Source organism: Saccharopolyspora sp. NPDC049426, from assembly GCF_040676935.1.
GTDB lineage: Bacteria > Actinomycetota > Actinomycetes > Mycobacteriales > Pseudonocardiaceae > Saccharopolyspora.
In genome coordinates this window covers 171,315-226,787 of the sequence record NZ_JBFAPZ010000009.1, presented here as the reverse complement: position 1 = coordinate 226,787, position 55,473 = coordinate 171,315, and the positions used below count along the sequence as shown (strand labels likewise).

General features: G+C 69.8%; 56 protein-coding genes (1 of these 56 cut by a window edge). 42 read left to right on the top strand and 14 right to left on the bottom strand.

What is annotated here, in order from left to right:
• Positions 1-42: 42 nt before the first annotated feature.
• The 5 genes from AB0J78_RS21125 (at position 43) to AB0J78_RS21105 (ending at position 3,657) form a co-directional block, all read left to right on the top strand.
• A complete protein-coding gene (locus AB0J78_RS21125) occupies positions 43-669 on the top strand; it encodes a TetR family transcriptional regulator (RefSeq protein WP_363791517.1) in 627 nt (208 codons plus the stop codon).
• A gap of 300 nt (positions 670-969) precedes the next feature.
• Positions 970-1,404 (top strand): nuclear transport factor 2 family protein, encoded by a 435-nt coding sequence (locus tag AB0J78_RS21120; RefSeq protein WP_363791515.1) that lies wholly within the window; start codon positions 970-972, stop codon positions 1,402-1,404.
• Positions 1,401-1,784 carry a nuclear transport factor 2 family protein gene (locus tag AB0J78_RS21115; RefSeq protein WP_363791513.1) on the top strand — a complete coding sequence of 128 codons (384 nt, stop codon included), beginning with the start codon at positions 1,401-1,403 and terminating at the stop codon, positions 1,782-1,784. The genes AB0J78_RS21120 and AB0J78_RS21115 overlap by 4 nt, the downstream gene beginning before the upstream one ends.
• 33 nt (positions 1,785-1,817) lie before the next feature.
• Positions 1,818-2,138 (top strand): EthD family reductase, encoded by a 321-nt coding sequence (locus AB0J78_RS21110; protein ID WP_363791511.1) that lies wholly within the window; start codon positions 1,818-1,820, stop codon positions 2,136-2,138.
• Between the two features lie 28 nt (positions 2,139-2,166).
• Positions 2,167-3,657 (top strand): AMP-binding protein, encoded by a 1,491-nt coding sequence (locus AB0J78_RS21105; RefSeq protein ID WP_363791509.1) that lies wholly within the window; start codon positions 2,167-2,169, stop codon positions 3,655-3,657.
• A 69-nt stretch (positions 3,658-3,726) separates the two neighbouring features.
• Here AB0J78_RS21105 and AB0J78_RS21100 read toward each other — a convergent pair whose 3' ends face one another.
• Positions 3,727-4,476, bottom strand: a complete 750-nt coding sequence (locus tag AB0J78_RS21100) for an SDR family oxidoreductase (protein WP_363791507.1) — start codon at positions 4,474-4,476, stop codon at positions 3,727-3,729.
• Positions 4,477-4,690: 214 nt separating this feature from the next.
• On the opposite strand from AB0J78_RS21100, the gene AB0J78_RS21095 reads away from it, so the two are divergent.
• From AB0J78_RS21095 to AB0J78_RS21075, 5 genes are all read left to right on the top strand, one after another.
• Positions 4,691-5,839 carry an acetyl-CoA C-acetyltransferase gene (locus AB0J78_RS21095; RefSeq protein WP_363791505.1) on the top strand — a complete coding sequence of 383 codons (1,149 nt, stop codon included), beginning with the start codon at positions 4,691-4,693 and terminating at the stop codon, positions 5,837-5,839.
• Between the two features lie 34 nt (positions 5,840-5,873).
• Positions 5,874-6,722 carry an enoyl-CoA hydratase-related protein gene (locus tag AB0J78_RS21090; protein ID WP_363791710.1) on the top strand — a complete coding sequence of 283 codons (849 nt, stop codon included), beginning with the start codon at positions 5,874-5,876 and terminating at the stop codon, positions 6,720-6,722.
• Between the two features lie 108 nt (positions 6,723-6,830).
• Entirely contained in the window at positions 6,831-7,871 is a 1,041-nt protein-coding gene (locus tag AB0J78_RS21085) for an MBL fold metallo-hydrolase (RefSeq protein ID WP_363791503.1), read from the top strand.
• Positions 7,872-7,931: 60 nt separating this feature from the next.
• Positions 7,932-8,717 (top strand): SDR family NAD(P)-dependent oxidoreductase, encoded by a 786-nt coding sequence (locus AB0J78_RS21080; protein WP_363791501.1) that lies wholly within the window; start codon positions 7,932-7,934, stop codon positions 8,715-8,717.
• Entirely contained in the window at positions 8,714-9,463 is a 750-nt protein-coding gene (locus AB0J78_RS21075) for an SDR family oxidoreductase (RefSeq protein WP_363791499.1), read from the top strand. Before AB0J78_RS21080 ends, AB0J78_RS21075 begins: the two co-directional genes overlap by 4 nt.
• A gap of 154 nt (positions 9,464-9,617) precedes the next feature.
• On the opposite strand, the gene AB0J78_RS21070 is transcribed toward AB0J78_RS21075, so the two are convergent.
• Positions 9,618-10,394, bottom strand: coding sequence for an IclR family transcriptional regulator C-terminal domain-containing protein (locus AB0J78_RS21070; RefSeq protein ID WP_363791497.1), 777 nt, complete (start codon positions 10,392-10,394; stop codon positions 9,618-9,620).
• Between the two features lie 153 nt (positions 10,395-10,547).
• Between AB0J78_RS21070 and AB0J78_RS21065 the strand changes: the two genes are divergently transcribed.
• The 16 genes from AB0J78_RS21065 (at position 10,548) to AB0J78_RS20990 (ending at position 25,624) form a co-directional block, all read left to right on the top strand.
• The gene (locus tag AB0J78_RS21065; protein WP_363791495.1) at positions 10,548-11,099 is read left to right on the top strand and encodes a flavin reductase family protein; all 552 of its coding nucleotides are present in this window, start codon (positions 10,548-10,550) and stop codon (positions 11,097-11,099) included.
• Positions 11,100-11,164: 65 nt separating this feature from the next.
• Entirely contained in the window at positions 11,165-12,739 is a 1,575-nt protein-coding gene (locus AB0J78_RS21060) for a 4-hydroxyphenylacetate 3-hydroxylase N-terminal domain-containing protein (RefSeq protein ID WP_363791493.1), read from the top strand.
• A gap of 27 nt (positions 12,740-12,766) precedes the next feature.
• Positions 12,767-13,624, top strand: a complete 858-nt coding sequence (gene catA, locus AB0J78_RS21055) for a catechol 1,2-dioxygenase (protein ID WP_363791491.1) — start codon at positions 12,767-12,769, stop codon at positions 13,622-13,624.
• A gap of 69 nt (positions 13,625-13,693) precedes the next feature.
• Positions 13,694-14,815 carry a muconate/chloromuconate family cycloisomerase gene (locus AB0J78_RS21050; protein ID WP_363791489.1) on the top strand — a complete coding sequence of 374 codons (1,122 nt, stop codon included), beginning with the start codon at positions 13,694-13,696 and terminating at the stop codon, positions 14,813-14,815.
• Between the two features lie 6 nt (positions 14,816-14,821).
• Positions 14,822-15,109, top strand: a complete 288-nt coding sequence (gene catC, locus AB0J78_RS21045) for a muconolactone Delta-isomerase (protein WP_363791487.1) — start codon at positions 14,822-14,824, stop codon at positions 15,107-15,109.
• Positions 15,106-15,909 carry an adenylyltransferase/cytidyltransferase family protein gene (locus tag AB0J78_RS21040; protein ID WP_363791485.1) on the top strand — a complete coding sequence of 268 codons (804 nt, stop codon included), beginning with the start codon at positions 15,106-15,108 and terminating at the stop codon, positions 15,907-15,909. The genes catC and AB0J78_RS21040 overlap by 4 nt, the downstream gene beginning before the upstream one ends.
• Positions 15,906-16,400 carry a nuclear transport factor 2 family protein gene (locus AB0J78_RS21035; RefSeq protein WP_363791483.1) on the top strand — a complete coding sequence of 165 codons (495 nt, stop codon included), beginning with the start codon at positions 15,906-15,908 and terminating at the stop codon, positions 16,398-16,400. The genes AB0J78_RS21040 and AB0J78_RS21035 overlap by 4 nt, the downstream gene beginning before the upstream one ends.
• Positions 16,397-17,167: a 3-oxoadipate enol-lactonase gene (gene pcaD / locus AB0J78_RS21030; RefSeq protein ID WP_363791481.1), complete on the top strand. Its 771-nt coding sequence runs from the start codon at positions 16,397-16,399 to the stop codon at positions 17,165-17,167. The genes AB0J78_RS21035 and pcaD overlap by 4 nt, the downstream gene beginning before the upstream one ends.
• An 8-nt stretch (positions 17,168-17,175) precedes the next feature.
• Positions 17,176-17,919: a CoA transferase subunit A gene (locus tag AB0J78_RS21025; protein ID WP_363791479.1), complete on the top strand. Its 744-nt coding sequence runs from the start codon at positions 17,176-17,178 to the stop codon at positions 17,917-17,919.
• Positions 17,919-18,575, top strand: coding sequence for a 3-oxoacid CoA-transferase subunit B (locus tag AB0J78_RS21020; protein ID WP_363791477.1), 657 nt, complete (start codon positions 17,919-17,921; stop codon positions 18,573-18,575). Before AB0J78_RS21025 ends, AB0J78_RS21020 begins: the two co-directional genes overlap by 1 nt.
• Positions 18,568-19,779, top strand: coding sequence for an acetyl-CoA C-acetyltransferase (locus AB0J78_RS21015; protein ID WP_363791475.1), 1,212 nt, complete (start codon positions 18,568-18,570; stop codon positions 19,777-19,779). Before AB0J78_RS21020 ends, AB0J78_RS21015 begins: the two co-directional genes overlap by 8 nt.
• Entirely contained in the window at positions 19,779-21,002 is a 1,224-nt protein-coding gene (locus AB0J78_RS21010) for a CoA transferase (RefSeq protein WP_363791473.1), read from the top strand. The genes AB0J78_RS21015 and AB0J78_RS21010 overlap by 1 nt, the downstream gene beginning before the upstream one ends.
• Before the next feature lie 61 nt (positions 21,003-21,063).
• Entirely contained in the window at positions 21,064-22,431 is a 1,368-nt protein-coding gene (locus tag AB0J78_RS21005) for an MFS transporter (RefSeq protein ID WP_363791471.1), read from the top strand.
• Positions 22,432-22,484: 53 nt separating this feature from the next.
• Positions 22,485-23,681, top strand: a complete 1,197-nt coding sequence (locus AB0J78_RS21000) for an acyl-CoA dehydrogenase family protein (RefSeq protein ID WP_363791468.1) — start codon at positions 22,485-22,487, stop codon at positions 23,679-23,681.
• A gap of 84 nt (positions 23,682-23,765) precedes the next feature.
• Positions 23,766-24,650: a CoA ester lyase gene (locus AB0J78_RS20995; protein WP_363791466.1), complete on the top strand. Its 885-nt coding sequence runs from the start codon at positions 23,766-23,768 to the stop codon at positions 24,648-24,650.
• A complete protein-coding gene (locus AB0J78_RS20990; protein WP_363791464.1) occupies positions 24,647-25,624 on the top strand; it encodes a MaoC family dehydratase in 978 nt (325 codons plus the stop codon). The genes AB0J78_RS20995 and AB0J78_RS20990 overlap by 4 nt, the downstream gene beginning before the upstream one ends.
• A 191-nt stretch (positions 25,625-25,815) precedes the next feature.
• Here the strand turns inward: AB0J78_RS20990 and AB0J78_RS20985 are convergent, their stop codons facing one another.
• The 5 genes from AB0J78_RS20985 to AB0J78_RS20965 form a co-directional block, all read right to left on the bottom strand.
• Positions 25,816-26,403, bottom strand: a complete 588-nt coding sequence (locus tag AB0J78_RS20985) for a DUF1097 domain-containing protein (protein ID WP_363791462.1) — start codon at positions 26,401-26,403, stop codon at positions 25,816-25,818.
• 318 nt (positions 26,404-26,721) lie between these two features.
• The gene (locus AB0J78_RS20980) at positions 26,722-27,693 is read right to left on the bottom strand and encodes a LysR family transcriptional regulator (protein ID WP_363791460.1); all 972 of its coding nucleotides are present in this window, start codon (positions 27,691-27,693) and stop codon (positions 26,722-26,724) included.
• Between the two features lie 24 nt (positions 27,694-27,717).
• A complete protein-coding gene (locus AB0J78_RS20975; protein ID WP_363791458.1) occupies positions 27,718-28,215 on the bottom strand; it encodes a 2,4'-dihydroxyacetophenone dioxygenase family protein in 498 nt (165 codons plus the stop codon).
• Positions 28,216-28,259: 44 nt separating this feature from the next.
• The gene (locus tag AB0J78_RS20970; protein ID WP_363791456.1) at positions 28,260-28,976 is read right to left on the bottom strand and encodes an SDR family oxidoreductase; all 717 of its coding nucleotides are present in this window, start codon (positions 28,974-28,976) and stop codon (positions 28,260-28,262) included.
• The gene (locus AB0J78_RS20965) at positions 28,973-30,304 is read right to left on the bottom strand and encodes an MFS transporter (protein ID WP_363791454.1); all 1,332 of its coding nucleotides are present in this window, start codon (positions 30,302-30,304) and stop codon (positions 28,973-28,975) included. The genes AB0J78_RS20970 and AB0J78_RS20965 overlap by 4 nt, the downstream gene beginning before the upstream one ends.
• Before the next feature lie 268 nt (positions 30,305-30,572).
• Between AB0J78_RS20965 and AB0J78_RS20960 the strand changes: the two genes are divergently transcribed.
• The 3 genes from AB0J78_RS20960 to AB0J78_RS20950 are packed head-to-tail and all read left to right on the top strand — an operon-like array spanning position 30,573 to position 32,864.
• Complete coding sequence (locus tag AB0J78_RS20960; protein WP_363791453.1) at positions 30,573-31,346, top strand: SDR family oxidoreductase; 774 nt, start codon at positions 30,573-30,575, stop codon at positions 31,344-31,346.
• Positions 31,346-31,966 carry a UbiX family flavin prenyltransferase gene (locus tag AB0J78_RS20955; RefSeq protein ID WP_363791451.1) on the top strand — a complete coding sequence of 207 codons (621 nt, stop codon included), beginning with the start codon at positions 31,346-31,348 and terminating at the stop codon, positions 31,964-31,966. The genes AB0J78_RS20960 and AB0J78_RS20955 overlap by 1 nt, the downstream gene beginning before the upstream one ends.
• A 7-nt stretch (positions 31,967-31,973) precedes the next feature.
• Positions 31,974-32,864 carry a LysR family transcriptional regulator gene (locus AB0J78_RS20950; protein ID WP_210970940.1) on the top strand — a complete coding sequence of 297 codons (891 nt, stop codon included), beginning with the start codon at positions 31,974-31,976 and terminating at the stop codon, positions 32,862-32,864.
• Here the strand turns inward: AB0J78_RS20950 and AB0J78_RS20945 are convergent.
• On the bottom strand, positions 32,861-33,412 hold the full coding sequence (locus AB0J78_RS20945; protein ID WP_233576050.1) for a PadR family transcriptional regulator: 552 nt from the start codon (positions 33,410-33,412) through the stop codon (positions 32,861-32,863). The genes AB0J78_RS20950 and AB0J78_RS20945 overlap by 4 nt on opposite strands.
• 106 nt (positions 33,413-33,518) lie before the next feature.
• On the opposite strand from AB0J78_RS20945, the gene AB0J78_RS20940 reads away from it, so the two are divergent.
• The 9 genes from AB0J78_RS20940 (at position 33,519) to AB0J78_RS20900 (ending at position 46,123) form a co-directional block, all read left to right on the top strand.
• Complete coding sequence (locus tag AB0J78_RS20940) at positions 33,519-35,087, top strand: class I adenylate-forming enzyme family protein (RefSeq protein ID WP_363791448.1); 1,569 nt, start codon at positions 33,519-33,521, stop codon at positions 35,085-35,087.
• 8 nt (positions 35,088-35,095) lie between these two features.
• On the top strand, positions 35,096-37,540 hold the full coding sequence (locus tag AB0J78_RS20935; protein WP_363791446.1) for a xanthine dehydrogenase family protein molybdopterin-binding subunit: 2,445 nt from the start codon (positions 35,096-35,098) through the stop codon (positions 37,538-37,540).
• 4 nt (positions 37,541-37,544) lie between these two features.
• Positions 37,545-38,324 carry an enoyl-CoA hydratase/isomerase family protein gene (locus AB0J78_RS20930; protein ID WP_125089099.1) on the top strand — a complete coding sequence of 260 codons (780 nt, stop codon included), beginning with the start codon at positions 37,545-37,547 and terminating at the stop codon, positions 38,322-38,324.
• An 8-nt stretch (positions 38,325-38,332) separates the two neighbouring features.
• On the top strand, positions 38,333-39,220 hold the full coding sequence (locus AB0J78_RS20925) for an FAD binding domain-containing protein (RefSeq protein ID WP_363791444.1): 888 nt from the start codon (positions 38,333-38,335) through the stop codon (positions 39,218-39,220).
• The gene (locus AB0J78_RS20920) at positions 39,217-40,440 is read left to right on the top strand and encodes a 2Fe-2S iron-sulfur cluster-binding protein (RefSeq protein ID WP_363791442.1); all 1,224 of its coding nucleotides are present in this window, start codon (positions 39,217-39,219) and stop codon (positions 40,438-40,440) included. The genes AB0J78_RS20925 and AB0J78_RS20920 overlap by 4 nt, the downstream gene beginning before the upstream one ends.
• A complete protein-coding gene (locus AB0J78_RS20915; RefSeq protein ID WP_363791440.1) occupies positions 40,440-41,825 on the top strand; it encodes an aldehyde dehydrogenase family protein in 1,386 nt (461 codons plus the stop codon). The genes AB0J78_RS20920 and AB0J78_RS20915 overlap by 1 nt, the downstream gene beginning before the upstream one ends.
• Positions 41,826-41,934: 109 nt before the next feature.
• A complete protein-coding gene (locus AB0J78_RS20910; protein WP_363791438.1) occupies positions 41,935-43,335 on the top strand; it encodes a sodium:solute symporter family protein in 1,401 nt (466 codons plus the stop codon).
• A complete protein-coding gene (locus tag AB0J78_RS20905) occupies positions 43,332-44,717 on the top strand; it encodes a UbiD family decarboxylase (protein ID WP_363791436.1) in 1,386 nt (461 codons plus the stop codon). Before AB0J78_RS20910 ends, AB0J78_RS20905 begins: the two co-directional genes overlap by 4 nt.
• Before the next feature lie 65 nt (positions 44,718-44,782).
• Positions 44,783-46,123 carry an MFS transporter gene (locus AB0J78_RS20900; protein WP_363791434.1) on the top strand — a complete coding sequence of 447 codons (1,341 nt, stop codon included), beginning with the start codon at positions 44,783-44,785 and terminating at the stop codon, positions 46,121-46,123.
• A gap of 368 nt (positions 46,124-46,491) precedes the next feature.
• Here AB0J78_RS20900 and AB0J78_RS20895 read toward each other — a convergent pair whose 3' ends face one another.
• From AB0J78_RS20895 to AB0J78_RS20885, 3 genes are all read right to left on the bottom strand, one after another.
• Positions 46,492-47,301, bottom strand: coding sequence for an IclR family transcriptional regulator (locus AB0J78_RS20895; protein WP_363791432.1), 810 nt, complete (start codon positions 47,299-47,301; stop codon positions 46,492-46,494).
• Positions 47,302-47,403: 102 nt separating this feature from the next.
• Complete coding sequence (locus AB0J78_RS20890) at positions 47,404-48,036, bottom strand: GAP family protein (RefSeq protein WP_363791430.1); 633 nt, start codon at positions 48,034-48,036, stop codon at positions 47,404-47,406.
• Positions 48,037-48,067: 31 nt separating this feature from the next.
• On the bottom strand, positions 48,068-48,478 hold the full coding sequence (locus AB0J78_RS20885; RefSeq protein WP_363791428.1) for a hypothetical protein: 411 nt from the start codon (positions 48,476-48,478) through the stop codon (positions 48,068-48,070).
• Between the two features lie 257 nt (positions 48,479-48,735).
• Between AB0J78_RS20885 and AB0J78_RS20880 the strand changes: the two genes are divergently transcribed.
• The gene (locus AB0J78_RS20880; RefSeq protein ID WP_363791426.1) at positions 48,736-48,993 is read left to right on the top strand and encodes a hypothetical protein; all 258 of its coding nucleotides are present in this window, start codon (positions 48,736-48,738) and stop codon (positions 48,991-48,993) included.
• Between the two features lie 226 nt (positions 48,994-49,219).
• Here AB0J78_RS20880 and AB0J78_RS20875 read toward each other — a convergent pair whose 3' ends face one another.
• Positions 49,220-50,353 carry an adenosine deaminase gene (locus AB0J78_RS20875; RefSeq protein ID WP_363791424.1) on the bottom strand — a complete coding sequence of 378 codons (1,134 nt, stop codon included), beginning with the start codon at positions 50,351-50,353 and terminating at the stop codon, positions 49,220-49,222.
• A gap of 9 nt (positions 50,354-50,362) precedes the next feature.
• Positions 50,363-51,859 (bottom strand): MFS transporter, encoded by a 1,497-nt coding sequence (locus tag AB0J78_RS20870; RefSeq protein ID WP_363791422.1) that lies wholly within the window; start codon positions 51,857-51,859, stop codon positions 50,363-50,365.
• 154 nt (positions 51,860-52,013) lie between these two features.
• On the opposite strand from AB0J78_RS20870, the gene AB0J78_RS20865 reads away from it, so the two are divergent.
• The 3 genes from AB0J78_RS20865 (at position 52,014) to AB0J78_RS20855 (ending at position 54,848) form a co-directional block, all read left to right on the top strand.
• Positions 52,014-52,757: a GntR family transcriptional regulator gene (locus AB0J78_RS20865; RefSeq protein ID WP_363791420.1), complete on the top strand. Its 744-nt coding sequence runs from the start codon at positions 52,014-52,016 to the stop codon at positions 52,755-52,757.
• Between the two features lie 97 nt (positions 52,758-52,854).
• Positions 52,855-53,835 (top strand): nucleoside hydrolase, encoded by a 981-nt coding sequence (locus AB0J78_RS20860; protein ID WP_363791418.1) that lies wholly within the window; start codon positions 52,855-52,857, stop codon positions 53,833-53,835.
• A gap of 62 nt (positions 53,836-53,897) precedes the next feature.
• Entirely contained in the window at positions 53,898-54,848 is a 951-nt protein-coding gene (locus tag AB0J78_RS20855; protein ID WP_363791416.1) for a ribokinase, read from the top strand.
• Here AB0J78_RS20855 and AB0J78_RS20850 read toward each other — a convergent pair.
• Positions 54,819-55,473 carry the 3' portion of a DUF1684 domain-containing protein gene (locus tag AB0J78_RS20850; protein WP_363791414.1) on the bottom strand. 137 nt of this gene lie beyond the right edge of the window, so 655 of the gene's 792 nt are visible here — the last part of the coding sequence; its start codon lies off the right edge, out of view; its stop codon occupies positions 54,819-54,821. The two genes, AB0J78_RS20855 and AB0J78_RS20850, sit on opposite strands and share 30 nt — an antisense overlap.

The window sequence follows — 55,473 nt, the reverse complement described above, 5'->3', positions numbered from 1 at the left end:
GGTTGGCATCTATGCTGGGTCCCCACCGACGGAGGGAAAGGTGTGGGCGTCGATACGTTGCGGGAGGCCGACGACGGCCCCAGGTCGAAGCGGGCGGCGATCCTGGGCGCTGCCGTGGAACATTTCGGTGAGGTCGGTTTCGAGGCCACCAAGTGGTCGGAGATCGCCAAGCACGTCGGCATCGGCCAGACCGCGCTGTACCACTACTTCGAGTCGAAGGCGCATTGCCTGTTGACGGTGATGCGCATCGGTCTGCACAACTCGGACGAGGCGTTCCGCACGGCGACCGCCGACGCGCCGAGCGCGCACGAGGCGCTGCGCCGGGCGGTGCGCAGCGCCTACGACATCTCGGATCTGGAAGTGCGGCAGAACCGGATCCTGCAGGCCAACATCGCGTTGCTGGTCAGCGAGCGCAGCTCGGAGCGGGAGGAGGCCGAACGGCTGGCCTGCCGGGAACTGGTCGCCACGATCGAGCGGAACTGGACGGAGCTGCTCCGCCGGGGGATGGACTCCGGTGAGTTCGCCCGCCGAGATCCGCAGCTGCTGGCGCGCACGCTGCTGGGCACGATCGTCGCCGTGTGGCGCTGGTACCGACCGGGCGGTGAGACCAGCCTCGACGAGATCTGCGAGCTGGTGACCCACTGCTGCGTGCGCATCGTGACGCCGTGACCACGTGCCACGTGCGCCCGGGTGGCGAGCGAGCCCGCGGCGTTCCCCGCTGATCCCTGATCGCTCGTCCCAGCAGCCCTGAACGGCCGCTGCGCCGATTCTCCGTTGATCCGATACCGCTGCGAGCAGCGGCCATCCGTTGCGCTCCCCGCGCGTCTACTCCGACGTCCGCGCGGGGAGCGTCGTCCTGTTCCCGCATCTTCTGCGCGGCTGGGCGATTTTGAGTCTTGCTTCGAGTTTTGGGGCGCGCTAGCGTCAGTTTTAGCAAACTGAATTCAGCTTAGTTGTCGGACGGGCTGGGTGCCCACCCAGCGGCCGATCTCGTTCCGGCTGGTGTACCACCTCGTCAACGGCGACAGGGAGGAGCCGCACGTGCTCATCGCAGACTACTTCGCACGGCTGGACGGCCCGGATCCGTTGACCGGGCTGGAGCTGGTGGAGCCCGATATCGAGTTCCTCCTCGCGCTGCCGGGCAGCGAGATTTCCGGCCGCGGTCTGGACGATCTCGGCTCCTACATCTCGGGCCGCCCGGCGGTCGGGCGCAAGCACCGCGTTCTCAGGTCCTGCCGCGACCACGAGCTGGAGATGGTCTACGGCGTGGTCGTCGAAGGGCCGGAGGAGAAGCCCACCGGTTCGTTCGCCTCTGTCGGTGTGGTCTCGCCCCACGACAGGCTGGCGCGCTACCAGGCGTTCTTCCACCCGACGTTCTCCATGTTCCCCGAGGAGGCGGCATGACGACCACGGCAGGTGCACCCACGCTGAGCCGGTGGTTCGCGCTCATCGACTCCGACCGCCCCGAAGACATCCTCGACCTGATCGCGCCGGATTTCAGGTTCTCGATCGTGTTCGGCACGGGTGCGGGTCAGGCGACGGACTTCGCGGGCGGACGTGAGGCGCTCGAGGGGTATCTGCGGCAGCGTGAGAAGGGAGTGCTCACCCACCACGTGCTGTCGGCGAGCGTCGATGGCCACGACGAATTCGTGCTCGGTGAGACCAGGCGCGGCGACGCGTTCGAGTCGACCTTCGTCGCGGCCGCCCGGCTCGGAACCGACGGCGACGTGAGCAATTTGATGATCGGTCGCTCGCCCATGTTGGAGCTGCACGAGCCCAGCTGAGCGAGCGCCGGACGTGGAAGGACGAATGCTGACATGTTCAATCTGGCTTTGCTGGCCTCCCGCCCCCCGGAGTGGACCCACGAGCAGTTCATCGAGTGGTGGCGCGGCGAACACGCTGAGGTGACGTATCCGCTGCCGGGCCTGCGGGCGTGGCGGCACACCGCGATCACCAGCGCGATGGAGCCGCGCTCCGAGGGCTGGGACGGGTTGTCGGTGCTGAGCTTCGATTCCGAAGAAGCGGCGCGCGCGGCGCTGGCCAGCGCTGAGTGGGACGCGGCGGTCCGCCACGTCGGGCGCATGCGGGGCAAGCGCCTCGCAGTGCTCGGCGAAGAGCGGGAAATGTTCTTGGGCTGAGTCCCTGAGCCAACGGAGGCGAAATTCAATGCGGGAACTGGTGGCCGAACTCGAGTCCAGAGCAGCCACATCGGCCGCCGCCGGCGACGCGGTCATCGCCGCCGACGCCGACGGCGAGCACTCGCTGCGCGAGTTGCTGCGCGCCGCCGAAGAACTGTCGACCGCGGTGCGCGACGTCGCCGGACCGCAGGCGACGATCTTGGTGCAGGCGGACAACTCCTGGCGAACCGTGGTCGCCGCCCTCGCCGCGGGCAAGCTGGACGGCACGCTCGGTCTGCTCAGCCACCACGCGACTCGCGCCGAGTACGACGCGGCGTGCGAGGACATCGACCCGGCCGTGGTGATCGCCTCGCCGGAATGCCTCGGCGAGTGGTCACCGGATTCCGATGGCCCGCAGGTGCTCGACGGGTGGGGCAGCCGAACGCGGACGGCGAGGCCGGGCCCGCGTTGGAACGGCGGCGTGGTGATCGGCCTGACCTCCGGGTCGACCGGCCGCCCCAAGGGCGTGGTGCAATCCGAGGCGGCGCTGCGCTACGCCGGGCGGAGCACCATCGAGGTGGTCGGTCTCGCTTCCGGTGACTCTGTCGCGGCGCTGGTCCCGCTGTCGTCGGCAGCGGCGTTCTGCTTCGGCCTGTACCTGCCGCTCATGCTCGGCGGCCGCATCGTGTTCCTGGACCGGTGGCACCCGCCGACCGCGTTGCGGCTGATGGCCGAGCACGACGTCCGCTGGACGATGTGCGTGCCGACGATGGTCCTGCAGCTGGCGAGCTCCGTGGAGGGCGACCGGCCGCTGCGCGGTGTCCGGGCGATGACGATCGGCGGCGGCCCGATGGAGGAGGCGGCGCTGGCGCGCGCGGAGGAGCGCCTCGGGACGCGGATCCTGCGCGTGTTCGGCATGTCCGAGTGCCTGGGGCACACCTCGCCGCGGCTGGACGACCCCGACGAGACGCGGCTGGGCACCGATGGCCGACCGTTCCCCGGTACGGACCTGCGCGTGGTCGACCTGGACGGCGCGCGGGTTCCAGCGGGCGAGATCGGGCGGGCGCAGGTGCACGGGCCATCGCTGTTCCTCGGGTACGCGCGCAGCGGCACCGTCGACTCGCCCGAGGTGACCGCGGACGGCTACTTCCCGACCGGGGACCTGATGTCGGTTCGGGCTGACGGTGTGGTGTCGGTGCGGGGCAGGGAGAAGGACGTGATCATCCGCGGCGGCCGCAACATCGACATCGTCGAGGTCGAGACCGCCCTGGCCTCGCACCCGTCCGTCGAGCAGCTGTGCATCGTGCCGGTGCCGGACGAGCTCCTGGGCGAACGGGTCGCGGTGCTGGTCGTGACGCCGGACGCCGGCTTCGACCTCGACGCCGCGACGGCGCATCTGGACCAGCGCGGGCTGATGAAGGGCAAGTGGCCCGAGTACCTGTTCCGAGTGGACGAGCTGCCGCTGAACCGGGTCGGCAAGCTGTCGCGGGCGGATGCCGCCCGCATGGCCCGCGAGCTCAGCGAGCGCAGCGCCGTCTGACGGCTCGACGGGAAGAGGTGAACGGGGCCGTCCTTCGAGGTGGAGGACGGCCCCGTTGATCTGCCGGGACTACCTGGCGGTCCAGCCGCCGTCGACGTGGAGCTCCGAACCGGTCGTGTACCCGGCGTCGTCGCTGGCCAGGTGGGCGACTGCGGCGGCGACCTCCTCGGGGCGTCCCAACCTGCCCATCGGGGTGTTGGCGAGCATGGCCCGGTGCCGTTCGCTGCCGTCGAAGCGCTCGTGCAGCTGGGCGGTGCCGATGAACCCGGGCACCACCGCGTTGACGCGGACACCGCGCTGGGCCCAGTGCAGAGCTGCGTTCGCGGTCATCGCGCGCACAGCGCCCTTCGCGGCGGCGTAGCCGAAGCTGTTGGCCAGGCCGCCACCGGTGCCGAGGATCGACGCGATGTTGACGATCGCCCCTCCGCCGCTGCGCTCGATCAGCGGTCCGCAGTGCTTCATGCCGAGCCAGGTGCCCCGCTGATCGATGTCGATCACGCGTTCCCAGTGCTGCGCCGTCTCGTCCTCGACGGTGGCCAGGCTGCCGATGCCGGCGTTGTTGACCAGCACGTCGAGACCTCCGCGCTCGGCCTCCACCGCCGTCGTCACCTCCTGCCACCGCTGCTCATCGGCGACGTCGAGCGCGTGGACCGCCCCGTCGGCACCGAGGTCGGCGGCCAGTCGTTCGCACGCGTCGGCGTCGACGTCCGTGATGATCACCCGCGCACCTTCCTCGATGAGTCTGCGCACGATGGGGACGCCGAGCCCACCGGTGGCACCGGTGACGAGCGCTGTGCTGCCGTTGAATCGCCTGGTCACATGGCCTCCTCAGAAACTGAACTGGAGTCAGTTTAGACAGTCGACCGCGCGAGCCCCAGCCTTCGACGCCTATGCAACTGAATTCAGTTCTGTTAATCTCGACTTGCTCGAGCGGCCGTGGAGTTTGCAAGCCCGGCGCGCCGGAAGTCCTCAGAGCGGCCCCATCCGGTTCGGCCGTCCCGCGTTGTTCAACTTCGTCGTACCTGGAGAAACCATGCCCGAGGCCTACATCGTCGAGGCACTTCGCACGCCGGTCGGTCGCCGCGGTGGCGGGCTCAGCGCCCTCCACCCGAACGATCTCGGCGCGCGCGTTCTGGCCGCGTTGATGGCCAAGACCGGCATCGATCCGGCCGCGGTCGATGACGTGATCCTGGGGTGCGTCGACCAGATGGGAGCGCAGGCCGGGAACGTCGCCCGCAACGCGTGGCTGAGCGCCGGGCTGCCGGAGACGGTCCCGGCGACCACGATCGACCGTCAGTGCGGGTCTTCCCAGCAGGCGATCCACTTCGCGGCGCAGGCGGTGATGTCCGGGACCCAGGACCTCGTCGTCGCCGGTGGCGTCGAAGTGATGTCGCTGGTGCCGCTCGCGAGTCCGGCCGTTGTCGGCCGGCGCGAGGGGATGGGGTTCCCCTACGGCGGTGACGGTTGGGCGGACCGCTACGGGGACCAGGAGATCTCCCAGTTCCGCGGCGCCGAGCTCATCGCCGAGAAGTGGGGCATCGCGCGCGAGGACATGGAGCGGCTGGCCTTCGACAGCCACCAGCGCGCCACCGCGGCCACCACCGGTGGTCTGTTCGCCGACGAAGTCGTGCAGGTCGGTGATGTCGCCGCTGACGAAGGTCCGCGGCCCCGCAGCTCGCTGGAGAAGATGGCGGGCCTGAAGCCACTCCGCGAGGGAGGTCGGCTCACCGCCGCCGTGTCGAGCCAGATCTCTGATGGCGCGTCCGCGGTCCTGATCGCATCGGAGGAGGCGGTGCGGGTGCACGGACTCGCACCGCTGGCCAGGATTCACACCATGGCGGTCGTGGGGTCCGACCCGGTGTTCATGCTCACGGGCCCGATCCCCGCGACGGAAGCGGTCCTGGCCAAGGCCGGTCTCACGATCGACGAGATCGACTTGTTCGAGGTGAACGAGGCGTTCGCCTCGGTCGTCCTCGCCTGGCTGAAGGAATCCGGCGCCTCTTGGGAGAAGACGAACGTGCTCGGCGGGGCCATCTCGCTGGGCCACCCGCTCGGCGCGACCGGGGCCAGGCTCATGACCACCCTGGTCCACCACCTGGGCCGGACCGGCGGCCGGTACGGCCTCCAGACCATGTGCGAAGGCGGCGGGATGGCGAACGCGACAGTGATCGAGCGCATCTGACGACACGAGAGCGAGGTCCGAGATGACCGAGGAGCTGTTCGTCGATCGTCGACGGAGGCCGGAAACGTCCACCAGTGGTGACAGCTCGGAAGGACCACCTGTCGCGGTCGAGATTCGGGATTCGATCGCGCACGTGGTCATGCGACGCGGAGACCAGGGCAACCCCATCGATCTCGTGATGGCGTGCGCACTTCTGGACGCCGCGCGGATCTGCCGCCGCGCGAACGCCCGGGTCGTGCTGCTGCGCGGCGAGGGGCACTCGTTCTGCGTCGGAGGCGACCTTCGCGACTTCTCGGCGGTGGACGCCGAGGACCGGCGGGATCACCTGATCTCCGTCACCGACGCCCTGCACGACGCGCTGCGCATCTTCGCGTCGATGGAGGCACCGCTCATCGCCGCCGTCCACGGCGCGGTGGCCGGCGCCGGGGTGGGGCTGGCCGCTGCCGCGGACCTGACGATCGCCGCCGCGGACGCGGTGTTCCTGCTCGCCTACACCGGAATCGGCTATTCGCCGGATGCCGGGGTGACCTGGTGGCTACCGCGACTGGTCGGTCCGAAGCGCGCCGTGGAACTGCTGCTGACCAACCCGCGGATCTCCGCGGACGAGGCCGCTGCCATGGGGCTGATCACTCGCGTCACCGATGGCGGCGCGCTGATCGACGAGGCGCAGCAGCTCGCCGATCAACTGGCGCACGGCGCGACCGGGGCATTCGGCGCCACGAAACACCTCGTCGCCCAGGGGCTCTCCAGCGGACTGGACGCCCAACTGGACCGCGAGTCCCGGTCGCTGGCCGCAGCGGCGGCATCACCCGAGGGAATCGAGGGCTTGGCCGCGTTCCTCGCCAAGCGCCCACCGCGCTTCCTCCCTCCGCCCGAGGAGTGAGTCGCAGCCCGGATCCCTTTTCCTCCTTAGGGATACGGCCCGGCTTGGAAGGAATCTGCCGCTCTCGCAACTGAACTGAAGCAAGCTCCACCGAGCGAAGGGACGCGCGTGAAGGCGAAACTGGACAGGGGGCCGTGGGCCAGCAGCGGAGTCGAGGCGATCCGACCGGACGTGCACCGGATACCGCTGCCGCTGCCCGATGACGGTCTCCGGGCCGTCAACGTCTACGTGCTCGAAGACGGCGACGACGTCATCCTGATCGATGGCGGCTGGGCCATTCCCGAGTCGCGCCAGGCCCTCGAGACCGGACTGGCCGCGCTCGGTCACGACCTCGGCGACGTCAGCCACATCCTGGTCACGCACGTCCACCGGGACCACTACACCCAGGCCGTCGAGCTGCGCAGGCTGGTCGGCTCCCGGGTGTACCTGGGGGCCGGCGAACGTCCGGGACTGGAAATGCTGGACGAAGTCCGCACCGACGTCCCGGTCACCTTCCTGGACACGCTGCGGCGCGCGGGTGCCGACGAGCTCGCCGAGCGCGTGCTGCGCGACATGGGATGCGACGAGTTCGACGCGAGCATCTGGGAGGCGCCGGATCACTGGCTGGCGCCCGGCGTGATCCAGTTCGAGCGCCACGCGCTGCGCGTCGTCCCGACGCCCGGTCACACCAGAGGGCATGTCGTGTACCTCGACGAGAGCAGGGGCCTGCTGTACTCCGGTGATCACGTGCTTCCGCACATCACCCCGTCGATCGGCTTCGAACTGACCACAACCGGTCGGCCGCTCGCGGAATACCTGGACTCGCTGCACCTCGTCACCACGTTCGCCGACGCGGAGCTGCTGCCCGCGCACGGACCCGCCGGGGGCAGTGCGCACGCGAGAGCCGCCGAGTTGCTCGCGCATCACGACACGCGGCTCGACGACACCATCGACGCGCTCGGGCGCCGCACGAGCGATGCGTTCGCGGTGGCGCGGGATCTGCTGTGGACCAGGCGCGAGGTCCCGTTCGCAGAGCTCAACGCCTTCAACCAGATGCTCGCGGTGAACGAAACAGCCGCACACCTCGACGTGCTCGTCGAACGCGGACGACTCGCGTTCGAGCTCGTGTCGGGGGTGAAGCGGTACGTGCGGGCGGACGGCGATGGATGAGTCCGCCTTCGGATCGTTCTCGAAGTCGGTTCACGCTCCTACCAGTGGACGAGGTGCAAGATGCAGCTGCTCGCGGGGAAATCCGTGCTGGTGACCGGAGCGGCCCGTGGACTCGGTGCCGCCATCGCAGACGCGTGCGTGCGGCACGGTGCGCGGGTCCTGCTCACCGACGTGCTGACCGAGGAGTTGGAGCAGACCGCGGGCGCGCTGGGGGAGTCCGCGGCTCGTCACCCGCTCGACGTGACTGATCCCGCCTCCTGGGCGGAAGTGGCCGACGTCGTGCGCCGCGATCTCGGACGCCTCGACGTCCTCGTCAACAACGCCGGCCTCATCGTCGGGAAGACCCTCGCCGAGTCCAGCCACGCCGATCTCGAACGCAGTTTCCGGGTCAACGTCACGGGCACGTTCCTCGGCTTGCAGACGTTCGCCGAGCTCCACCGGGACAGCGGTGACCGGAGCGGATCGGTGATCAACGTCGCTTCGGTGCGCGGCTTGATCGGCGGCGCGGCCGCCACGACGTACTCGGCGACGAAGTTCGGCGTCCGCGGGCTCACCAAGTCGGCTGCGGTGGAGCTCGGGCCGCTGGGAATCCGGGTCAACGCCCTCTGCCCCGGACCGATCGAGAGCGACATGAGCGTCGGCAACCCGCAGTTCGGGCAGGCGGATTGGGGCGCGTACGCGGCGAAGCTGCCGTTGGGACGGCTCGGTCGTCCCTCGGACATCGGTGAAGCGGCGGCGTGGCTGGGTTCGGACCTGAGCGCGTTCGTCACCGGTGTGGACCTCCCCGTCGACGGGGGCCTGACGGCGACCTCGTACGGCATCGAGATGAAGGAGAGCGGCGCATGACCACCCAGCGGGTTCTGGTCACCGGTGCGGGTAGCGGCATCGGACGCGCGACGGCGGAGTGCTTCGCCCGGGACGGCGCGTCCGTCGTGGTCTGCGACGTGCGGGGCGATGCCGCAGCGGAGGTCGCCGAGTCGCTCGGCGAGGCATGCGTCGCCGTGGAGTGCGACGTGAGCGACGAGGACAGCGTCGCCCACGCGATGGCGGTCGGCGAAAAGCGTTTCGGCGGGCTCGATTCCGTCGTCGCCGCGGCCGGCATCGTGATCGGCGGCCCCGCGCACGAGATGTCGTCGGAGTCCTGGCACGCTCTCGTCGGCGTCAACCTCACCGGAATGTTCTTCACGGCCAAGCACGGCGTGCGGCAACTGCTCGCGGCCGGTGGTGGTTCCCTGGTCACCGTCGGCTCGGTCGGATCGCTCGTCGCCGCGGGACGCAGCGCCGCCTACGACGCCACGAAGGGCGGCGTCGTGCAGCTGACGCGTGGGATCGCGGCGGAGTACGCCGATCGCGGCGTCCGGGCCAATTGCGTGTGCCCCGGCTACGTCTCGACGAACCTGGCGGCCAACAGCGAGGGCGTCTACGGCGCTTCCGTGGCGGCAGCAGGCCCCCAGCGGCGGACGACGCCGCCCGTGCACCGCGCAGGTTCACCGGAGGAAATCGCGCAGGTCATCGCTTTCCTGTGCTCCCCAGGCGCGTCGTTCATGACCGGCGCCGCCGTCCCCGTCGACGGCGGCTACACGGCCGTCTGATCGGACACCCACGGCACGACAGAGGCTCTCGCCTCATCACGAGCCCGCCAGGGCTTCCGTCGTGACGATGCTGATCACGCCGAGGCCCCCACCGGGCTTGGCGAGCAGCTCGCTCCCGACCTGTTCTCCCGACGTCGGCGGGCAGGTGTTGTTGTCAGGCGCCGAGTTCCTTGCTGATTTCGTCCGCTATGCGGACGAGGACCGGGATGAGGTCGCGTTCGACGCGGTCGGGGCTCATGCGTCCCGTGGACGTGGACGACGACAGCGCGGCGATCACCTGACCCGTGTGGTTGCGGATCGGAGCGGAGGCGGCGATCAGGCCGATCTCGCGTTCCTCGGAGACCAGTGACCAGCCTTGTTCGCGCACCCGTGCCAGCGTGTTGCGGAACTGGTCCGGGTTGGTGATGGTGTGCCGGGTGAGCGGTCGAAGTCCATGATCGGCCAGGTACTGCTCGACGAACTCGGTCGGCTGCGCGGCCAGCAGCACGCGCCCCATCGACGTCGCGTGGGCCGATACGCGGGTCCCTGCCGTGGCGTTGATGTTGAGCACGCGCTTGGCGGGCACGCGGGCCAGGTACACGACGTCGCTGCCGTCCATCGCGGACAGTGAGGCGGATTCCTGGGTTTCCTCCACCAAACGGCCCATGTACGGCTCGGAAACCGCTACGACCGCGCTCGATGCGGTGAAGTGCTGGCCGATGGTCAGCACTCGCGGTGTGAGCTCCCAATGACTCCCGCCGGTCGGCCGGACGTAGCCGAGGTGCTGCAGCGTCAACAGGATTCGACGTACGGCGGGCCGGGACAGCTGGGTCGCCTTCGCGATCTCGATCAGGCTCGGGTTCCGCCGCTCGGCGTCGAACGCCAGCAGAACCGCGAATCCGCGCTCGATGCTCTGGATGCGGTCCTGGGCTTCGTTCTGCACGTCGTTCACCTGCGCATCGTCCCACAGCACCGCTCCCGCACGCGGTTCGCCCGAGGGTAGGGGCCGCATCGCGCTGTTGACGACCTGGTCACGCTGTGCCAGTCTCACTGCACGCTTTACGTACAAGTTGCACGCACAGCGGGCATAGTCGAGGAGAGGTCAATGGCGATCGATCCGAGGGAACTGCGCCGGTGCCTCGGGCACTTCACGACCGGGGTCACCGTCATCACCTGCAACGGCGAGGACGGAACACCGCACGGGGCGACCGTGAACGCCTTCACCGCCGTGTCGTTGGATCCGCCGCTCGTGCTGGTGTCCCTGGATCGGCGTTCCCGCCTGTGCGGGCTGATCAATTCGCGGCCGTTCACCGTCAACGTGCTCGAGTCGAGCCAGAAGGACCTCGCCCTGCACTTCGCGGGCAAGCCGTGCCAAGAGGTGCGGTGGGCGCCGGACAGCGCCTGCGGCACCCCGCGGCTCGACGGCACCCTCGCGCACGTCGCTTGCGTGCCCTGGCGGTCCTACGACGGCGGCGACCACGTCCTGTACCTGGGCGAAGTGCAGGAGTTCCTCATCCACGACGGGCGCCCCCTGTTGTTCCACACCGGCAAGTTCCACCACCTCGGAGACGGCCACGCGCCCCTGCTCTGGGACGACTCCGTAGACGGTCCGGGCGGCGTCACCTTCGTCGCCGGATCGATCACCGGCGCCGGCTGAGCCGATCCACCCATCCACCCGAAGCCCCTTTTCAGGTCCAGTTCACGACAGGCGAGGAGGCAGCAATGACGCTGCAGCAGGATGCCGCGAACACGTCAGCAACGACCAACGGTCGCGTCAACAAGCCCATGACCGGCGACGAGTACATCGAGAGCCTCCGGGACGGTCGCGAGGTCCACCTCTACGGCGAGAAGGTCAAGGACGTCACCACGCACCCGGCTTTCCGGAACGCGGTGCGGATGACCGCTCGGCTCTACGACGGCTTGCACGACCCGGCCAAGCAGGACGTGCTGACCGTGCCCACCGACACCGGAAACGGCGGCTTCACCCACCCGTTCTTCCGCGCCCCGCACTCGGCCGAGGACATGAAGAAGGACCAGGCGGCCATCGCGGAGTGGGCCCGGATGACCTACGGCTTCATGGGTCGGTCGCCCGACTACAAGGCCAGCTTCCTCGGCACGCTCGGTGCCAACCCGGACTTCTGGGACCCCTACGCCGACAACGCCCGGCGCTGGTACACCGAGTCCCAGGAGAAGGTCCTCTACTGGAACCACGCCATCGTGAACCCGCCGGTCGACCGCCACCGCGGCCCGGACGAGGTGGCGGACGTGTTCATGCACGTCGAGGAGGAGAACGACAACGGGCTCGTGGTCTCCGGGGCGAAGGTCGTGGCCACCGGCTCGGCGATCACCCACTTCAACTTCCTGGCCCACTACGGCCTGCCGATCAAGAAGCGCGAGTACTCGCTGGTCTGCACCGTGCCGATGGGCGCCCCGGGCATGAAGCTGATCTGCCGGCCGTCCTACTCGGCGCAGGCCGGTATCACGGGCAGCCCGTTCGACTACCCGCTCTCCAGTCGCCTGGACGAGAACGACACCATCTTCGTCCTCGACAAGACGCTGATCCCCTGGGAGAACGTCTTCGTCTACGGCGACCCGGAGAAGGCGTCGAGCTTCGTTCCCGCATCGGGGTTCCTGCACCGCTTCACCTTCCAGGGCGTGACGCGCCTCGCGGTGAAGCTGGACTTCCTGGCCGGCCTGCTGATGAAGGGCCTCGAAGCCACCGGTACCAAGGACTTCCGCGGCGTGCAGACGCGCGTCGGCGAGGTCCTCGCGTGGCGCAACCTGTTCTGGGGCCTCTCGGACGCCATGGCGGCCAACCCCGAGGACTGGCTCGGCGGCACCGTCCTGCCCAAGCACGAGTACGGCATGGCCTACCGCTGGTTCATGACCGTCGGATACCCGCGGGTGCGCGAAATCATCATGCAGGACCTCGGTTCCTCGCTGATCTACCTGCCCAGCCACGCCACCGACTTCATGGACCCGAGCGTTCGGCCGTACCTGGACAAGTACGTGCGCGGCTCGAACGACTACTCGGCCGTGGACCGCGTCAAGCTGATGAAGCTGATCTGGGACTCCATCGGTTCCGAGTTCGGTTCCCGCCACGAGCTCTACGAGCGCAACTACGCGGGCAACCACGAGGGCGTGCGAGCCGAGATGGTCGCCGACGCCGAGATGTCGGGCACCAGCGACTACCTCAAGGACTTCGCGCAGCAGTGCATGTCCGAGTACGACCTCGAAGGCTGGCAGGTGCCCGACCTGATCAACCCCGACGACGTGTCCGTCATCGGCAAGCGCTGACGCGCCGCCGTCTGCGAGGAGCGCATCATGACAGCTACGCACGACTCACCGACTGCCGCCGGCTCAGGCGACTCGGCCACCAAGGCGTTCCGCGCCAGTCGGTCCACCGCGTCGACGACCGTTCCCGCCGTCTCCCAGGAGAGGGTCTCGGAGGTCGTGACCGAACTGCTGGCCGGGATCCACGCCACGATCCGGTTGAAGAAGGTCACCTACGACGAGTTCCAGGCCGCCAAGCAGTACCTGATCGACGTGGGGGAGGGCGGCGAATGGCCGCTGATCCTCGACGTTTTCGTCGAGCACGTCGTCGAGGACGTCGCCGCCGAGGAGCAGGAGGGCACCAAGGGGTCGATCCTCGGCCCGTACTACCTGCCCGGTCAGGTTCGGCTGGACACCCCGGCGACGCTGCCCCGCCGGCCCGACGAGAAGGGCACCGAGCTGCTGTTCGCCGGGCAGGTCCGGGACACCGACGGCAACCCGGTGCCCGGCGCGGAGCTCGACATCTGGCACGCGGACGACGAGGGCTACTACTCCGGATTCGCCCCCCACCTGCCCGACGGGAACCTGCGCGGTGTCGTCATCGCCGACCACCAGGGCAAGTTCGACGTCCACACGATCGAACCCTCCGCCTACCAGATCCCGACCGACGGGCCGACCGGTGCGTTGATCGAGGCCGCGGGCTGGCACCCGTGGCGTCCGGCGCACTTGCACCTGATGGTTCGCGCGCCGGGGTACCGGACGATCACCACGCAGCTCTACTTCCGCGGTGGGGAGTGGCTCGACAGCGATGTCGCGTCCGCGACCAAGCCGGAGTTGATCCTCGACCCCGTGGACCGCGGGGACGGGAGGCACGCGGTGACCTACGACTTCACGCTCGAGCCCGCTTGAGACCGGCGCCGAGCCGGGGTGCGATGTCACCCGGCTCGGCGTTCCCCCTCGTTGGAAGGAGAGGACCCGATGACCGACCTGCGGATCGACAGCGTTGAGACGGTGATCGTCGACGTCCCCATGCGCCGGGCGCACCGCTTCGCCAGGGCGGGCATGAGCACCCAGCCCGTGCTCTACGTCTTCGTCCGGACCGCCGGTGGTGTCACGGGAGTCGGTGAAGGGGTCGTCCCCGGGGGCCCGTGGTGGGGCGGCGAGTCCGTGGAGACCATGCAGGTCATCGTCGAGAAGTACCTCGCGCCGGTGCTGCTCGGCCGTCGCGTCGGCGACGTGCCCGCGATCCTGCGCGACTGCGCGGACGTCGTCGCGGCGAACCTGTTCGCCAAGAACGCCGTCGAGGTCGCCCTGCACGACGCCTGGGCGCGGCACCTCGGCGTTCCGGTGCACACCCTGCTCGGCGGGGCCGTCCGCGACAGCGTTGCGGTGACCTGGGCGCTGGGCACCGAGACGGCGGACGTCGTCGCCGATGAAGCGCTGGAGAAGCTGGACTCCGGGCTGCACACGTCGTTCAAGCTGAAGATGGGCGCGCTGGATCCGGCGGACGACGTCGCCCGGGTCGTCGCCGTCGCGGAGAAGCTCGCCAGCGTCGCGGGCGTGCGGGTCGACATCAACGCCCGCTGGGACCGGCTGACGTCGCTGACCCACCTCCCCGCGCTGGTCGAGGCCGGCGTGGAGATGGTCGAGCAGCCGGTGCCGGGGCACGACGTCGACGCGATGGCCGCGATCGCCGCCGCGCTGCCGATCCCGGTGATGGCCGACGAGAGCCTGCGCACCCCGGCCGACGCGCTGCGGCTGGCCCATTCCCGGGCGGCCGGGATCTTCGCCGTCAAGACCACCAAATCCGGCGGATTGCGCGCCAGCCTGGCCATCGGCGAGATCGCCGCCGCAGCCGGGATCCCCTGCTACGCGGCGACATCGATCGAGAGCCCGATCGGCACGGCAGCCTCGCTGCACGCCGCGTGCGCCAATCCGGCGAGCGCGTGGGGGAGCGAACTGTTCGGTCCCCTGCTGCTGGCCGAGGAGATGCTCGTTGACCCGCTCGTCTACGACGCCGACGGGCTGCACCTGCCCGCCGGCCCGGGGCTGGGCGTCGAGTTGGACCCGGCCAAGGTCCGAGCCTTCCGAAGGAGCTGATGTTCGATGCTTTTCCACGTCCACATGGAGGTCGCGATCCCGCACGACCTCGATCCGGATCGCCGTGCCGCGCTCGTCGCCGAGGAGAAGGCGCGAGCCCTCGAACTGCAGCGTTCCGGGGTGTGGCCGCACCTCTGGCGGGTCGTCGGGGAGTACGCGAACATCAGCGTCTTCGACGTCGACTCGGGCGACACCCTGCACGCTCTGCTGTCGTCGTTGCCGCTGTTCCCGTACATGAAGATCAACGTCACGCCGCTGGCGATCCACCCGTCGGATCAGAAGGCCCAGTCATGAACGCGGCGCAGCGATCCCTGCCGAAGCGGGCGGCGCTCTGGCACGGCCTCGGCGACGTACCGACCGACCTCGGCCCGACCGTGCTGACGATAGGGGTGTTCGACGGTCTGCACCGCGGCCACCGCAGCCTGATCGGTCGTGCCCGGCGCACCGCGGACGAGCGAGGTCTGCCGCTGGTCATGGTGACCTTCGACCCGCATCCGGCCAGGGTGCTGGGCCTGCCCAAGGACACCGCGACGCTGTCCACGATCGCCCATCGCGCCGAGCTCGCTGCGGCTGCGGGGGTGGACGCGGTGTGCGTGCTGCACTTCACCCGCGAGCTGGCCCGGCTGAGCCCGGAGGCCTTCGCCGCGCACTGCCTCGCCGGTCGGCTCAGGGCGAGGGCCGTCGTCGTCGGCGCCAACTTCACCTTCGGCGCCAAGGCGGCGGGCGACGTCGGCACCTTGCGCGCGCTCGGGGCGGACCTCGGGTTCTCCGTCGAGGGCGTGCCGCTGCTGCCGGCGAAGAACGGCGCGTGCTCGTCGACCTACACCCGGAACCGCCTGCGCTCGGGCGACCTGCCGGGGGTGACCCACGCGCTGGGCCGCCCGCACCGGGTCGACGGGTTCCGGATGGGTGATCGGATCGTCCTCGACGCGAACACCGCCCTGCCTCCGCCCGGGCGCTACCGCGCGAGGCTGAACGACCGATCCGCGATCGTCGACGTCCTCGACGACGATTCGCTGCGCGTGGCCGACGGCACGCCCGGAGACGGCGTTGCCGCGGTCACCTTCTTCGAACGAGCGGAGAGCGGGTCGTGAACGCCGACGTGCTGCGCCGGATCGACCGGCTGGAGGCGCTGGAAGCCATCCGCGATCTCGACGCGCGCTATTGCCGCGCGCTCGACGACGGCGACTGGGACGCGCTGGTATCGCTGTTCACCGAGGACGGCGAGTTCGTCGGCCTGTCCCGCGCGACCGGCCGCGCCGAACTGCGGTCGTTCTTCGCGGGCCTCGTCGAAGCCGGACTCACCGCGTTCTGGCACCACGTGACCAACCTCGAGATCACCCTCGACGGCGAGGACACCGCGCGGGCCCGGTCGTTCCTGTGGCAGCCCTGCGTGCAGGACGGAGTCCCGCACATCGCCGCCGGTCGATACACCGACTCGCTGCGCCGAGTCGACGGCAACTGGCGCTACGTCACCAAGCAGGTGTCCTTCGACTACTTCGTCCCGCTCACCGAGGGCTGGGACCACGGCCGGTTCACCGTCGCGTCCGCCGCCGCGACCTACCCAGGGAGGCCCTTCGAGTGACCACCGAAACCGCGCTGCACCACCGGATCGACGGACCGGACTCCGCGCCCGTCCTGGTCCTCGGACCATCGCTGGGCACCGACCTGCACCTGTTCGACGCGCAGGTGGACGCGCTCGCCGGCCGCTACCGGGTCCTGCGCTTCGACCTGCCGGGACATGGTGAAACCCCGGCACCCGGCGGCCCTCTCACGATGGCGAGCATGGCCGAGGACGTCATCGCACTGCTCGACCGGCTGGGCATCGACCGCTTCCACTACGCCGGGGTGTCCATCGGGGGTGCCATCGGCCAGCAACTCGCCCTGGACCACCCGGACAGGGTGCTGAGCCTGGCGGTGCTGGCGTCGGCCGCCCGGTTCGCCGATCCCGAGAGCTGGCCGAAGCGCGCCGCCACCGTCCGGGAGAACGGCACCGAGGCGATGGTCGCCAGCCGCCCCGGAACCTGGTTCGTCCAGTCCTTCGCCGAGACCGACGAGGCACGGCGGCTGCTGGACATGCTGCGCGCCACCACGGCCGAGGGGTACGCCGGTTGCTGCGAGGCGATCTCGACGTTCGACGTCCGCGAGCGGCTGGCCGAGGTGACGGTTCCCGTGCTCGCCATCGCAGGCGCTGAGGACCCCGCGACCCCGCCCGAGATGGTCCGTCGCATCGCCGACACCGCCGCGAACGGCCGGTTCGAGGTCGTCGACGACTCCGCGCACCTGCTCAACGCCGAGAAGCCCGAGCGGGTCAACGAGTTGCTCGCCGCGCACCTCGCCGCCACCGAGTAGGAGCAGACGTGGACAAGACAGTGCAGACCGCGGCCGAGGCGGTCGCCGACATCGCCGACGGTTCGTCGATCGCGGTCGGCGGGTTCGGGATGTGCGGGGTGCCCACCGCTCTGATCGCCGCCCTGCTGGAGCAGGGAGCGACGGACCTGGAGACGATCTCGAACAACCTGGGCGTCGACGGATTCGGCCTGGGGACCCTGCTCCCGGCCGGGCGGATCCGGCGGACGATCGGGTCCTACATCGGCAACAACAAGGAGATGGCCCGGCAGTACCTCGCTGGTGAGCTGGAGGTCGAGCTGACTCCGCAGGGCACCCTCGCCGAACGGCTGCGAGCGGGAGGAGCGGGCATCCCCGCCTTCTACACGCCCGCCGGAGTCGGGACGCTCGTGGCCGAAGGCGGCCTGCCGTGGCGGTACGCGCCGGACGGCTCGGTCGCGGTGATGTCGCCCGCCAAGGAGGTCCGCGCGTTCGACGGCGTCGACCACGTCCTCGAACACGCGCTGGTGCCCGATTTCGCTCTCGTGCACGCCTGGAAGGGCGACCGGCACGGCAACCTCGTCCACCGGCGCTCCGCGCGCAACTTCAACCCCGATTGCGCTGCGGCGGGGCGGATCACGATCGCTCAGGTCGAGCACCTCGTCGAGCCGGGCGAGATCGACCCCGACTCCGTGCACACGCCCGGCATCCACGTCGACAGGGTCCTACATCTATCCGATGTGGACAAACCGATCGAGTTCAGGACGGTGCGCTGATGGCACTCACGCGGAACGAGATGGCGGCCAAGGTCGCCCAGGACCTGCCCGACGGCGCCTACGTCAACCTCGGCATCGGCATGCCGACGCTGGTTCCCGGGCACATCCCGGAGGGCCGGACGGTGATCCTGCACGCGGAGAACGGAATCCTCGGCGTCGGGCCGTATCCGGGCGAGGACGAGGTCGACGCGGACCTGATCAACGCGGGCAAGGAGACCGTCACCGTCAACTCGGGAGCGGCCTTCTTCGAGTCCTCGTCGTCCTTCGGCCAGATCCGCGCGGGCAAGCTCGACGTCGCCGTCCTCGGAGCGTTGCAGGTGGCGGCGAACGGCGACCTGGCGAACTGGGCCGTCCCCGGCAAGATGATCAAGGGCATGGGCGGGGCGATGGATCTCGTGCACGGCGCGAAGAAGGTCGTCGTGATGATGGATCACGTCGCCAAGGACGGTTCGCCGAAGATCGTCGAGAAGTGCGATCTGCCGATCACCGGGCTGGGCTGCGTCACCCGCATCGTCACCGATCTCGCCGCCATCGACGTCACCGCGAACGGGCTCGAACTGGTCGAGACCGCTCCCGGAGTCAGCGCGGACGAGGTCCGCGACAAGACCGCAGCCCCGCTGCGCGGGCGCGAGGAAGAGGAGACCGATCGTGCGTGACGCCGTCATCTGCGAACCACTGCGCACCCCCGTCGGAGCGTTCGGCGGTGGGCTGCGCGACGTACCCGCGCACACCCTCGCCACCGCGGTGATCCGCGCGGCCGTCGAACGGACCGGACTGGACCCCGCCGCCGTCGACGACGTGCTGCTGGGCAACTGCTACCCGACGATGGACGCCCCTGCGATCGGCCGGGTCGCCGCCCTCGACGCCGGACTGCCGGTCAGCGTGACGGGGATGCAGATCGATCGGCGTTGCGGATCCGGCCTGCAAGCCGTGCTCTACGCCGCGCTGCAGGTGCAGTCCGGAGCAGCCGAGGTCGTGCTGGCCGGTGGCGCGGAATCCATGTCCAACGCGCCCTTCTACTCCACCGGGATGCGCTGGGGCGTGAAGGGCGGGCCCGGCGTGATGCTGCACGACTCGCTGGCCCGCGGCCGGGTGACGGCGGGCGGGGCGAACCACCCCGTGCCGGGCGGCATGATCGAGACAGCGGAGAACCTGCGCCGGGAGTACTCGATCCCGCGCGCCGAGCAGGACGAGTTCGCGGTGCGCTCCCACCAGCGGGCCGCCGCTGCGCAGGCCGAGGGCCGCTTCGACGACGAGCTCGTGCCCGTCGTGGTCCCGGGGCGCAAGGGCGAGACCGTCGTCGACGCGGACGAGCACATCCGCCCCGATTCGAGCGCGGAGAAGCTGGCAGGGCTGCGGCCGATGCTGGGGCGCAGCGACGGCGAGGCGACGGTGACCGCGGGCAACGCCTCCGGGCAGAACGACGGCGCCGCGATCTGCGTCGTCACCAGCCCGGAGAAGGCCGCCGAGCTGGGCCTGCGCCCCTTGGTGCGGCTCGTGTCCTGGGGTCTGGGCGGGGTGGCGCCCGCGACGATGGGCATCGGGCCGGTTCCCGCGACGGCGAAGGCGCTCGCAGCCGCGGACCTGACGTTGGCCGACATCGACCTGATCGAGCTCAACGAGGCGTTCGCCGCGCAAGTGCTGGCCTGCACCCGCGAGTGGAAGTTCACCGAAACCGACTTCGACCGCCTCAACGTCAGCGGTTCCGGGATATCCCTCGGCCACCCGGTCGGCGCCACCGGCGGCCGCATCCTGGCCACCCTCGTCAGGGAGATGCGCAGGCGCGATGCCCGGTACGGCCTGGAGACCATGTGCATCGGCGGCGGCCAGGGGCTCGCCGCGATCGTGGAGCGGATCTGATGGGCGGGCCGCTGGAAGACCTGCGGGTGGTCGAGTGCGCCAGCTTCGTCGCCGGCCCCACCGCGGGGATGACGTTGGCGCAGCTCGGCGCCTCGGTGATCCGGATCGACCCGATCGGTGGCGGCCCGGACCACGCGCGCTGGCCCGCGGCCAACGGCGGCACCGGCGACTCGTACTACTGGGCCTCGTTGAACAAGGGCAAGCAGTCGATCACCGTTGACATGCGCAGCGAGCGCGGGCGGGAACTGGTCCTGGCGCTGGCGACGGCGCCGGGTGAGGACCGCGGTGTGCTGGTCGACAACGTCGTCGGCAGGCGGTGGATGGCCAACGACGTCCTCACCGCTCGCCGGCCCGACCTGATCCACGTCAGGGTGCAGGGCTACCCCGACGGCCGGCCCGCCGTCGACTACACGGTGAACGCGGAGGTCGGCATCCCGGCGATCACCGGCGGCGAGGAGGGCGCCGCGCCGGTCAACCACGTCCTGCCCGCCTGGGACCTGCTCACCGGGCTGAGCGTGTCGACCGCCGTGCTCGCCGCCGTGCACCAGCGCCGACGCACGGGCGAGGGCGTCTACAGCGAGATCGCGCTCTCCGACGTCGCGCTGGCCGGAGTGGCGAACCTGGGTTGGCTGTCCGAAGCCGCGGAGAACGGGAGAGACCGGTCCCGGCACGGAAACCACGTCTACGGCAGCTTCGGCGTGGATTTCGCCTGCGCCGACGGGAAGCGGGTGATGGTCGTCGCGCTCACCCCGGGGCAGTGGAAGGCGCTGGTCACCGTCACCGGGACCGAAGCCGTGTTCACCGCGCTGGAGAAGGCGTTCGGCACGGACCTGACCGATGAGACCGAACGGTACCGGCTGCGCGACACCATCGCCGCCGTGCTCAAACCCTGGTTCCTGGAGCGGGATTCCGAGACCGTCGCCGACGAGCTCAACCGGGCCAGGGCGCTGTGGGGCCGCTACCAGGGCATGGCCGACGTGGTCACCGCGCACCGCGGTGGCGAGCACCGGCTGCTCGCCGACCTGCCGCTGCCCGGCGGACCCGCGGGGATCACCGCGCGGTCTCCGCTGCGCTGGAACGGGGAACGCGGCGAAGCCGGCTCGGCACCGGTGCTCGGCGCCGACACCGACCAGGTGCTCGCCGAGGTCCTCGGGCTCAGCGACGCCGAGATCGGCGAGCTGCACGACCAACAGGTGATCGGCGAACGCAACCCGCAGCAGTGACTCCACTGAGTACCGCATTCCGGGAGCTCCGCTCGGCTCCCGCTGAACGAGGAGTAGTTCGATGTCAGACGAACTGGAACCGCCACCCCCTCCCGCCGCGTCCGGCGTGCCGGACCGGGCGGTGCTCCGCCGCGTCGCCGGCGCCGCGCTGCTCGGTTCCGCGCTGGAGTGGTACGACTACTTCCTCTTCGGCGCGGCGGCCGCGCTGGTGTTCGGCGAGGTCTTCTTCCCCTCGCAGGACCCGACCGTCGCGGTGCTGCTGTCGCTGGCGACGTTCGGCGCCGGTTTCGTCGCACGACCCGTCGGCGCGGTCGTCTTCGGCCGCATCGGGGACAAGTACGGACGTCGTCCGGCCCTGGTGGCCACCGTGCTGGTGATGGGCCTGGCGACCACGGCGATGGCCCTCATCCCGTCGCACGCCACCATCGGCGTCGGGGCCCCGATCCTGCTCGTCGTCACGAGGTTGCTGCAGGGCATGGGATCGGGTGCGGAGTACAGCGGCGCGTCGGTCTTCGCCGTCGAGTACGCGCCGCCGAACCGGCGCGGCCTCTACGGTTCCCTGTCGGCGGCGGGCGTGTACCTCGGCATGGTCCTGTCCTCCGCCGCGGTCCTGCTCGTCACCGCGCTGACCACCGACGAGCAGTTCGCGTCCTGGGGCTGGCGCATCCCGTTCCTGGCCAGCCTGGTGCTGGTCGCGCTGGGGCTGTGGATCCGCGCGCGGCTGGACGAGACCCCGGAGTTCGAACGCGAGATCGCCGGGGACGGCAACCCGGGGCCGTTGCGGACGGTGCTGCGCACGCAGTGGCGCAGCATGGTCCTCGTCGCCGCGCTGGTCGCCGCGCCGCTCGCGCTGAGTCACCTCTACCAGGTGTTCGCGCTGTCCTACTTGGACGAGAAGGAGTACTCGCCGGGTCTCGGCACGCTGGGGCTGGTGATCGCCGGTGTCACGGTGATGATCACGGCACCGCTGGCCGGTCTGGCCTCCGACCGCTTCGGCCGCCGACCGGTCCTGATGACCGGGGCCGGGTTCGCGATCGCGTTCGCGTTCCCGTTCTTCTGGCTCGTCGACACCGGCCAGCCCGTGCTCGCCGTGCTCGCGATGGCGATGGCGCAGGGCGGCAGCGTCGGCATCGCCTTCGGCGTGCAGGGCGTGCTGCTCTCCGAGCTGTTCAGCACCGGGGCCCGCTACAGCGGCGCCGCGATCAGCCGCGAGGCAGCGGCCGTGGTCTTCGGCGGATTCGCACCGTTCCTCGCCGTCGCGCTTTCCACCGCCACCGGCGGAGCACCGTGGCCGGTAGCGCTGTACGTGATCGGTCTCGGCCTCATCACGCTGGTCGGTGGCTGGTGCGCGCCGGAGACGGCGCGGCGTGGATTGGGCTCGCATCCCCCGACTTCGAAGCCGGTCGAGGATGCGTCGCCCGCGACCTGATGCGTCGGACCGCCGCGACGACCCAGAACTGACGAACCTCGCCAGGAGGAAGAATGGCCAAGCTGGCTCAGACGTCCGGGCTCACGGACGTGCAGTCGGAGATCCTTTCCACGGTCCGGTCCTTCGTGGACAAGGAGATCATCCCGCACGCGCAGCAGTTGGAGAGATCGGACGAGTACCCGGCGGAGATCGTCGAGGGCATGAAGGAGATGGGGCTGTTCGGGATCACCATTCCCGAGGAGTTCGGGGGGCTGGGCGAATCGCTGCTGACCTACGCGCTGGTCGTCGAGGAGATCGCACGCGGTTGGATGAGCGTCTCGGGCGTGATCAACACGCACTTCATCGTGGCGCACATGATCTCCCGGCACGGGACGCCGGAGCAGAAGCAACACCACCTTCCCAGGATGGCCACCGGCGAGGTGCGGGGCTCGTTCTCGATGTCGGAGCCCGACACGGGGTCGGACGTGGCGGCGATCAAGACCAGGGCCAAGCGCTCCGCCGACTCCTACACCATCGACGGGTCGAAGATGTGGCTGACGAACGGTGGCTCCTCGAACCTGATCGCGCTGCTGGCCAAGACCGACGAGGGCGCGGCGAAGGCGCACCAGAACCTGACGACGTTCCTGGTGGAGAAGCCCGAGGGGTTCGGCGAGGTGGCGCCGGGACTGACCATCCCGGGCAAGATCGACAAGATGGGCTACAAGGGAGTCGACACGACCGAGGCCGTGTTCGACGGGTTCGAGATCGGCGCGGACCAGGTCCTGGGTGGTGAGCCGGGCAAGGGCTTCTCGCACATGATGGACGGCATCGAGGTCGGTCGGGTGAACGTCTCGGCGCGGGCGTGCGGAATCGCGATCCGGGCTTTCGAGCTCGCCGTCGACTACGCCCAGCAGCGGCAGACCTTCGGGAAGCCGATCGCGCAGCACCAGGCGATCTCGTTCAAGCTCGCCGAGATGGCCACGAAGGTCGAGGCCGCGCACCTGATGATGGTCAACGCTGCGCGGCTGAAGGACTCGGGCGAGCGCAACGACGTCGAGGCGGGCATGGCGAAGTTGCTCGCCAGCGAGTACTGCGCGGACGTCACGCAGGAGGCGTTCCGCATCCACGGCGGCTACGGCTACTCCAAGGAGTACGAGATCGAACGGCTGATGCGCGAGGCGCCGTTCCTGCTCATCGGCGAGGGGACCAGCGAGATCCAGAAGACGATCATCAGCCGGGGATTGCTGCGCGAGTACAAGACCCGCGGCTGAGAACGCGTTTCCGGCGCGACGCGGCCACTGCTCGCGAGCCGCTCGGCCATTTCGGGAGCGGTGACGACCTGGAGGAACGAGGACATGGACAACACGACGGGATTCCGGCCGCGGCGCTGCTGCCTCTCCGTGCCGGGAACCGATCCTGGCAAGATCGACAAGGCCGTTCGCGCCGGCGCTGACGAGGTGGTGCTGGACCTGGAGGATTCCGTTCCGCCACAGGGGAAAGCGGCCGCGAGGGAGCGGGTGGTGGAGTGGCTCGCCGCGGCCGACGATCCCGGCGTCGCGCTCGCGGTTCGGGTCAACCCGCCCGGTTCACCGTGGTGCCACGCCGATGTCGAGGCCTGCGCACGCGTCCGCGGTGTTCCGTTCTCCCTCGTCCTGCCCAAGGTCGAGACGGTCGGCGACGTCGCGTTCGCCGATCGGTTGCTGACGGGTGTCGAAGCGGCGGCGGGGAGGTCCGAACCGCTGGAGCTGCAGGCGTTGATCGAGACCGCGACCGGGCTGACCCGCGTCACCGAGATCGCAGCGGGTTCGGACCGCTTGCGCGCGGTGATCCTCGGCTACGCCGACCTCGCCGCGTCGCTGGGCCGCAGCGGCAACCCTTTCCCGGGCGCCTGGCTGCCCTCGCAGCACGCCGTGCTGGCCGCAGCCCGCGCCGCCGGGATCGCTGCGGTCGACGGCCCGCACCTCGGCGTCGGAACCGGCGAGGACTTCTCCGCAGAGGTCGAGTGCGCGGTGAGCCTCGGCTTCGACGGCAAGTGGGTCATCCACCCCCGGCAGGTGCCACCGGTCATCAACGCGTTCACCCCGGACGACGGGGAGATCCAGAACGCTCGCCGAGTGCTCGACGCGCTCGCGACCGCGCACGGTGACGCGAGCGGCGCCGTGGAACTGGACGGGCAGATGATCGACGAGGCCCTCGCCGTCGCTGCTCGACGCACCCTGGCCAAGGCGGGTGCGGCATGATCGCTGAAGGGCCGTACTTCGACGAGCTGAGCGTCGGACAGGTCTTCGACTCCGCTCCCGGACTGACGCTGACCTCGGGGCTGGCGCACGCGCACCGCTCGATCACCGGCGAACGCCTGGCGTTGCCGCTGGACGACGGGCTTTCGGTCTCGGTGACGGGCGCGCCCGCTCTCGCCTCTCCCGCGCTGGTGTGGGACGTGGCGATCGGCCAGTCCACCGCGGCGACGCACCACGTGAAGGCCAACCTGTTCTACCGCGGACTGGTGTTCCGCCGCGCGCCGCACCTGGGTGACACGCTGCGCAGCCGCGCAGAAGTCGTTGCTCTGCGCCAGAACCGGGCGCGCGAAGGCCGCTGGCCCACCGGGCTCGCCGCGCTGCGCATCATCACCGCCGACCAGAGCGGTCGACCCGTGCTGGACTTCTGGCGCTGCGCCATGCTGCCGCTGCGCGACCCGGAAGCGCGCACGGGCCACGCGGACGACCTCGACGCCGTCGGTGCGGCGGCGTCGGACGAGTCGCTGACGGCCGTGGCGGACGGGTGGGACCTCGAACCGCTTCGCGGACGTGGCCCCGGTTCGGCCGAGCTGACCGAAGGTCAGGTGATCGAGGTCGGTGGCGGCGACGTCGTCTCCAGCGCGCCCGAACTGGCGCGGCTCACGCTCAACGTCGCCAAGGTGCACCACGACGCCGCGGCCGGCGGCGGTCGTCGGCTGGTCTACGGCGGCCACACCATCGGCCTCGCGCTGGCCCAGGCGACGCGGGCCCTCACCGGCATCGCCACCGTGACCGGCTGGCACAGCTGCGACCACCTCGGCCCGGTGTTCGAGGGCGACACGCTGCGCAGCACGATCACCGTCGAGCGGCTGGAACCGTTGCGCGCGGGCCGATTGGCGCACCTGCGATCGCGCGTCACCGCCGACGCCCCGGAGCCTCGCGAGGTGCTCGACTGGCGGTTCGTCGCCCTCATGCCGTGACGGTCCGCGTCGCATCGCGGCCGAGGAGGCCCGTGATCCCGGAAGATGCGAACTGCCGAGGACAAGTGCCCTGCGGGGCTGGACACCCAGCTCCGCAGGGCACATGCCCACAAGACCGACGGGGTACTGCAAATCGCGTAGGCCGCAGGAGCGCGCGCCCCATCAGCTGATCGGTTGCGGGCGTGCGGAAGTCAGGCGTCGACGACCGATTCGGCCGGCTGGGCTGCGCGGCGGCCGAACGGCGTCATGATGGCGACGTTGAACCACCCGAGGAAGGCGCCGAGCATCCCGCCCAGCACTGCGGGCACCGAGGTGATCAGCGGCAGCAGCACGCTGTCGGCGGGCAGCGACAGCCCCCCGAAGTTCGTGTAGATCCCGATGAAGTACGTGGCCAGGCCCATGGACAGGCCGTTGAAGAAGGGGAGGCTCCCGGTGTCCCGCGCGAACGGCAGGTACTGCATCACGTAGATGAGCGGGATGAGGGCCACCGGCAGGCCGATCAACCACGCCACGTCACCGCTCGCGACGATCGCGGCGTCGCCCACGACCGTGCCGACGAGCAGCGAGAAGATCAGCGCGATTGCCGCGCTGACGACGCCGCTCAGGAACGACGGGACCACGGTGCGGAGCACCGCCGGTTTGCCGCCCAGGGCGAAGTACTCGGCCCACACGATGAACGCCAGCCACAACGGCAGCGACCACGTGCCCAGCCACAGGCCGAAAGGCAGAGCCACGGCGACGGTCACCGGAACGGCCATCCACAGGGGAATGGACTTCATCGTTGCTCCTCTTGAGGATCGGCTTCTCCGACCAACCGCGTGGTGCGCACTCGGCCCCGCACCTCACTGTTCGGGGCCCCGGGTGAGCAGCATCGGACCGGGAGGGCCCCGTACAGCGGGCCCTTCGTGGCCGGTCGAGAAACCGTCGAGCAGGTCATGCCCAGACTTCCACTCATGGGACCGGTGCGCACTTCCGCTACGACGAAAGTGGCGCCGTTGTCGAAGATCTCGTACCACGAGTGCCGAAAGGTGAATGCTGCTCGAACGTGTTTCACACGAGCTCGAACATCCTGACTCGGCCTGCCCCCAACTCCACTGTCAACGGGAGTCCGTGTGCTTCGCGATGGTGATGGGTGCTTTGGGGAGGCGTTCGCACGCATCGATCACGGCCTCGACCGCGGCGGGCGGACGGCCACCGCCTCGCCACCAGAGAGCGACTTCGCGGCTGCATCCCTCGCCCTCGAGGCGGGCGACGTGCACGTCTTCGCGGTTGCTCGTGCGCACGGCCAGGAGGTTCGTGATCCCGATGCCGTGACCGGCCTTGACGAGGCCGACCAGGGTCTGCGGCTGATTGGTGCGGTAGGCGACCGCGTCGAGGATCCCGGCGGCCTCCAGCGCGGCTGTGGACTCGAAGCCGTGCGTGGAGCGGGCCGGGCCTTGGGGAGAGCCGATGGTGATGATCGGCTGGTCGACGAGATCGCCGATCCGGACCACCGGAGGTGCCGATGGCAGCAGGTCGCGGGGCAGGACCGCGACCAGCGGCTCGCGCCACAACGTCCGGGACACCACGCGATCGGCGTTGTCCGGTGCGGGGAGGGCGGGGCGCACGGCCAGGTCGATGTCACCGGTCTGCAGCGCCACCTCGAGCTCCAGCGTCGATCCTTCCCACAGGACCACCTCGACGCCCGGCTGGGTGCGGTTCATCTCCCGCACGAGGTCGCCGTAGAGGTGCGCTGCTGCCGACGGGTACATGCCGATCGTGACGAGCCCGCCCAGCGTGCCGCTGTCCACGTCTCCTGCGTCGTGGACAGCGGCACCCAGCGCTTCAACCGCCGCCTGGAGGTGCGGCAGCAGGCGGCGGCCGCTCTCGGTCAGGGTGATGGGGTGCCGGCTCCGGTCGAACAGCTGTGTCCCGAAGAGCCGTTCCAGGTCACCGATGTGGCTGCTGACGCGAGGCTGGGAGAGGAAGAGCGCGTCCCCGGCCGCGGAGAAGCTCCCGTGGCGCACGACCGCCAGGAAGCTGCGGAGTCGATCGACCTTGAGCCCGGCCAACCGGTCGCTGAGGACCACGGCACCTTCCTCCACCTGCTGTGCTCAGCGGCGGAACTGGTCGACGTAGTCCGCGCCGAGGCCGACGTTCGCGTAATGCTCGCGGCACATGTCCAGCTTGGTCAAGGCGTCTTCGTATCCGATCTGCCGGCCTTCCTCGTCCACGTAGATCATCGCGCCGGTGATGTTGAAGAACGTCACCATCTCCGAGCAGTCGTCCGGCACGCGCAGCGTGTGGATCTCGCCCGGTGGTTCGTAGACGAAACCGCCCTGGTGGGCGGTCCATTCGTGCTCGTCGTACTTCCACTGGCCCTTGATGACGTAGCCGACGACGATTCCGGGGTGCCGGTGCCGGGACACGATGCCGGAGCGGGTGACCTTCAGCAGGTTGCACCACTGCCCGGTGATCGTGTTGATCAGCAGCGGGCGGAAGAAGACGCCGGGCGCTTGGGGAACCCAGACCCGGTCGTCCTCGGGGATGGCGCCGACCGAGATCTCCAGCGGGACGTCGGGTGATTCCTTGATGATGGCCGGTTCTGACATGGTCACTCCTCGGTTGAACGTCGTTGTGGCGGAAAGGGTTTGCTTCAGCGCACCAGGTAGCCGCCGTCGACGGCGAGGATCGCCCCGGTGATGAAGCGTGCTGCGGGGCTGGCGAGGAACAGGGCGGCGTCGGCGACCTCGTCGGGTCGGCCCCACCGGCCCATCGGTGTCCGCGAGCGGATGGCGGCGCCCGCCTCGGAGGACTCGACCTCGCTGGTCAGGGGAGTGGAGATCCACCCAGGAGCGACCGCGTTCACGCGCACCCCGTCGCCGGCGAACGAGTTGGCCAGCGCCTTGGTGAGTTGGGCGACGCCGCCCTTGCTGGCCGTGTAGGCGGGCACGCGCGGGCCCGAGACGAAGCTGTGCATCGAGGCGGTGTTGATGATGCAACCCGACGTTTCCCGCAAGAGCGGCACCGCGGCCATGCTCGTGCGCATGGTGCCGGTGAGGTTGACGTCCAGCACAGCTTCGAAGACCGCGGTGTCGAACTCGTCGTCGCGCCGGATCACCCCTGCGCAGTTCACGAGCACGTCGAGGCGCTGCACCGAGGCGAACAGGTTGCCGACGGCGTCCTGATCGGTGACGTCCAGCTCGACGCCGCGCACCCCGGGTGCCGGTGGCAACGCGTCGCTGTTGAGCCCTGCCGCGATCACGTCGGCCCCGAGGGCCGCGAACGCCTCGGCCGTCGCTGCCCCCAAACCGCTGGTCCCGCCGGTGACGAGCACCGTCGATCCGGCGTAGAGGTCGTGCGCGTAGGTCATGGTCGACCCCCGACGGCGTGGTCCGAATAGGCGGGGATCGGCTTGTTGACCCCGAAGGCGTACAGGAAGGCGGCCAGAACCGCCACGGTGCTGGCGATCACCAGCGCCGCCACGAAGTCGTCGGTCCGGTCGACCAGGATGCCGGTGATGAGCGGAGCGAACGCACCGCCGAAGTAGCCGCCGAAGTTCTGCAGGCTGCCCAGCGACCCGGTCGACCGCTCGTCGGTCATGGTCGCGGCCATCGTCCAGGCACCGGCGGATGCCATGTTCAGGAAGAACTGCGCCAGGCAGATCCACGCGATCGCGGCCACCGTGCTGCTCGCGAAAGCCGCGGGCAGCGTGCAGAGACCTCCGGCGGCGAGCCCGAGCACGACGGGAACCTTGCGGGCACGGGTCTGCCTGGTCGTTCGGCGCGACAGCGCGTCTCCGAACACACCGCCCAGCAGCATTCCCACGGTTCCCGCGAGGTAGGGAACCACCAGCGCCCACCCCACGTCGGCGATGCTCAGGCCGCGCTCGGACTCCAGGTAGGCGGGAAGCCAGGTGAGGTAGAGGTAGATCGAGTAGATGACGCCGACGAAGCCGCCGATCATGGCCCACGTCGTGCGGAAGCGAAGCAGGAACGCCCACTCGCGGAAGCTCCACGCAGGCCTCTTCTCCGACGCGCTCGTGCCGTGTCGCGCGTCGACGGCCTGGTCGACCTCGGCGAGTTGCTGCGGATTCCGGTACAGCGCGATCCAGGCCAGGGCGAGCACGATGCCCAAGCCCCCGGCGATCGCGAAGGTCACCCGCCATCCGAACGCGAGCATCAGCCCGGTCAGCAGCGGAGGTGCGATCATCGGTGCGAGCGTGGAGGCCGAGGTCGTGACGCCCAGCGGGAGTCCCCGGTTCTCCTTGGCGAAGTTCTCCGAGACGACCTTGGCGTTGGCGGGGAACATCGGCCCCTCGCCCAACCCCAGAACCGCGCGCGATGCCAGCAGCGCACCCAGTCCGCGCGCCAAACCGCCCGCGGCCTGCGCCACCGACCACACGAGCAGTCCGACGCCGAGGACCGTGCGGGCGCCGAAGCGGTCGAGCAGCGGACCGGCCGGGAGCTGAGCGAACGCGTAGCTCCAGGAGAAGGCCGACAGGAGCAGACCCATGTCCGTGGCGGTGAGCCCGAGATCGTTGCGGATGGTGCTGTTGGCGATCGCCAGCGTCGAGCGGTCCAGGTAGTTGACGATGCCGATCAGGAGCAGCATTCCGAGGATCAGGACCTGTCTGCGAACCAGTCTCGCAGGTGCGATCGACGGCCCCTCGCGGGACGAGCTCGTCACTCGACTCGACATGTTTCTTCCTCTTCTCGTCGGCCCCATTGCCAGGTGGACGAGAAGCTACGGGCGCGTGCGGAGGCGCAGAACCCCCGGAAACGCGATGAGGCCATCGCGAAAACGACTAGCGCGGAGCGGGAAACCGTCCCATACGGATTGCCTATGGTCGGAGTAGGGCATCGCTCATTGTCGGCACCCCGCACGAGGACTTTGACTCGGTGGAGGACAGGGCGTCCGCGAGGCACCAGCGCCTGGCGGGCCCGGACGGATGGATAGGGGTGCGGCAATGGGTGCTGACCTGGCCGGAAAGGTCGTGCTGCTCACGGGTGCGACCGGGGATATCGGTGTTGCGTACACCATGGCGTTGACCGGGCGGGGCGCGAACGTGGTCGCCACCGACTTGGACGGCTTCTCCGAAGCCGGTCGGGAGATCGCGGACAAGGCCACGGCGCAAGGTGCGGGTCAAGCGGTCTTCGCCGGTTGCGACATCACCTCGGACGAAGACCTGCAGCGCGTCGTGGAACTGGCCGGTGACCGGTTCGGCGGCCTGGACTGCCTGGTCAACAACGCGGCGATCTACCGGACGCTGGGGCCGAAGAGGACGCTCACCGAGCTGACCAACGACGAGTGGGACCTCGTGCTGCGGGTCAACGTTCGCGGCTGCTGGCAGTCGATCCGCGCGGCCGTCCCCGCCATGCGGGAGCGAGGTGGCGGGCGGATCGTCAACATCGCCTCCGTCGTGTCCCGGACCGGGGCGGCCGGTTTCGCGCACTACGTGGCGTCCAAGGCGGCGGTCGAGGGCTTGACCAGGGCCGCGGCGCGCGAGCTGGGACCGGAGGGCATCGCGGTGAACGCCGTCTCGCCCGGCTTGGTCGACGACGCGGCCACTCGCGACATCAACGATGCGAACTACTTGGAGCGCATGAAGTCCACGCGTTCCGTGCCGCGTTCCATGGATCCCGAGGACCTGGTCGGCGCGGTGGTGTGGTTGTGCGGGGACGGCAGCGGTTTCGTGACCGGGCAGACGATCGTGGTGGACGGCGGAGGGGTGTTCGTGTGATGCGCCCCGACGAGTTCCCACCTCGGATCATCGTCGGCATCACCGGGGCTTCCGGTGTGATCTACGGGGTCCGCGCGCTGGAGCTGCTGGCACAACTGGGCGTCGAGACGCACCTGGTGGTCACCCGCGCCGCACGGGCGACTCTGGCGCAGGAGACGTCCTGGACGGCCGCGGACGTGCGGGAGCGGGCGTCGGTGACGCACTCGGAGCACGACCTGGGTGCGGCGATCGCGAGCGGCTCGTTCCCGGCCGACGGCATGCTCGTCGCACCGTGCAGCATCAAGACGCTGTCGGCGATCGCCAACAGCTTCGACGACAACCTGCTGGTGCGCGCCGCTGATGTGACGTTGAAGGAGCGCAGGCCCCTCGTGCTGATGTTGCGCGAGACACCGCTGCACCCCGGGCACATCCGGCTGATGGCCCAGGCCGCGGAGGCGGGCGCGGTGCTGATGCCGCCGGTGCCGGCGTTCTACACCCAGCCGTCGTCGATCGACGAGATGGTCACCCACACGGTCGCTCGCGCGCTGGACGCCCTGTCGTTGCCGCACCCGCACGCGACCCGGTGGTCCGGAGAGCGGAGCGCGCCGTCGGCTACCGATCGGCGGTCCGTTCGCGCATGATGTCGGCATGGAGCTCCACCAACTGCGCTACGTGCTCGCGGTCGCGCGCGCCGGGAGCTTCAGCCGAGCGGCCGAGGACCTCTTCCTGGCCCAGCCGTCGTTGTCGGTGCAGATCCGCAAGCTCGAGAAGGAGCTCGGCGTCGCCCTCTTCGACCGGCTGGGCCGCAGGGTGGTGCTCACCGCGGCCGGCGAGGAGTTCGTCGCCCACGTCCAGCAGGCGTTGGCGCACCTCGACCGGGCGCGGGCGGGTGCCGCCGCCGTGCGCAGCCTGCAAGGCGGGCGGGTGTCGATCGGCGTGTTGCCCAGCGTCGGCGCCGGGCTGCTGCCGGGAGTGCTCGCGGACTTCCGCCGCGAGTACCCGGAGGTCGAGGTCCGGCTCACCGAGCACAACGTCTCCGCCGAGTTCGAGCGGATGGTGGAGGACGGGCGATTGGACCTCGCGGTGATCCGGGCCCCTTGGGCGCGGCCTGGACTCGTGGGCCGGTCGATCGTGCGCGAACCGATCGTCGCTCTGGTCCCGCCGGAGCACCCGCTGGCCGACCGGAGTGAAATAGCGCTGGTCGAGTTGAAGTCCGAGAAGTTCGTCGCCATGCAACGGGATTACGGGCTGCGGGAGCTGCTGGAGCAGATCTGCAACCGAGCCGGGTTCGAGCCGACGGTGACGGTGGAGACCACCCAGCTGTCGGTGCTGCAGGGCATGGTGGCCAGCGGTCTGGGCGTCTCGTTGCTGCCGGAACTCGCCGGCGCGGGCTATCCCGTCACGATCCCGATCGACGACGAGGGCGCTGCCCGGGAACTGGGCATCGTTCACCGCGCCAGGACCCCGCTGTCACCGCCTGCCGCTCTGTTCCTGGAACTGCTCGCGGACGCAGCGGCCAATCGGCCCGCGCGGGGCTAAGCCTCGAACTCGCCTCGCTCGGCGCGTTCTGCCAGCGAGGTCCAGAACCGCAGGGCCGCGTGCTCCATCTCCAGGCCGAGACCGAGCGTGACCATGCGTCGGGAGATGGCCGACTCGTGGCCGAAGCGCTCCTGCATCTGCTCGTACTCGGCGATGCGGTCCTGGTGCTGCTTGATCTGGTCCTGCGCGAGCCGCTTGATGTCGTCGGGCTCGGCGAGCTCGTTGAAGAAGAGCTTGATCTCGGCGATGTCGCGCAGCTCGTAGTGCTGGTCGGTGGGCTCGGCCAGCCATGAGCGGAGAGCCGAGAGACCGGTGTCGGTGATCGTGTAGGTGCGGCGGCGACGGCCGTCGTCCTCCTCCTCGACTTCGAGCAGTCCCAGCTGTTCGAGCCGCTTGGGCTCGGAGTAGAGCTGGGCGTGCGGGAAGTGCCAGAAGTAGCCCACCGAGTGGCCGATGGCCCGTTTGAGGTCGTACGAGGTCGAAGGCCCGCGCATGGCGATCATCCCCAGCACGACGTACGAGGTCGTGGAAAGCCGAACCGTTGACACGCTCCAAACCCTACCGTACGTTTCCAATCATCTGTTTCAGACGATTTGAAACGGATGATCGGCTTCGGACTTGTTTCGCATCGCTGATGCTGCGAGAGGACTGAGAATGGATCTCGGGACAGTGCTGAGCTGGACCGCCGAGCGGTACCCCGCCAGACGTGCGGTTGGCGGCGAGCTCTCGATGACCTACGCGGAGTGGGACGCCCGCACCAACCAGCTGGCTCGGGCCTTGGCCGAGCTCGGCGTCGGGCACGGCGACAGGGTCGTGTTCCTGCTCGCCGGTGGCGAACCGATGGCCTCGCTGCACCTGGCCGCGCAGAAGCTCGGAGCCGTCTCGGTTCCGCTGTCGTTCCGCTTCGGTGCTGACGATCTCGCCTACTGCTTGTCCGATGCGGCACCGAAGTTGCTGGTCACCGATGAGTCCACGGTCGAGACGGCGAGCGCTGCGCTGCGACTCACCGAGCCCGTGCCCCACGCCCACGTCGGTGACGGCACTCCGGCCGGTGTCGCAGCGCTGCTGGAACTCGCCGCCGATCAGACCGAGAGCGCGATCGACGTGCAGGTCCGCGATTCCGACACGAGCGTCATGCTCTACACCTCCGGCACCACCGGGAAGCCGAAGGGCGTTCCGCGCACGCACCGGGCGGAGTTCCACGCCGCCGTCGCGCACCTGCACCAGAGCCGGTCGGCTCCCTTCGAGACGACCCTCGGTGTGATGCCCATGTTCCACACGATGGGCCTGCGCACCCTGCTCTCCAGCGTGGTCAGCGCCGGGACCTGGGTCCCGCAGGTCCGCTTCGACGCCGAGGAATCGCTGGAGCTGATCACCCGCGAGCGGGTCTCCGCGCTGTACCTGGTACCCACGATCTACTGGAGCCTGCTGGGCACGGGCCGGCTGGGGGAGACCGGTGTCCGCAAGCTCGCCTACGCCGGAGCCGCGATGACGCCCGCGCTGGCGGAGTCGCTCGTCGACGCGCTCGAACCCGAGGTGTTCGTCAACCACTTCGGAAGCACCGAGATCTACACCTTCACCATCGGGCCGGACGTCGCGGCTAAACCGGGATGCGCCGGACGCCCCGGCGTGTTCACGCGGGTTCGCCTCGTCGACCCGCACCCGCGGGCCACGCCGGACGCGCTGGTCGGTGCCGGCGAGCAGGGGCAGATCGCGATCTCGATGGAGTCGCCGGAAGCGTTCGCCGGGTACTGGAACCGGCCCGACGCCGACGCGAAGTCCATCCGCGGCGGCTGGTACTTCCCCGGCGATCTCGCCGTCGCGGACGAGGACGGCGACCTGTGGGTCTCCGGACGCGTCGACGACATGATCAATTCGGGTGGCGAGAACATCTACCCCGACGAGATCGAGGACGCGCTGATCCGCTGCCCGGAGGTCGCCGACGTCGTGGTCGTCGGGATGCCGGACGACCGTTGGGGGCAGGCCGTCACCGCGTTCTTCGTCCCCGCAGCGGGGCTGACCCCGCAGGACGCCGCCTCCGCGCTGAGCGCCTACATCCGTTCCGGCTCCGGGCTGCCGCCGCTCAAGCGGCCCAAGAAGGTGGTCGCGGTCGCCGAGGTCCCCAAGTCGGCGGTGGGCAAGATCCTGCGCCGCGAACTCGCCGGTGGTCGGTTCAACCCGCTGGCAGAGCTGTCCGCTGCTTCGATCGGATCGCGAAAGTGAGCACCTCGATGACCCCTGCACGCACCACGGCACGCATCGAGGACCCGGCCCTGCTGACCGGGCGCGGCCGGTTCCTCGACGACCTCGATCCGCTGCCCGGCACGTTGACCGCGGCGATCGTGCGCAGCCCGCACCCGCACGCCCGCATCCGCGGCGTCGACCTCACCCGAGCTCGCTCGCACCCCGGCGTGGCGGCGGTCATCGGACCCGACGAGGTCCTCGAAGCGCTGAACCCGTTCCCGCTGTCGCTGAAGACGCCCATGCCGTACTACCCGACGGCGACCGATCGGGCGCGCTTCGTCGGCGAACCCGTGGCGGTCGTGGTCGCGGCCGACCGCTACGCCGCCGAGGACGCCGCCGAGCTGGTCGCGGTGGACTACGAACCGCTGCCGCCGGTGGTCGACGTCGAGGCCGCGTTGCGCCCCGAGGCGCCGCGGCTTCACGAGGACGCCGACGGCAACGTCGCCACCGACCGCACGTTCCACTTCGGACCCGTGGACGAGCTCTTCGCCGCAGCCGATCACGTCGTCAGCGGCGAGTACCGGTTCCCGCGCTATTCGTCGACACCGATGGAGTGCTACTCGGTGATCGCCGAATGGCAGGACGAAGTGGACGGTCCGGCGATCGCGGCCTGGGCGAACTTCCACGGCCCGTTCTCCATGGTCCCGGTGATCGCGGGAGCGCTGGGCGTCCCGACCTCGCGGGTGCGGCTGATGATCCCCGCCGACAACGGCGGCAGCTTCGGCATCAAGGCCGGGATCTACCCCTACGTGGTGCTGATGGCGCTGGCCAGCAAGCACGTCGGACGGCCCGTGCGCTGGACCGAGGACCGCAGCGAACACCTGCTGGCCAGCTCAGCGGGTTCGGACCGGGCGATGCGCTTCGAAGCCGCGGTCAGCGCCGAGGGCAAGGTCCAGGCGCTGCGGGCGGATCTCGTCGACAACGTCGGCGCCTACCTGCGCCCGCCGGAACCGAGCACGCTCTACCGCTGCTTCGGCAACCTCACCGGCGCCTACGACGTCGAAGCCGTGCAGATCCGCTCGCGCGCGGTGGTGACCAACAAGACACCGACCGGGCTCAACCGCGGTTTCGGCGGCCAGCAGCTTTACTTCGGGCTGGAGCGGCTGATGGACAAGATCGCCGCGACCTGCGGCGTCGACGCCGCCGAGATCCGCCAGCGCAACCTGGTGCAGGCCGACGCGTTCCCGTACCAGACGGCGACCGGCGGCATCTACGACTCGGGTGACTACCCGCAGGCCCTGGACATGGCGTTGAAGAACGCCGACTACCCGGCTCTCCGGCAGCGCCAGCGGGAGGCGCGGGAGCGCGGCGAGCACTTCGGCATCGGGCTGGCCACCATCGTCGACCCGTCGGCGACCAACATCGGGTACGTGGGGCTGGCCACTCCTGCCGAAGAACGCCCACCGGGGCGCGGGAAGTCGGGTTCCACCGAGCACGTTCGGGTCAGCGTCGACGTCAACGGTGTCGTCTCGGTCCTGCTGGGCACCGTCCCGCAAGGCCAGGGGCACGCCACGGTCGCGCAGCAGGTCGTGGCCGACAGGCTCGGACTGCCGCTCGAGAAGGTCCGGCCAGTGGTGGAGATGGACACGGCCACCACTCCGTGGACGATCAGCTCCGGCAGCTACTCGTCGAGGTTCGCGCCGCTGCTGACCAGCGCGCTGGTCGAGGCCTGCGACCGGCTCGCCCGCACGATGCGGACGGCGGCCGGGTCGATGCTGGCACTGGATCCGGAGGAACTCGAACTCGCCGATGGGCGGATCCGGCACCGCGAGGACCACTCCAGAGCGGTGGAGTTCCGCCACGCCGCGGGCGTGGTGCACTGGGATCCCGGTTCATTGCCGGACGGCACCTCGGCTCGGTTGTACGAGGAGGCGGCCTTCACGCCGCCGCAGGCCAAGGCCGCCAGCCGGGACGACCAAATCAACTCCAGCCTGTGCTACGGCTTCGTCGCCGAGCTCGTGGTCTGCCGGATCGACCCGCAGACCTACGAGCTCACCCTGGAGCTGGTGTCCACAGTGCACGACGCGGGCACCATCCTGAACCCGGTGCTGCTGGAGGGACAGGTCCACGGCGCCCTGGCGCACGCCATCGGCGGCGCGATGTACGAGGAGATGCGCTACTCCGACAACGGCCAGCCCACCTCCGCGACGTTCATGGACTACCTGTGTCCGACCACAGCGGAGGTCGGCTACGAATTGCGCAGCGACCACTTGGAAACACCCTCGCCGCTGACCCGCCTCGGCGCCAAGGGCTGCGGCGAAGGCAGCTGCATGAGCCTGCCCGTGGCCATCGCCAACGCGGTCGCCGACGCGCTCGCGCCGTCCGGCGCCGACATCACCACGTTGCCGATCCACGGCGACGTGATCCACCGCCTGCTCACCGCGGCGACAACGGATACCGCGGTGCTCGAAGGAACAGAAGGGGAGAACTGACGACATGGCCCTCACCGGAGGCGAGATCAAGCTGACCCGCGGCCACGACGGCCGGGTCGCGTACCTGACGCTTGACCACGGCAAGTTCAACATCATCACCTGGGAGACCCGGCAGGTCATGGCCGACCGGTTCGCCGAGATCGACGCCGACGACGACATCCAGGTCGTGGTCATCCGAGGCGAGGGCGAGCACTTCTCCTCGGGCGGCGACATCGCCGGCTTCATGGAGGTCGACCCGATCGACTTCACCGACCTCGGCCACAACGTGACCGCGCCCTCCCGCAGCTCCAAGGTCGTCATCACCGCCGTCGACGGCTACTGCTTCGGCGTCGGGTTCGAACTCGCGCTGTCCTCGGACATCCGCGTGGCGACCGAGCGCAGCCAGTTCGCGCTGCCCGAGATGAACCTCGGCATGATCCCGGGCTCGGGCGGTACGCAACGCCTCGCCCGGCTGATCGGGCTCTCCCGCGCCAAGTACCACGTGCTGACCGCGTCCCGGATCAACGCCGCCGACGCCAAGGACTGGGGACTGGTCGCCGACCTGGCCGCCGATCGAGCGGAGCTCGACGACAAGGTGGAGAAGCTCGTGACCAAGCTGGTCGGGTTCTCCCCGCTCGCCGCGCGCACCGCCAAGGAGGTCCTCGACCGCGGCGTCGACGCCCCGCTGTACAGCGGGATCGAGCTGGAGCGCAAGGCCTACGCGATGCTGCGCTCCAGCAAGGACTTCGCCGAAGGCGTGGCCGCGTTCAACGAGAAGCGCGCCCCGAAGTTCCAGGGGCGGTGAGGATCTAGATGAAGGCCGCACCTTTCGCGTACGCACGCCCCGCGGCGTTGTCCGACGCCGTTGCCGAACTCGTCGACGCCGACGGAGGCGGCAAGGTCATCGCCGGCGGGCAATCCCTGGTGCCGGTGCTGGCCATGCGGCTGGCGCGGCCGACCACCCTGGTGGACATCAACGCGGTCACCGGGCTCGACGCGCTGCGGACGGTCGGCGACCGGCTGGAGGTCGGCGCCACCGTCCGGCAGCGTCGAGTGGAGCACGCGCCCGAGTCCGCTCGGGTGCCGCTGCTGCGGCTCGCGCTGCCCTGGGTCGGGCACCGCGAACTGCGCAGCCGCGGCACGGTCTGCGGAAGCCTGGCGCACGCCGACCCGGCCGCCGAGCTCCCGGCCGTCGCCAGCTGCCTGGACGCGGAGCTGACGCTGACGGGTCCCGAAGGCGAACGCGCCGTTCGAGCCCGTGAGTTCTTCGACGGGGCGATGACGACCGCACTGCGCCCGGAGGACGTCCTGTCCGCGGTCTCCTTCCCCGTTGCCGGGCCGCGCGAGGGCTTCGGATTCGCGGAGATCGCGCGCAGGCACGGCGACTTCGCGTTGGCCGGAGTGGCAGCGCACGTCCGCGTCGACGACGCCGGCGGTGTGTCCGCCGCGACGATGACGGCCTTCGGCGTCTCCGACCGGCCCGTCACCCGTGACCTGACCAGCCTGGTCCGCACGACAGGTGGAGACCAAACCGAGCTGGCCGGTGCGCTCGACGACGTGGTGCGCGAGGTCGTCGACACCGACGGCGACGTGCACGCGTCGAACGGCTACCGGCGGCGCCTCCTGCGCGCGCTGGCGGCCCGGGAAATGGCCAAGGCGCACCGCCGCGCGGTGCGCGGCACAGCGGAGGTGGAATCATGACGAGCACTGAAGAACCCGTGCAGGAGGGCCTTCGACCGGTCCGCGCAGAAGCCGGCGAGACCGTCGAGGTGAGGTTCACCGTCAACGGCACACCCGCGGTGCTGAACCTCCCCGCCCGCGTCACGCTGGCGGACGCGCTGCGCGACCACCTGGGACTGACCGGGACCCACGTCGGATGCGAGCACGGGGTCTGCGGGATGTGCACCGTGCTGGTCGACGGCGAAGCCGCCCGCGCGTGCCTGCTGTTCGCCTGCCAGCTCGACGGCGCTGAGGTCGTCACCGTCGAGGGGCTCGGGCGTCCGGACGACCTGCACCCGCTGCAGGAGTCCTTCGGCCGGAACCACGCCCTTCAATGCGGTTTCTGCACCCCGGGCTTCCTGCTCAGCTCCTACGACCTGCTCAGCAACAAGCCCGAGGTCACCGACGAGGAGCTCCCCGCGGAGCTGTCCGGCGTGATCTGCCGCTGCACCGGATACCGGAACATCCTGACCGCCGTCTCCCAAACGCGCGCCGCGCACCCGGAGGGAATCCCCGAACCGGGCAACTGCGCCAGGCGGGCGTTGGTCGGCCGCTCCGGCGGACAGTCGGCGACGGTCGTCGAGGAGCGCGCGGAACCTTCGGGCGAAGCCGACAGGAACGTGGAGATCGTGCTCCCCGAGGGAGACCCGACGATCGCGGTGCAGGTGGACACCGCCTTGGACGTGCCGTTCGACGAGGTGTGGCGCGTGCTCGACGACGTGCGCGTGCTGGCGGGATGCCTCCCCGGCGCGGAACTCACCGAGGAACTCGGCGAGCAGCTCTACGCCGGACGGGCACGCGTCGCGGTCGGCCCCATCAAGCTCTCGTTCCACGGGATCGCCCGGGTGCTCGAACAGGACCGGGAAACCGGGACGATCCGCGTGCTCGCGCAGGGGCAGGACACCGGAGGGGCGCAAACCCAGGCCGACATCACGCTGCGGGCGCACGCCACCGCAGCGGGGACGGAACTCCGCGCCGACGCGGCCGTGTACCTGACCGGCCGGATCGCCCAGTTCGGCCGAGCGCTGGCCGGTGACATCAGCCGACGCATGTTCGAACAGTTCGCCGACTCGGTCCGCCAGGCCGCCACCACCGGAGAAGCACCGCAGCAGTCCAACGCCGCGCCGAGCGCGTTCCGCATGATGTTCGGCACCTTGCTGGACCGGATCAAACGAATCGGCCGTCCCCGAGGTCGGAAGTGATGAAAACACCCCTCCAGCCGGTCAACCCGGCGACGCTCGAACCTCTGGAAATCGCGGAACAAGCCACGGACGCCGAGATCGGCGAAGCCGTGTCGGAAGCGACGCGCGCCATGCGCACCGGGTGGCCGCGAGATCACAGGCTCCGGGCGCAGTCCCTGAACGCCTGGGCGGACCTGCTCAGCGACCACAGCTCGGAACTCGCCGACGACCTGGTGCGAGAAACCGGGAAACCCATCGGTGAAGCGCGCAAGGAGGTCGCGGGCGCGATCGATTCCCTGCGGTTCAACGCCGGTCTCGCCAGGCTTCCGCTGGGCCGTGCCGCCGGTCTGCCCGACGGGAGCGAGGCGCACCTCGTGCGCGAACCGGTCGGCCCGACGGTGTTCATCACCCCGTGGAACTGGCCCGTGCTGCTGTTGCTGCGCGATCTGGCTCCGGCGTTCGCCGCCGGAGTGACGGCGCTCGTCAAGCCCGCCCCGCAGACCACGCACATCACCCGACGCGTGATCGCGCTCGGCCACCGGGCCGGAGTACCACCGGAGGTGCTCCACGTGCTCCCCGGTGACGCCGAGGTGGGCGCTGAACTCGTGGCCCACCCCGACACGAGAGCCGTCGCGATCACCGGCTCGACCGAGGCCGGGCAAGCGGTCATGCGCGCCGCTGCCGCCACCATGACCAGGCCGCTGCTGGAACTGGGTGGCAAGGCCTCGATGCTCGTGCTGGCGGACGCCGACCTGGAAGCCGCGGTGGAGGCGGCCGCCCGTGCCGCCGTGATCACGAGCGGACAGATGTGCATGGCGTGCACCAGAATCCTCGTGCACGCGCGCCACGCGAAGGACGCAGAGGAACTGCTGCGCGAACGACTGGCGGCCTTGACGCCGGGAGATCCGAGGGACGAGAGCACCGATCTCGGTCCGCTGATATCCGAAGCCGCGGTGAACAAGGTCCTCAACGCCGTCGACCGCGCGCGTGAGGACGGTCGCGTCCTCGTCGGCGGGCAGCAGGTGCACCCCGACGGCCTGCCAGGTCATTTCCTCGCGCCCGCGCTCGTGTCCGAACTGGATCCGCGATCACCCGTGGTGCAGGAGGACCTCTTCGGTCCGCTGCTGTCGCTGGAGGTCTTCGACTCCGACGAGAACGGGATCGAGTTGGCCAACGCCACGCCCTTCGGGCTCGCCGCAGCGGTGTGGACGCGTGATCTCACGCGCGGTTTCGCCGTGGCGCGCGAGCTGCAGTCCGGAACCGTGTGGCTGAACGGTTACAACCACTCCTACGCCGAAATGCCCTCCGGCGGCGTGCGGATGTCCGGGATGGGCCGCACCCGCGGGGTCGAGGGCGTCGAGCAGTTCACCGAGCTCAAGCACGTGCACTTCCCGGTCGGGCTATAACCCGAGCCAATAGGAGCTATGCGCAACAGGTTCTGGCTGGTCCTCTCGCACCGGTCTAACTTCGCTCGTAGTTTCTCTGGCCGCAACGGAGCGGCGTTGGAGGGTTCCCTTGCAATCAGGTTGGTTAGTAGTTCTCATCGTCGCGGGCTACATCGCGTTGCTCGCCCTGATCAGCTTCCTGGCCGGGCGTTCGACACGCACCGCGTCAGGATTCACCAGCGGCGGCAAGAGCTTTCCCGCCGTCCTCATCGGATTCCTGCTCGCGTCCGAGTTCATCGGCACGAGCGCGAGCATCGGGACCGCGCAGGAGGCTTACGAATCCGGCATCTCGGCCGCGTGGAACATCGTCTCGCTGGGAATCGGTTTCGTGCTCTTCGCGTTCCTGCTGGCGCGCAAGTTCAGCGCGCTGGGGGAGAACACGATCTCCGGTGCCCTCGACCGCTACTACGGGAGGAGGGTGCGCACCGCGACGTCGCTGATCATGGTCTGCTCCTTGCTGATCGTCGCCGTCTCGGTCTACGCCAGCGGTGGTGCGATCCTGAGCGGACTCCTCGGCGTCGACCAGGACCTGGCCGTCGTCCTGGTCGGTGTGCTCGCCACGTTCTACGTGGTGGTGGGCGGCATGCGATCGGTCGTCTACACCAACGTCGTGCACGCGATCGTGAAGATGGCCGGGGTGATCATCCTCGCGATCATCGGCGCTCAGCGCGCGGGAGGCGTGGACGGGTTGCGAGCAGCGCTGCCGCCGACGATGTTCTCCTGGCACGGAGTGGGTTTCGGGCAGATCTTCGCGTGGCTGATCGCCGGTGTCGGTGCCATCTTCGCGACCCAGTACGTCGTGCAGGCGATCACCACTGCAGGCAACGCCCACCGCGCGCAGCGAGCCGGGTTCTACTCGGCGCTGATCCTGGTTCCCTACGGTCTGCTCGCCGCGTTCATCGGCATGTGCAGCGCGGTGGTCTACCCGCACATCAAGAGCATCCAGGCCATGCCCGCGTTCGCCATGGACATCGACCCGGTCTTGGCCGGGATCGTCGTCGCCGGGCTCGCCGGCGCGATGTTCGGAACCATCGCGGCACTGGTCATCGGCGCTTCCACGCTGCTGCTCAAGGACTTCTACCAGCCGCACTTCAACGTCGCCGGGGACGACCGCCGCGACGTGCTGTTCCTCCGGGTGGCGACGGTGGTGACCGGCTTGGTGCCGATCGCGCTCGCGCTGTTCGCCACCGATGTGCTCACCGTGACCTTCCTGGCCAAATCGCTGCGCGCGGCACTGGCAGTGCTGGTGCTGCTGATGTTCTACGCGCCCCGGTACGGCACGAGGACCGGTGCGTTCTGGGCCATCGTGCTCGCGTTGCCGACCACCATCGGCTGGTTCCTGCTCGGTGACCCCTTCGGCATCGACAACGCCTACATCGCGGTCGCAACGCCCTTGCTGGTGATGACCTGCACCCACCTCACATCGGGCCGGTCGAAGACCGTCCCGGCGGTCACCGGGGAGAAGATATGACGAACAACGCCCTGCCCGTCGGCGCTGATCTGCGCGGCTGGCTGGACCACCTGCAGGCGACCGGACGCCTGTCCGCGGCCAGGCCGGGAGCGGACCTGCGGTTCGAGCTGTCCGGAATCGCCAGCCGGCTCGACGGCGACCGCGCGGTGCTCTTCGGGAAGCCCGGCGGGAAGGACATCACCGTCGTGTCCGGGCTGCTGTCGCGCCGCGAATGGATGGCGGAAGCGCTCGGGGTCGCCGAGACCGAACTCATCGACCGCTTCCAGCAGGCGTGCCAGGACCCCGTTCCGTGGACCGAGGTCGAGCAGGCCCCCTGCCAGGAGGAGGTGATCCGAGAGGTCGACCTCGGCTCGTTGCCCGTTCCCACGCACAACGAGCACGACCACGGCCCGTACATCACCGCGGGCCTGCTCATCGCTCGCAACCCGACGACCGGGGCGCAGAACGTCTCCATCCACCGGCTGCAGGTCAGCGGGCCGGACCGGCTCGGGGCCCTCCTGCTGCCCAGGCACACGGCCGCGTTCTTCGGACAGGCCGAAGCGGCGGGAACCGACCTGGAGGTGGCGATCGCCATCGGCGTCGACCCGCTCACCTTGATGTCCTCGCAGGCGGCGGTACCGATCGACCACGACGAGCTGGAGATCGCCGGGGCGCTGCGCGGCAGTCCGCTGCCGGTGACCAAGGCGGTCAGCAACGAGGTCCGGGTTCCCGCCGACGCGGAGATCGTGCTGGAAGGCAGGCTGCTCGCCGACGTCCGGGAGCCGGAGGGACCGTTCGGCGAATTCCCGCAGTACTACGGCCCTCGTGCCGACCGCCACGTGGTGCGCATCGACGCGATGACGCACCGCCGAGACCCGATCTACCACACCGTCGTCGGCGGCGGGTTGGAACACCTGCTGCTGGGGTGCATCCCGCGTGAAGGCTCGTTCCTGGCACACCTGAGGCAGAACTTCCAGTGCGTGCGGGCCGTGCACCTGCCGCGCGGCGGTGTGTGCCGCTACCACCTCTACGTGCAGGTCCGCGATCCCGAACCCGGCGAGGTGAAGAACCTGATCCTCGCGGCGCTGGGCGCGCACTACGACATCAAGCACGTGACGGTGGTCGACTCCGATGTGGACGTCTTCGACCCCAACGAGGTCGAGTGGGCCGTCGCCACCCGCTTCCAGGCCGACCGCGACCTGGTGCTCGTCGGTGGTGCGCAAGGCTCACGGCTCGATCCGTCCACAACGGACGGTGTGGGAGCGAAGATGGGTCTCGACGCGACGATCCCGCCCGTCGACGACGAAGACCGGTTCACCAGGATCCGCGTTCCGGGGGCGGAGGAGATCGACCTGGAACGCGCAGTGACGCCCGCGCCGGCGAACTGGCGCTCCGCACCCTGACCCGACCGAGGCCGCCCGAACCTCTTTCCGACACCACACCAACAGACCTCGATGAGGAGGTGGACATGTCCACTGCGAACACCGGACTGTCCAGAAGAGCCACGCTGTACGCGAGTTTCGCCTCAGTAGCGGGGTGGGCGTTCGACCTGTTCGATCTGTTCATCCTGCTCTACGTCGCCAGCACCGTCGGCGATCTGATCTTCCCGGTGGCGAGCCCGACCTTGAGCCTCGCCGCGGTCTACGCCTCGTTCGCGGTGAGCGTGCTGCTCCGCCCGGCCGGGGCGGCGATCTTCGGAGCGGTCGCCGACCGCAACGGACGCAAGCAGACGATGGTCATCGTGCTGGCCGGCGTGGGGTTGTCCACCGCGGCGATGGGTGCCGTGCCGACCTACGCGGCAGCCGGTATCGCCGCACCGCTGCTGTTCCTGGCGCTGCGCCTGGTGCAGGGCGTGTTCGTCGGCGGCGTCGTGGCGGCGACGCACACCCTGGGCACCGAGAGCGTCGGGCAGCGTTGGCGAGGCCTGATGTCCGGGCTGATCGGTGGCGGCGGCGCGGGCATCGGTGCGGCCCTGGCCAGCGGCGTCTTCATCCTGGTCAGCGCGATCTTCCCGGGCGAGCAGTTCAACGTCTGGGGATGGCGCGTCATGTTCTTCGCCGGGCTCATGGCGGCGTTGATCAGCTTCATCGTGCTCCGCGGGGTCGAGGAATCGCCGCTGTGGAAGGCGCAGCAGCAGGCTCCCGGTCCGAAGACGCGCTTCACCGACCTGGCCCGCGGCGGCAGGGGTGGCCTGCTCGTGCTGAACCTGGTGCTGGTCTCCGGCGCCGGTTCGCAGTACTACCTGACCTCCGGTTTCCTCCCGACCCTGCTGGGCAAGGTCAGCGGGGTCGCCCAGAGCGCTCAGGGCACGATCCTGCTGGTCTCGAGTCTGGGAGTGATCGTTGCCGCGGTCGCCGCGGGAGAGCTCAGCGAGCACTTCGGCCGGCGGCGAACGATGCTGGTGATCGGCTCGTTCAACCTCGTCGCTCTGCCCTTGCTGGTGTGGCTGATCACGAGCACCGATCCGGCGAGCACCGGCCTGATCATGTTCTACGCATCGGCCCTGGCCTTCTTCGCCAACGCCGCCTACGCCCCGGTCCTGGTGTTCCTCAACGAACGCTATCCGACGGCGCTGCGAGGGCGGGGGACCGCGATCTGCTGGAACCTCGGCTTCATGATCGGTGGTCTGATGCCGAGCTTCGTCAACCTCGCCAGCCCGGAGCTGGCGGACGTGCCCGGTCGGCTGATGGTGTTCCTCTTCGTGATGGTCCTGGTCTTCATCGTCGCGGGGGTGCTGAGCCCGGAGACCCGCGGCGCCATGAACGCTGAGGAGACCGAACGACGAGCGGTGCAACCCGCGGTGGAATGAGAGTTCCGTCGTCGCACGAAAGACGGGCGGTCCCGGCGATGCTGGGGCCGCCGCACGGTCGTCCGGACGTTGGCGGCCAGGCCGCCGAAGTCCTCGGCTGCTGGTAGCGATCTGTTCTACTCGGCCTGTCTCGAAGCTCGGATCACGGGTGACAGCGACCTCGTGGACAAAGCACGGGCCGCACCCGCCAGTACGCCGCGAACTTCGTTCCCGAGATCGACGCCTTCCTGCAGGTTCCGGGTGCCAACCGAGCAGTCATCGACACCGGTCTGAACCTGTCGCCGTCTGTTGCGATCGAGGTTGCGGTGGAATTTGATGCTGGCGTCGTGATCGGATGGCCTCCACGGTCCGCCCCGGGTGGCCGGCCGTTACGTCGGGTCCGATTCGCTCACGGTCTGGTCGATGACCTTTCGGCCGAGTCCCGGGGCCACGTTCTGGGCCGTGCTGCGCAGCTGGGCGGCGATGTCGTCGAGGCGGTCCTCGGTGAGCCGGATCGTGGGGCCTTGGACCGCGATCGCGGCTACGGCGGTCCCGTCGCGCAGCACCGGCACGGCGATCGCGCGTACTCCGGGGTTGCGCTCTTCGTCGTTGAGGGCCCAGCCGCGTTGCCGCACCAGTTCGAGCTCTGCCTTGAGCTTGTTGCGCTGCGTGATCGAACGGTCGGTGACGCGGGTGAGGTTGCCCAGACCGTCGACCTGGTCGTCGATCTCGCCGACGTGGGCGAGCAGGCACTTTCCCATCGCCGACACGTGCAGCGGCACCGTGGTGCCGGCGGGCTGGTCGAACCGGAGCGGTTGCGGTGACGGCACGTGCAGTGCGACGTGGACGTCGTTTCCGGTGCGGATGCCCAGGTTGATGGATTCGCCGGTGGCCGCGGACAGCTCGCGGAGCAACGGCAGGACCCGGTCGTACCCGAGGCGTTGAGCGGCCTTCTCGCCGAGGGCGACCAGGGTCGGACCGAGCTGGTAGCGCTCGGTGATCGGGTCCTGGGCCAGGAGTCCGCTCTCGGTCAGGGTCTTCGCCAGCCGGTGGGCCGTGCTGAGGGTCAGCTCGGTCTGCCGGGCCAGTTCGGTGACGCCGAGGGGATCTTCGCTGTCCTCGAGGGCGCGCAGCACGGTCAGGGCGCGTTCGACGGCCTGCGCGCCGGTTCTGCTCGGGCTCGACATCGACTCTGTCACGTCGAGAATGGTCGCACACGCGTCAGCCCGAGACCTCGTAGCGCCGCCCGCACCGCTCGCTCCCGCAGCAGGCCAACCCTCGCTGGGCCCTCCCCGGCGGGATCAGGTGCCTGTGGCGACGAGGGTGATGAAGATGCCGCAGACGATGATGTTGACCAGCCAGCTGTGGGTGTTCATCCAGTCGCGGACCGCGGGCATGGCTGTGATCGCCCTCTTGTGGAACGCGAGGTAGAGCAGCAGTGGGAGGGCCGCCACCAGGAGGGTGGCTGCGATGAACGGGAGCGCGGCGCCGAGTCCCGCTTTGTGGTGTTCGAGGTTCGCGCCGACGGTCAGCATGATGAGGATGTCCGAGGGCATCGCGAGGATGACCAGCAGGCCGGTCTTCAACGCGGTGGCCGGTGAGGCGGACATCAGTGTGCCCAGCCATTTCGGTGGTCGTGCGGTCTTGCGACCGAGGTAGTTCTTGAGGGCGAGCAGCGCCAGCAGGCCGATCAGTCCTATTTGGATTCCTTTGCCGAGGCTGGAGGACTGCAGACCCCCGGCGGGAAGCGCGCTGCCGAGCAGGGCGGCGAGTTCGCGGGTGATCGAGACCCCTGCGACGGTGGCGATGAGGACACCGGAGAGGAAGGCGAGCGAGACCCGAACCGCGCGCCCTGTGGTGACGAAGACGATGGCGGACATGATCTGCGGTCCGGCCATCATCGTGATCGCCAGCGGCAGCACTTGCAGGCCCACTTCTGCTCCCTTCCTCTCCGGTACTCCTCGGTCAGCTGCGCCGCAGCTCCCGGCCGTGCGCCGTCAGCGCGTAGATCACCAGGACGTCGAGCACGATGATGATCGCCGACCAGAGGGGGTAGGCGGTGAAGAACGCGACGTTGCCCAGCACGCTGAGCACGGCCAGCGTGATCGCGGCTGCTCGGGCCCACGTCTTGCCGCTCATCACGCCGATCCCGGCGGCCGCGAGCACGACGCCCATGACCAGGAAGCTGACGCCCACGCTGGCGAAGCTGACCTGCACCGCCATCCCGGACGGCAGCAGGTACGTCGTCCCCGATTCCGCCAGCGCGATCAACCCGTTGATCACCTGCACGATCCCGGCCGTGACCATCACGATCGCGCTGAAGTAAATCCAGCCGACCCAGCCGGTGCGCGCGGGATGGGCTCCATGCGTAGCCATGACGAACTCCTCCGGGGTGGGGTGCGAGTGCCGGGGCGGTCTCTGCCGTCGGCCCCATCCACCGTGTGATCTGCCCCCGATGCGTCGCCAGGGTAAAAAGACCTGACGAGGCGGCCCGCGGTGAGTAATTCGTTCACAGGCGCTCGTGCAGGTGCTGTGCCCACCTGCGCGCGGTGATGGTTGAAACCGAACTCGGGTGGATGTTGGGTCGGACAACCACATCGAGCCGTGCGGCCAGTGGGGTATGCTGCTCGGTCATGTTGCGGACCGAGGTGACGATCGGCATCGAGACCTGGGTGTTCTCCACGGCTCGGATCGGGGTCGATCCGGTGACCGGCAAGGAGGAGTACGAGACGACGATCGCGGAACCTGGAGCGAGGTCCGCCAAGCCGGTCCGCCGCTGCCTGACCCTGCAGCGAGCGCATCAGGTTCACCGGACCTTCGTGGCGGAATTCGCCGAGACCGGGCGCGACGCGTCAGTCGTGAACGAGCAGCACCCCCAGCTCGAGAACTAGCCGCCAGTCCCGCACGTGCCGGGCTGAGCCGTTGGTGCTGGTGGGGCGAACGAACGCGCCGAGGCGCGAGCGAAGCGGACGTGCTTGCTCCGAGTCCGGGTGCGATGTGCGGTGTGCGGTCGCAAGGCGGAGGCCGACCCGAGGGCTCTCGTGAAGGTCCTGGGGTGGCCGCGGATGCGGCACTCCCGGGCGGTGGGCTCGGGAGTGCCGCGTGACCGCGGTGTGCTCAGGCGAGAGCCGGGGTGTGCTCGGCGACGGGGCCGAAGAGGGCCTCCGAGCGCAGAGCCGCGTAGCCGGGCTTGATGACCTCGTTGATCAGCGCCAGGCGCTGGTCGAACGGGATGAACGCCGACTTCATCGCATTGACCGTGAACCACTGCAGGTCGTCGAGCGAGTAGCCGAAGTTGTCCACGAGCTCGCCGAACTCCTCCGACATCGAGGTCTGGCTCATCAGCCGGTTGTCGGTGTTGACGGTGACCCGGAAGTTCAGCCGCCGCAGCAGCGCGATCGGGTGCTCGGCCACCGACGGCACCGTGCCGGTGTGCACGTTCGAGCGCGGGCACATCTCCAGCGGGATGCGACGATCCCGGACGAACGAGGCCAGCCGACCCAGCTGCGCGCTGCCGTCCTCGGCGAACTCGATGTCGTCCACGATGCGCACGCCGTGGCCCAGCCGGGCCGCGCCGCACCACTGGATGGACTCCCAGATCGACGGCAGCCCGAACCCTTCACCGGCGTGGATGGTGAAGTGGCAGTTCTCCCTGCGCAGGTACTCGAACGCCTCGAGCGAGCGGGTGGGAGGGAACCCCGCTTCCGGGCCCGCGATGTCGAATCCCACGACGCCCGCGTCCCGGTACTTCACGGTGAGCTCGGCGATCTCCCTGGCCCTGAGCTCCTGGCGCATCGCGCACAGAAGGACGCCGATGCGGATGCGGTTGCCCGCCGCGCGGGCCTGGGCCGCGCCGCGGCGGAAGCCGTCGAGGATCGCTTCGACGACCTCCTCCAGCGAGAGCCCCTGCTGGGTGCTCAGTTCCGGGGCGTAGCGGACCTCGGCGTACACGACGCCGTCCGCGGCCAGGTCCTCGGCGCACTCGGCGGCGACCCTGCTGATGGCGTGCGCGGTCTGCATGACGCCAACGGTGTGGGTGAAGCGCTCCAGGTACTCCTCCAGCGAACCGGCTTCGGTCGCCGCGGCGAACCACTTGCGGATGTCATCCGCACCGGTGGCCGGCAGCGCGTCGTAGCCCTGCTGCTCGGCCAGTTCCGCGACCGTCTCTGGCCGCAACCCGCCATCGAGGTGGTCGTGCAGCAGCACCTTCGGGGTGCGGCGGATCTGGTCGGCGGTCGGTACGTCGGTCACGTGCTCCTCCTACTTCTTCTCTGATTTCGGGGTCTTGATCAGCATCGCGGTGACCAGCGCGAGGGCGACGAAGCCGCCCGCGGTCCACAGCGCGGCGTGGAAGGCGTCGAAGGTGGGCGCGCCGTCACCGCTGGTCGAGGTGACGGCGCTGGCGGCGACGGCGATGCCCAGCGAGGCACCGACGCCGAAGCAGGCGCCGTTCAGCCCGGGCAGCGATCCGGGCTTGCCCTCCGGCGCGAGCGCGACGGCGAGACCGTTGAGCGCGGTCAGCATGTATCCCGTGTAGGTGATGCCGAGCGTCGCGAGCGCGGCGAAGGTGACCACCGGTGATTGCGGCACGAGCACCAGCGGCACCAGCGCGGCCGCGGTGCCGACGGCCCCGATGAGCACCGAGCGCCGCCATCCGATGCGGGGGCCGAAGTGCCCGACCAGCGGGGCCGCGATGACGCCGAGCGCCGAAGCGGGGGTGAGGTACAGCAGGGCCGACATCGTCGCCGAAAGCCCGTAGCCCTCGCCCGCGGTCTGGGTCAGCAGCGGGATGGAGAAGTTCAGCATCCCGAACACCCCGGCCAGGGTGAAGATGGTGGTCAGCAGCAGGGGCCAGCCACTTCGCGAGGCCAGCACCGAGGTGTCGATGATCGCGTTCCGGTTGCCGCGTTCCACGACCGTGAACAGCGCGAGGGCCAGCACGCCCCCGATGAGCAGCGCCAGCGTGGGCACCGACGACCAGCCCCAGCTGCTGCCTTCGTTCAGCGCGAGCAGGATGCCGGTGAGCCCGAGGCCGAGCAGGGCCGCGCCGGTCCAGTCCATCCGTCCCGTTGCGGTTCCGCTGGCGGGAACCCAGAAGTGCACCGCGACCAGGGCGATCACCGTGATCAGGCCGGTGATGAGGAAGATCCCGCGGAACCCGACGGAGTCGGCGACAGAACCGCCGATGACGGTGTCGACCCCGGCGATGCCGCCGTTGACGGCGGTGATGATGCCCAGGGACCGGCCGAACTTCCGCGGCGGGAGGGACTCGTGCAGCGTCAGGTAGGCCAGCGTGAACGTCGCCGCGGAGACGCCCTGCAGGCTCCGGCCGATGATGAACAGCTCGATGTTCGGCGCGAGAACGCAGATCAGCTCTCCGACGAGTGCGACCAGCAGCGTCACCAGGAGCATCCGGCGGCGGCCGACGTAGTCGCTGAGCCGCGCCAGCGTCACCTGGCCGACCGCCGAGAACAGGAAGAACAGCGTCTGGGAGAGGCCACCGGCACCGCTGGTGGTGCCCAAGCTGTCGATCACGTTCGGCAGCGCGGGCGCGAGCATGGTCGCGTTGATCTGGTACCCGGCGACCGCGAGGACCAGCGCGGTGAGCAGGGCTGTGGTGCGCATCGGTGATGCGCTGGTGGTGGGCGATGAGGCGCCAACCGTGGTCATGGGAACCTCCGCGTTGAGGTGATTCGAGGGTGGGCAGCGGACGTCCTGGTGCTGCGGCCCCGGAATGTCGATCGACTTGTCTGACATGTTCCGGGTGTTGGCGGAAAGGTTTAGCCGCTCTGCCTCCCCCCGTCAAGAGTCGGTTCTGCGGATTTCTGATCGACAAGGCCCGAATTCGGGGTTTGACGAGCGGGCCGCACTCTTCTAACTTGTCTGACATCAACCCAACAGGGGGTGCGACGTGGCGGCCAGACGACCGCAACGGCGACCGGTCGTGGAGCTCTACGAGCGGATCGTCGAGGCAATCCGGCAGGAGACCTACCCGCCGGGCTCGACGCTGCCGTCCGAGCCCGACCTCGCGGCTGATCTCGGCGTGAGCCGACCGGCTCTGCGCGAGGCGCTCCTGCTGCTGCAGGAGGACGGTGTGATCACCGTGCGGCGCGGGGTGGGGCGGACCGTCAACGACCGCCCGGCCAGGCGCGGTTTCGAGCGGCTGCAACCGATCGAGAGCTTGTTCGGCGCCGACGCGGCCAAGATCCGACCGCTGGCGCGGGTGCTGGAGGAGCCGACCGATCTGGTCATGCAGCACCTGCCGGTCCCGGCCAGCTGCGAGATCTGGTTCTGGGAGAGCGTCGTCGACATCGACGGCGTGCCCAGCGGTCTGGTGGAGGAGTGGAGCGCGCACGACGAGGGGCTGGCCGCCGTCGACCCGGGGCTTCCCGCGGCGTTGGCGGAAGCCGAGGCGCAGCCGAGCACGATGCTGCAGGTGGTCTCGGCGCTCGACCCCTACCTGCCGTTGAGCGGGTCGAGCGCGGTCAGCGCGACGGTGCTCGGGCGGCGACGGGGCGAGGTCCTGGGGCGCTCCCCGGACACCCCGGTCGTGTTGATCACCCAGGTCGTCTCCGTCGAACGCACGCCGCTGCTCGCGGCGAAGTACGTGTTGCCCAGCGGTGCGCCGAGCATTCCGGTGCGCCAATCCCGATGAGGAAGCCCCGGTTCCGCCGCGGAACCGGTCGCGGTTCCGGCCGCGATCGCGCGCGGAACGCGACGCAGAACCCCGAAAGCAGAAAGGCACGCAACCGATGGCGCCCAAGAGAACCCTGATCGTCGACTGCGACACCGGCATCGACGACGCCCTCGCGCTGCTCTACCTGCTCGGGGATCCGGGAGTGGAGATCAGCGCGGTCACCACGGTTTTCGGCAACACCGACACCGAAACGGCGGCGCTCAACACGCTGCGGGTGCTTGAACTGGCGGGCCGATCGGACATCCCGGTCGCCATGGGCGCGCGCAGCAACTGGTGCGGCGAAGTGCATCTCGCGCCGTACGTGCACGGCTCCGACGGTCTGGGCAACACGAACCTGCCCGCCCCGACTACGGCGCCCAGCGACGAACCCGCCGCGGAGCTGATCGTGCGGCTCGCCCGGCAGAACCCCGGAGCCACGCACCTGCTCGCCATCGGTCCGCTGACGAACCTGGCCACCGCTCTGCTGCTCGAACCGGAACTGCCCGACCTGGTCGAGCACGTGACGATCATGGGCGGCGCGGTGCGGCACCCGGGCAACGCCACCCCGGCCTCGGAGGCCAACATCCACAACGACCCCGAAGCGGCCCGGATCGTGTTGCGGGCGGGTTGGCCGGTGACCATGGTCCCGCTGGACGCCACCATGGGCGAGGTCCTCACCGAGAAGCACCAGCAGCGGCTCGCCGAATGCGGTTCGCCGGTGGCCGCTTTCACCTCGTCCATCCTGGACCAGTACTTCGACTTCTACGAGCGCGACATCTTCGGCGAGCGGCGAGCGGCCTGCCACGACCCGCTGGCGGCGGCGATCGCGGCCGGTGACGTCGTGCCGGTGCTCGCGCCGGTCGTGCCCACCGACGTGGACACCGGTGACGGTCCCGGGCGCGGCGCGACCGTCGCCGACGTCCGCGGCCAGTACCGGAACTTCCCGACGCAGGAGGGCGCGAACGTGCGCGTGGTCCTCGAGACCGACCGCACGTTCCCGGAACTGCTGGTCGACCGGCTCTGCGGTGCGCCCGAACCCACGCAGCGGGTCGCGTGACCCCAGCACGTCCGGAGCTGCGGGCGCGAGGCGCGCGCAGGGGAGAAGTGGAAGGAAGAACGATGTCGCGCGAACTGGACGTCGTCGTGGTCGGGTCGTTGAACGTCGACCTCACCGCGGGAGTGCGGCGTCACCCGCAGCCAGGGGAAACGGTGCGGGCGACCGCGTTGACCACCAGCGCCGGCGGCAAGGGGGCGAACCAGGCCGTCGCCGCCGCGCGGTTGGGCGCCCGGACGGCCCTGGTGGGTCGGGTCGGCGCCGACGCGCACGGGGAGGACCTGCTGGCCGCCCTGCGAGCCGACGGCGTCGACACGGCCCACACCCTCCGCGACGAGTCAGCGGCCACCGGCACCGCGCTGATCACCGTGGCCGCCACCGGCGAGAACAGCATCGTCGTGGCCGCGGCGGCCAACGCCCGGTTGTCCCCGGACGACATCGCCGCCGCCCGGTCGTCGATCGCTTCCGCACGCGTCGTCTCGGTGGTTCTGGAGGTCCCGGTGGACACCGTGTGCGCGGCGGCGCGCGCGGCGCGCGAAACGGGGGCGCGCTTGTCGCTGAACCTGTCGCCGGTGGTCGACCTGCCGCGGGACGTGCTCGCCGCCGCCGACCCGCTGATCGTCAACGAGCACGAAGCGCGAGAAGTCCTGCGGAGCAACGGATCGCAGATCCCCGACGACGAAACCGCCTACGCGGAGGCGCTCCGGCAGGTCGGTGCGCGCTCGGCCGTGGTCACCTTGGGCGCGCGCGGCGCGGCGGTCGCCGAACCCGGTCACGCCGAGCACGTCCCGGGAGTACCGGCCAGCGCGGTCGACACCACCGGAGCCGGCGACGCCTTCGCCGCAACCGTGGCCTGGCGCATCGGCCGAGGCGACTCGCTGTCCGCTGCGGCCCGGTGGGCCACCCTCGTCGGCGCTCGCAGCGTGCAGCACCCGGGCGCGCAGCCGTCCTACCCCAAGCTCGAGCAGGTGGTCGGCTCCCCGGGCTCAGGGCTCGGAACGCTCGTGGGGGAGTAGTTCGCCGGCCGTGACCTCGAACGGCAGGTGGTTGCCCTCCGGCGGAAGTGGGCAGGTGGCGAAGTCGGTGAAGGCGCAGGGGAGGTTGACCGCGCGGTTGAAGTCGAGCGTGACGGTTCCGTCGGCGGCCGGTTCGGCGGTGAGCACGGAGCGGTTCGCCGGGTAGGTGGTCACTCCGCTCGTGGCGTCGGTGAACAGGATGTTGAGGCCGCTGCCGGTCTTCCCGTTGAACGCGGTCAGCGCGTGCTCGGTGCCGTCGCGCTCGAAGCGCACGAGACCGGGAGCCTGGTACACGTGGTTCAGGCCGGGCGTGACGGCGCCGACCGTCGTCGGCCGGGGCTCGGCGAACGGTTCGAAAGTGCCCGTGATGACCCAGTTCGGGTCCGGCTGGTAGGTCGGCACACCTCGGAAATCGCGGAGCGCAGGCGCTTTCGGTGAGTGCACCCGGATCAGGTAGCCGGAGCGGCGTGCCACCTCGACCTCCACGTCACCGGCTGAGACCCGGGTGCCCGCTCCGCTGTTGACCAGCTCGAAGCGCTGCACCCCGGTGATCGGCTCGCCCTGGTAGGACAGTTCGGCGCCCTGCGGGTCGACGTAGGCGGCCTCGGCGTCCTGCCACCACACG

What these genes read in the sequence shown, in the direction of transcription:
- AB0J78_RS20925 (WP_363791444.1), top strand. Translation starts at nt 38,333, where the DNA reads ATGAAGGCCGCACCTTTCGCGTACGCACGCCCCGCGGCGTTGTCCGAC.
- AB0J78_RS20930 (WP_125089099.1), top strand. Translation starts at nt 37,545, where the DNA reads ATGGCCCTCACCGGAGGCGAGATCAAGCTGACCCGCGGCCACGACGGC.
- AB0J78_RS20995 (WP_363791466.1), top strand. Translation starts at nt 23,766, where the DNA reads ATGGACAACACGACGGGATTCCGGCCGCGGCGCTGCTGCCTCTCCGTG.
- AB0J78_RS21065 (WP_363791495.1), top strand. Translation starts at nt 10,548, where the DNA reads ATGGCGATCGATCCGAGGGAACTGCGCCGGTGCCTCGGGCACTTCACG.
- AB0J78_RS21000 (WP_363791468.1), top strand. Translation starts at nt 22,485, where the DNA reads ATGGCCAAGCTGGCTCAGACGTCCGGGCTCACGGACGTGCAGTCGGAG.
- AB0J78_RS20970 (WP_363791456.1), bottom strand. Translation starts at nt 28,976, where the DNA reads ATGACCTACGCGCACGACCTCTACGCCGGATCGACGGTGCTCGTCACC.
- AB0J78_RS21110 (WP_363791511.1), top strand. Translation starts at nt 1,818, where the DNA reads ATGTTCAATCTGGCTTTGCTGGCCTCCCGCCCCCCGGAGTGGACCCAC.
- AB0J78_RS20915 (WP_363791440.1), top strand. Translation starts at nt 40,440, where the DNA reads ATGAAAACACCCCTCCAGCCGGTCAACCCGGCGACGCTCGAACCTCTG.
- AB0J78_RS20975 (WP_363791458.1), bottom strand. Translation starts at nt 28,215, where the DNA reads ATGTCAGAACCGGCCATCATCAAGGAATCACCCGACGTCCCGCTGGAG.
- AB0J78_RS21050 (WP_363791489.1), top strand. Translation starts at nt 13,694, where the DNA reads ATGACCGACCTGCGGATCGACAGCGTTGAGACGGTGATCGTCGACGTC.
- AB0J78_RS20955 (WP_363791451.1), top strand. Translation starts at nt 31,346, where the DNA reads ATGCGCCCCGACGAGTTCCCACCTCGGATCATCGTCGGCATCACCGGG.
- AB0J78_RS20920 (WP_363791442.1), top strand. Translation starts at nt 39,217, where the DNA reads ATGACGAGCACTGAAGAACCCGTGCAGGAGGGCCTTCGACCGGTCCGC.
- AB0J78_RS21005 (WP_363791471.1), top strand. Translation starts at nt 21,064, where the DNA reads ATGTCAGACGAACTGGAACCGCCACCCCCTCCCGCCGCGTCCGGCGTG.
- AB0J78_RS20935 (WP_363791446.1), top strand. Translation starts at nt 35,096, where the DNA reads ATGACCCCTGCACGCACCACGGCACGCATCGAGGACCCGGCCCTGCTG.
- AB0J78_RS21075 (WP_363791499.1), top strand. Translation starts at nt 8,714, where the DNA reads ATGACCACCCAGCGGGTTCTGGTCACCGGTGCGGGTAGCGGCATCGGA.
- AB0J78_RS21040 (WP_363791485.1), top strand. Translation starts at nt 15,106, where the DNA reads ATGAACGCGGCGCAGCGATCCCTGCCGAAGCGGGCGGCGCTCTGGCAC.
- AB0J78_RS20880 (WP_363791426.1), top strand. Translation starts at nt 48,736, where the DNA reads ATGTTGCGGACCGAGGTGACGATCGGCATCGAGACCTGGGTGTTCTCC.
- AB0J78_RS20960 (WP_363791453.1), top strand. Translation starts at nt 30,573, where the DNA reads ATGGGTGCTGACCTGGCCGGAAAGGTCGTGCTGCTCACGGGTGCGACC.
- AB0J78_RS20985 (WP_363791462.1), bottom strand. Translation starts at nt 26,403, where the DNA reads ATGAAGTCCATTCCCCTGTGGATGGCCGTTCCGGTGACCGTCGCCGTG.
- catA (WP_363791491.1), top strand. Translation starts at nt 12,767, where the DNA reads ATGACAGCTACGCACGACTCACCGACTGCCGCCGGCTCAGGCGACTCG.
- AB0J78_RS21060 (WP_363791493.1), top strand. Translation starts at nt 11,165, where the DNA reads ATGACGCTGCAGCAGGATGCCGCGAACACGTCAGCAACGACCAACGGT.
- AB0J78_RS21105 (WP_363791509.1), top strand. Translation starts at nt 2,167, where the DNA reads ATGCGGGAACTGGTGGCCGAACTCGAGTCCAGAGCAGCCACATCGGCC.
- AB0J78_RS21020 (WP_363791477.1), top strand. Translation starts at nt 17,919, where the DNA reads ATGGCACTCACGCGGAACGAGATGGCGGCCAAGGTCGCCCAGGACCTG.
- AB0J78_RS20900 (WP_363791434.1), top strand. Translation starts at nt 44,783, where the DNA reads ATGTCCACTGCGAACACCGGACTGTCCAGAAGAGCCACGCTGTACGCG.
- AB0J78_RS20950 (WP_210970940.1), top strand. Translation starts at nt 31,974, where the DNA reads ATGGAGCTCCACCAACTGCGCTACGTGCTCGCGGTCGCGCGCGCCGGG.
- AB0J78_RS20940 (WP_363791448.1), top strand. Translation starts at nt 33,519, where the DNA reads ATGGATCTCGGGACAGTGCTGAGCTGGACCGCCGAGCGGTACCCCGCC.
- AB0J78_RS20965 (WP_363791454.1), bottom strand. Translation starts at nt 30,304, where the DNA reads ATGTCGAGTCGAGTGACGAGCTCGTCCCGCGAGGGGCCGTCGATCGCA.
- AB0J78_RS20905 (WP_363791436.1), top strand. Translation starts at nt 43,332, where the DNA reads ATGACGAACAACGCCCTGCCCGTCGGCGCTGATCTGCGCGGCTGGCTG.
- AB0J78_RS21080 (WP_363791501.1), top strand. Translation starts at nt 7,932, where the DNA reads ATGCAGCTGCTCGCGGGGAAATCCGTGCTGGTGACCGGAGCGGCCCGT.
- AB0J78_RS20885 (WP_363791428.1), bottom strand. Translation starts at nt 48,478, where the DNA reads ATGGCTACGCATGGAGCCCATCCCGCGCGCACCGGCTGGGTCGGCTGG.
- AB0J78_RS21095 (WP_363791505.1), top strand. Translation starts at nt 4,691, where the DNA reads ATGCCCGAGGCCTACATCGTCGAGGCACTTCGCACGCCGGTCGGTCGC.
- AB0J78_RS20870 (WP_363791422.1), bottom strand. Translation starts at nt 51,859, where the DNA reads ATGTCAGACAAGTCGATCGACATTCCGGGGCCGCAGCACCAGGACGTC.
- AB0J78_RS20860 (WP_363791418.1), top strand. Translation starts at nt 52,855, where the DNA reads ATGGCGCCCAAGAGAACCCTGATCGTCGACTGCGACACCGGCATCGAC.
- AB0J78_RS21115 (WP_363791513.1), top strand. Translation starts at nt 1,401, where the DNA reads ATGACGACCACGGCAGGTGCACCCACGCTGAGCCGGTGGTTCGCGCTC.
- AB0J78_RS20990 (WP_363791464.1), top strand. Translation starts at nt 24,647, where the DNA reads ATGATCGCTGAAGGGCCGTACTTCGACGAGCTGAGCGTCGGACAGGTC.
- AB0J78_RS20855 (WP_363791416.1), top strand. Translation starts at nt 53,898, where the DNA reads ATGTCGCGCGAACTGGACGTCGTCGTGGTCGGGTCGTTGAACGTCGAC.
- AB0J78_RS21010 (WP_363791473.1), top strand. Translation starts at nt 19,779, where the DNA reads ATGGGCGGGCCGCTGGAAGACCTGCGGGTGGTCGAGTGCGCCAGCTTC.
- catC (WP_363791487.1), top strand. Translation starts at nt 14,822, where the DNA reads ATGCTTTTCCACGTCCACATGGAGGTCGCGATCCCGCACGACCTCGAT.